Origin of the sequence: Rahnella inusitata (assembly GCF_018288855.1) — a bacterium.
Classification (GTDB): Bacteria; Pseudomonadota; Gammaproteobacteria; order Enterobacterales; family Enterobacteriaceae; genus Rahnella; species Rahnella inusitata.
Genome location: NZ_CP065024.1, coordinates 4201813 through 4259483, shown reverse-complemented (window position 1 = coordinate 4259483; position 57671 = coordinate 4201813). Strand labels below are relative to the sequence as shown.

Sequence of the window (57671 nt, the reverse complement as noted above, 5' to 3'; positions counted from 1 at the left end):
GGGTGCGCGGCACATGGGCCAGCGCCTCCAGTGCGAGATTTACCTGCTCAAGCGGACGGGCAAGATTGCTGCCCAGAGCGAGGTAAACGCGGATCATTGACCGCTTTCCTTACGCGGAGCCCGTTTGCGCGGGCGACGGGTGCGGGCACGGCGCGCAGGCACCGCATCTTCACCTAAGGTGCCGAGCATGGTCTTTTGGGAAGCAGGCGTCGCTTCCTGGAACTCGCTCCACCATTCGGTCAGGCTTTGCAGTTCGCGATGCTGTTCGACTTCGGCACGCAGTGCCAGTAAATCAAACGCCGCGCGGAACTTAGGATGTTCCATCAGCTTGTGCGCGCGTTTACCCTGACGGCGTGACAGACGCAGCTGCAAGGCCCAGATATCACGCACCAGCGTGGTGATACGTTTAGGAATGGCCAGCGTACGGCACTGTTCGTCGAGCACGTCGTTCATCGCCAGAGAGAAAGCGTCGTAATATGTCAGACCACCTTCCTGCGCCAGCTTCTGCGCATGCTCAATCACCGGATACCACAGCATTGCCGCGAACAGGAACGCCGGATTGACGCGCTGATCGTTTTGCAAACGGTGATCGGTGTTTTTCAGAACCTGCAACAGGATGTGTTCCATCGGGCTGTCACCGGCCTCAGTAAACTGGCGGGCAATCAGCGGGAACAACGGCTGGAACAGTTGGTATTCGCACAGCTTCTGATACGTCGCGTAACCGTAACCGGCCTGCAACAGTTTCAGGGATTCTTCGAACAGACGCGCTGGCGGGATTTCCTGCAACAGCGTCGCCAGACGAGGGATCGGCTCGGCGGTTTCCGGGCTGATTTTCATGTCCAGCTTGGCTGCGAAACGCACGGCGCGCAGCATACGCACCGGATCTTCGCGGTAGCGGGTTTCCGGGTCACAAATCAGGCGGATAATGCCGTTTTGCAGATCACGCAGACCGCCGGTGTAATCGCGTACGGTAAAGTCGGCTACCCCGTAATAGAGGCTGTTGATGGTGAAGTCACGGCGCTGGGCGTCGTCTTCAATGCTGCCGAAAATGTTATCGCGCAGCAGCATGCCGTTCTGGGCCTGCTGAGACACGTTTTTATCGTCGGTTTCTTCGTACTGCTCGTGATGTCCGCGGAAGGTGGCGACTTCGATGATTTCCGGGCCAAACATGACGTGCGCCAGACGGAAGCGGCGACCGACCAGACGGCAATTGCGGAACAGTTTACGTACCTGATCCGGCGTAGCGTTGGTGGTGATATCGAAATCTTTCGGCTTTTTGTCCAGCAGTAAATCGCGGACACCGCCGCCGACCAGGAAGGCTTCGAAGCCAGATTTGTTCAGGCGATATAAAACTTTCAGCGCATTTTCGCTGATATCACGACGGGAAATGTTGTGCTCGTCACGCGGAACAATGGTGATCGCACGGGTTTCACCGGCATAGTCAAATGACGGGCGGGGTTTCTGTACGTGTTCGACAGGAGCGCGTTGTTCACTGCGCTCACCGCGTTGATCGTTGCGTTCGCCGCGAGGCTGATAAGGCGTGGAGCGGCGATTGTTATTGTTACGGCGCTCACCCCGGTTCGCATTGTCTTCCCGACGGCCGCGGTTTTCACGGCGTTGATCGTTGTCACGACGTTCAGGATTTTTTGCCTTCACATTGCCTTCAGCCACGGGTGAAGGATCACGACGTGGGGTCTCTTCGCGATTCACTTCTCCATGAAGGGCGGCGTCGTCATGAACAGCCTTTTCTTCACGAATGACTTTATCTTCACGAACTAGCACCTTACGGCAAAAATTGGCTACTCGGGTAAAAATGGTACACCTCGATAGTGACTGAAAAATGGCGTGACGCAAAAACAGCGGCTAATCATAGCTCACGACAAGCTCTTTGAGAATGCCGATGTGCTTTTAAGCGTTCTCACGCGGGATATCTGCTGGCGTCCAATGCGTTACCGCCCAGCGTAATAATAAAGGCAAAGTGTAATCCTGCCAGTTTTCTGGCGGCGTTTGCCCTAAAAAATTCAGTGCGTTAATGATTACCGGACGCGGATCGCCTTCCGGCAACGCGGGGGCGTGATTCTGTTTAGAAAGCTTATCGCCGTTTTCATTTACCGCCAGCGGCAAATGCAGATAGCCTGGCTGCGGATAGCCCAAATGCTGATACAACGAGATCTGGCGCACCGTCGGCTCGATCAAATCCGCACCGCGGACGATGTGATTCACGCCCTGAAAATGGTCATCGACCACCACCGCCAGATTATAGGCAAACAGCCCGTCGCGGCGGCGGATAATGAAATCTTCTTCGGCGAGTGCGGTATTGGCCTGCAAATGCCCCTGAAAATCATCGTCGAAACCGTATACCGGTAAGGTCTGGTGCAGACGAATGGCGGCATTTTCAGCGCCGAGACCGAGCGTGCGGCAGTGGCCGTCATAGACGCCGCCGGTTTGCGCGATCCGCTGACGGGTGCAGGTACAGTAATAACTTTTGTGCTGCTGATACAGACAGTCCAGTGCGGCGCGGTAAGCGTCGTGGCGCTGAGATTGCCAGAGCACGTCGCCATCCCACTCCAGCCCGTAGCGTTCCAGCGTCGCCAATATCCGGTCAGCAGATCCCGGAATTTCGCGCGGCGGATCGATATCGTCGATACGCACCAGCCATTGGCCATGCTGCGAACGGGCATGCAGAAAACTGCCGAGTGCGGCAATCAGCGAACCAAAGTGGAGGTCACCGGAAGGTGAAGGGGCGAAGCGGCCAATGTAGGGTGTCTGCGGCATAAGAATGGGGAACGGCGTTATAAAGGGAACGCGGTGCATGGCGCACCGCGTGGAACCCGGGACTTAACCAGCCATCTGCTTTTCGCGGATTTCTGCCAGAGTTTTACAGTCAATACACAAATCAGCAGTCGGACGTGCTTCAAGACGGCGGATGCCAATCTCAACGCCACAGGAATCGCAGTAACCGAAATCCTCGTCTTCCACTTTTTTCAGTGTTTTTTCAATCTTTTTGATGAGCTTGCGTTCGCGATCGCGGTTGCGCAGTTCAAGGCTGAATTCTTCTTCCTGAGCGGCACGGTCGACCGGATCAGGGAAGTTTGCAGCTTCATCTTGCATGTGCGATACGGTACGGTCTACTTCATCCCTGAGCTGATTGCGCCATGCTTCAAGTATCTTTTTGAAGTGAGCCAGCTGAGCGTCGTTCATGTACTCTTCGCCCGGCTTCTCTTGATACGGCTGCACCCCAGCGATAGCGAGAATGCTCAAGGACGACGTCTTACGGGTTTGGCCTTCTTGCATGATGCTTCTCCTACATAACACGCACTATGTTCATCCACCTGTTGGATTGCAGATGTGCTGCAAAGAAAAGGGCTTCGAACATTTCGATCCCCAAAGGGGGAAAAATTCAGGCCGCTATAAATAACAGAAGGCAACGAGGTTAGCAATTATTCCTGACAGGTGCTTGACAAGGCTGTGAGGAAAAGCGTATTCGCGACCTGTTTTTTATGCTGCCGACGGCTGATAACAGGGTTTATCCGTTTATTATTTCGTGACCAGCGGTAATCGTTCTGTGAGGCGGATACCCTCAGCAGAAAGTGCAGCACCGTAGCACATCACTTCTACACCATTACTCTCAACGTGTTTCAGTAATTCTGAGTAACGCGGATCAATATGGTGTGCAGCGGACACGCTTTCAATGCCTGAATGTAAAACAGCGAAGAAAAGAACCGCTCGCTGCCCCTGTTCTGCCATCGACTGTAACTCGCGCAGATGCTTCTGACCGCGCAGTGTGACTGCATCTGGGAAAAATCCCTGCCCTTCGTGCAGCAACGTGACAGATTTTACTTCAATATAGCAGTCAGGTTGATTTTCTGCCTGTAACATCAAGTCTATACGGCTGTTTTCCGCGCCATATTTTACTTCTGAAGTCAGTTTACTGTAACCGGATAATTCTGGGATGCGCCCCTGCGTGATGGCTTCGCGCACCAATTGGTTGGCGCGTAGCGTGTTCACGCAGATCCAATGATGCTGCTGCGTTTCGGTCAGTTCCCAGCTGTGGGCGTATTTGCGTTTCAGATTATCGGAGGTGGAATACCAGACGGTGTCCCCCGGCGTGGCGCAGCCGGTCATCGCACCGGTATTGGCGCAGTGCAGTGTGAGTTCGCGGCCATCGGGCGTGATGACGTCAGCGAGAAAACGTTTGTAACGTTTTATCAGCGTGGCAGGTTGAAGCGCAGGCTCGAAGTGCATGACAGTTTCCGGTGAAAGTGAATTAAAGGGCAGAGGCATCAGCCAATGGCCAGGTGCGCAGGCAGCGATAGCGCGTACGCCCTCGTTCATACGTGGATTCATAAAGGCTGAATGCGTCGGCCTCCAGCAGCCATTGTGGCGTCGCAGGGGGAATGGCGACCGGGCGCGTGGCGTTGCGGTACAGTGAAACGTGCGGATGAAACGGCAGCGCGCTTTGATGACATCCGTTGCGCGCGGCGTGGGAGCGCAGCACCGACGCCAGCTGCAAGAGCGCGTTAGGTGCACGCTTTGCGCCTATCCACACCACGCCGGAGCCCGGCCAGTGCCCGATATCGTCGAGGTGCATGCTGAACTTTTGCGCCTGGATACGCCCGGCGACGCGGATCAGCGCCTCGGCCTTTAGCTCGCTGATTTCGCCTAAAAATGCCAGTGTAATGTGCAGGTTTGCCGCCGCGACAGGGCGGCCAGTATCCTGCGGGAAACACTCTGCGCGCCACTTTATCACCTGCTTTTGCAGCTTTGCGGGCAGTGATAAAGCGAAAAACAAGCGGCGTTCGGCAGACATAGGCATTCCTGTGGCGTTAATTCCTGACTATCCATGGCAGCATGCCGGATGTGAGGCTAAATGCTACAATGCCCGCCGTTTAAAGTTAACTCTCATGGAGCATTCATTGTCTTCTTTGCCGGTCAGCGCCGTACTCGAACCGCTTTTAGCCGCCCTGCAACAGGCTCCGCAGGTGCTATTACTCGCGCCCACCGGTGCAGGAAAATCCACCTGGCTGCCGTTGCAGTTGCTGAAACAGGCTAATCTGCCGGGGAAGATTCTGTTGCTGGAACCGCGTCGTCTGGCGGCGAAAAACGTCGCTTACCGTCTGGCGCAACAGCTGGGCGAAGCGCCGGGACAAACCGTCGGCTATCGTATGCGCGCCGAAAGCAAAACCAGTGCGGCGACGCGTCTTGAGGTAGTGACCGAAGGCATTCTCACCCGTATGGTGCAGGCTGACCCTGAACTGACCGGCGTGTCGCTTGTGATCCTCGATGAATTTCATGAGCGCAGCTTGCAGGCCGATCTGGCGCTGGCGCTGTTGCTCGATGTGCAGAACGCGCTGCGTGATGATTTAAAACTGCTGATTATGTCTGCGACGCTCGATAATCTGCGGCTCTCACCGCTGCTGCCGGATGCGCCGGTGATCACCTCCGAAGGTCGCAGCTTTCCGGTGGATCGTCAGTATCTTTCGCTCGCCACCCACGAACGTCTCGACGAGGGAGTGGCGCGCGCGGTCAGTCGCCTGATGAGTGAAAATCACGGCTCGATGCTGCTGTTCCTGCCGGGCGTGGCCGAAATCACCCGCGTACAAAATTTACTCACCGGCAGGCTGGCAGATGATGTCGATCTCTGCCCGCTTTACGGCGCGTTATCGCTCGATCAGCAACAGAAAGCCATTCAGCCATCACTGGCCGGACGCCGTAAAATCGTGCTGGCGACCAACATTGCCGAAACCAGTCTGACCATCGAAGGCATCCGTCTGGTGGTGGACAGCGGGCTGGAACGCAGCGCGCAGTTTGATCCGCGCAGCGGCCTGACCCGGCTGGTGACGCAGCGCATCAGTCAGGCGTCGATGACCCAGCGTGCCGGACGCGCAGGGCGTCTCGAACCGGGTCTCTGCTGGCATCTGTTCAGCAAAGAGCAGGCGGAGCGCGCCAGCGCACAGGCCGAAGCCGAAATCCTGCAAAGCGATCTCAGCGGCTTCTGGCTGGAGCTTTTGCAGTGGGGTTGTCAGGATGTCACACAGCTCCAATGGCTGGACACGCCGCCTGTGGTCGCGCTGTCCGCCGCGAAACATCTCCTGCATCAGCTGGGCGCCACCGATGCGCAGGGTAGGCTGACGTCCTCAGGCCAGCGCATGGCGCAGCTCGGCTGCGATCCCCGTCTGTCGGCCATGCTAATTTCTGCCGCAGCGCAAAGCCCGGACGCACTCGCCACCGCCGCCTTGCTGGCCGCGATGCTGGAAGAGCCGCCGCGTGGCGGTATGCCGGATATCGATTACTGGTTCAGCCGCCCGCAGGGGAACTGGCTGCGGCGTGCAAAACAGCTGGCACAGCGCACCGGTGGTAAAAGCGGGAATGCGGACGCCTCGCTGGCACCCTGGCTGCTGGCGCGGGCGTTCAGTGACCGCATCGCCCAGCGGCGTGGTGAAGATGGACGTTATCTGCTGGCGAACGGATTGGGCGCGTCGTTGCCGCAGGACGACGGGCTGACCCGCGCACCGTGGCTGGTTGCGCCGCAATTATTACAGGGTAACAACAGCCCGGATGCCCGGATTCTGCTGGCGATTTCTCTGGATATCACCCAATTGCCCGTACGCCTGCCTGACGTGGTCAAAGAACAGACTGCCGTCGAATGGGACGAAGAAAAGGGCACGCTGCGCGCATGGCGGCGCTGGCAGATCGGACGGCTGGTGCTGAAGGCCAGTCCGCTGGCGAAGCCCGATGATGAAGAACTGCAACAGGCGCTGATCGACTGGATCCGCTCGCAGGGATTGCAGGCGCTCAACTGGTCGGTGGCGGCGGAGCAGCTGCGGTTGCGGCTGACCTGCGCCGCGAAATGGATGCCGGAAGTCCGGTGGCCTGCAATGGACGATCAGTCGTTACTTGACGGGCTGGAAAACTGGTTGCTGCCCTCGCTTAAAGGTGTGCGCTCGTTAAAATCCCTGCAACAAACCGATCTGCACGAAGCCTTGTTACGTCTGCCGGACTGGCAGCAGCGGCAGCGTCTGGACAGCGCATTACCGACCCATTACACCGTCCCGACTGGCAGTCGTCTGCCGATCCGCTATCATGCTGACCAGCCACCGGCGCTTTCAGTGCGTATGCAGGAGATGTTTGGCGAACAGCGCAGCCCGATGATTGCTGAAGGACGGGTGAATGTGGTGCTGGAACTTCTGTCACCGGCGCAGCGCCCGTTGCAGATCACCGCCGATCTGGCGGCGTTCTGGCAGGGTTCCTACCGCGAAGTGCAGAAAGAGATGAAAGGCCGCTACCCGAAACATCCGTGGCCGGACAATCCGGCAGAGGCGCTGCCGACGCGGCGCACCAAAAAGTATTCAGCACCCTGATGAAATGTGTAGAAAAGAAACAAATTTTCAGACATTTCTTCTGGGCGAAACTCAGGGCGGGGCACAGAGTAAGCGCCTTGCGGCCACGATTTCAGGCCATTTTCCGTATCCTTTTGAAATCCTTTTAAAATATTTTATATAAACATGAAAATGACTCAGCAAAGCAGAATCATTATGACGAACACAGCAGCACGTTGGGAGATTCACTGATGTCTGGCGATGATCGCGAGCCGATTGGCCGTAAAGGTAAACCTGCCGGGCGCAAGCCTTCGCAGGAGCGCCCTGTCCGCCGTAACCGTCGGGATGACGATTACGATGATTATGAAGAAGAAATGGATGATGACGTTGAGGATGACGATGATTATGAACAAGAGCGGGAGTCGCGCATGAGCCGCAAGGCCGCGCCACGCAAGGCGAAAAAAGGCGGTAAGGGCGGTAAGAAAAGCTTCAAGCGTCGTCTGTTCTGGTTGCTGGTCAAACTGTTTGTCGTCTTCCTGATCCTGCTGGGGATTTACGCGGTGTATCTCAACCGTGAAATTCACAGCCGCATTGACGGCGGGAAAGTCTGGCAACTGCCAGCGGCGGTGTATGGTCGTCAGGTAAATCTTGAGCCCGATATGGCGATCAGCAAGGCCGAAATGGTCGGCCTGCTGGAAGGCACGCAGTATCGCGAAGTGACGCGCATCACCCGTCCCGGCGAATTTACGGTTCATGCCAACTACATCGATATGTTGCGCCGTCCGTTTGATTTCCCGGAAGGCAAAGAAGGGCAGGTGAACGCTCGTCTGATGTTTGACGGTAACAGCCTGTCAGAAATTAAAAACCTGGATAACCAGCGTGATTTCGGGCTGTTCCGCCTCGATCCGCGTCTGATCACCATGTTGCAGGCATCCAACGCCAACGGCGAACAGCGTCTGTTCGTGCCGCGCGCCGGGTTCCCGGACTTGCTGGTGGATACGCTGCTGGCGACCGAAGACCGCCATTTCTATGAACACGATGGGATCAACTTTTACTCCATTGGCCGTGCGGTGCTGGCGAACCTGACTGCCGGTCATGCGGTACAGGGGGGGTCGACGCTGACGCAGCAGCTGGTGAAAAACCTGTTCCTGACCAACGAACGTTCCCTGAGCCGTAAAGCGCGCGAAGCGGTCATGGCCGTGCTGCTGGATGCTGATTACAGTAAGGATCGCATTCTCGAGCTGTACCTGAACGAAGTGTATCTCGGCCAGAGTGGCTCCGATCAGATCCGTGGTTTCCCGCTGGCGAGCCTGTATTACTTTGGCCGTCCGGTAAACGAGCTGAGTCTGGATCAGCAGGCATTGCTGGTCGGCATGGTGAAAGGCGCGTCGCTGTACAACCCGTGGCGCAACCCGAACATGGCATTGCAGCGCCGTAATCTGGTGCTGCGTTTGCTGGTCGATCAGAAAGTTATCGATCAGGAACTGTATGACATGCTCAGCGCGCGTCCGCTCGGCGTCCAGCCGAAAGGCGGCGTGATTTCACCTCAACCGGCGTTTATGCAGATGGTGCGTCAGGAGCTGCAGGCCAAGCTCGGTGACAAAGTGCAGGACATGTCCGGGGTGAAAATCTTCACCACGCTGGATCCGATTTCACAGGATGCGGCGGAAAAAGCGGTCGAAGAGGGCATTCCGTTACTGCGTAAGAAAAGCGGCCTGAATGATATCGAAACCGCGATGGTGATCGTTGACCGTTATACCGGCGAAGTGCGCGGTATGGTTGGCGGCGCGGAAACGCAGTTTGCCGGTTTCAACCGTGCGATGCAGGCACGTCGCCAGGTCGGTTCTCTGGCTAAGCCAGCGACCTATCTGACTGCACTGTCGCAGCCGGACAAGTACCGCCTGAATACGATCCTTGCCGATCAGCCGCTGAACCTTAAACTGGCGAACGGTCAGATCTGGTCACCGAAAAATGATGACCATCAGTTCCGTGGTCAGGTTCTGCTGGTGGATGCGCTGGCGCGTTCCATGAACGTACCGACGGTAAACCTCGGGATGGCGGTGGGCCTCGATAACATCACTAAAACGCTGATTGATTTGGGCATTCCAAAAGAATCCCTCAACCAGACGCCGTCGATGCTGCTTGGTGCGATTGCGCTGACGCCGATGGAAGTGGCGCAGGAATACCAGACCATTGCCAGCGGCGGTAACAAAGCGCCACTGTCGGCGGTGCGTTCGGTGATTGCCGAAGACGGCACCGTGCTGTATCAGAGCTTCCCGCAGGCGATCCGCGTGATCCCGGCCCAGGCGGCCTATCTGACGCTGTATGCGATGCAACAGGTTGTGCAGGAAGGGACTTCGCGCGCGCTGGCGAACAAGTTCCCGAAACTGCATCTGGCGGCGAAAACCGGAACCTCGAACGAACTGCGTGACAGCTGGTTCGCCGGTATCGATGGCAATCAGGTGGCGATCACCTGGGTTGGGCGTGATAACAATGGCCCGTCTAAACTCTGGGGCTCGACCGGTGCGCTGGTGCTGTACGGACGTTATCTGGAAAACGGCACGCCACAGCCGCTGAATCTGCAAATGCCGGAAGGCATCAGCACCATGAATATCGACGGCAGCGGCAACTTTGTCTGCGGCGGCGGTGGCTCAGGTATGCTGAGCGGTGGCGGGGCAACGCGCTCCATCCCGGTCTGGACCGATTCACCGGATGCGATGTGTCAGGCTTCCGTCAGTGCGGTTCAGCAGCAACAACAGCAGCAGATGCAGCAGCAACAGCAACAACAGCAGCAGCCGTCTCAGGGGCAGACGCCGCAGTCTCAGGATGAGAAAAAAGACAGCAACGGCGTGGCGGGTTGGATCAAGGATATGTTTGGTTCGAATTAACAACCGTCTGATTCAATAAGCTAAAAAGGGCGCGATGAAAATCGTGCCCTTTTTTATTTGTTATCCTTAACCAAAATTGACTCACGCTGTTTTACATTCTCTTCAAACCGGCTACATCCATTCCCGTTTAATTTATAGGCACTTTTACCCATATTTAACATGGGGATACTTTTTATTCACTCAGCCAATGTATGAGGTAAATACGCTTGCAGATGCGCAAGCATTGCGCATATTATGCGATGTTCATAATAATAATTATCGTTTACATTCCCATTAATAAACACTCCAGAGATAACGCAATGGCTTTCCAGCGCTCCCTTTCTTCACCCAAAGACGTCTTTACGCGTCGCACACTGGCTTTAACGATTACGGCGGCATTGAGCTCAACGTCTCTTTACGCAGGCGCGGCAACCGCTCCGGCAAAAGAAGACACCATCAATGTCACCAGTTCAGCCGCTGCTGAAGCAGCACCGGAATCTGCGTGGGGCCCTGCGGCAACGATCGCCGCAAAACACAGTGCAACCGGGACGAAAACCGATACGCCACTGGTGAAAACCCCGCAGTCAATTTCCGTCGTGACCCGTGAAGAAATGGACATGAAACAGCCTGCTTCCGTAAAAGAAGCGCTGGGCTACACGCCGGGCGTTTTCGCCAGCCGTGGCAGTTCCTCCACTTATGATGCGATCGCTATTCGTGGTTTCACTTCCGTGAACACCAACCAGTATCTCGATGGCATCAAACTTCAGGGTGACAACTACTCTGAAGTGTCGATGGATCCGTATTTCCTTGAGCGTGTTGAAGTGCTGCGCGGGCCGTCTTCCGTGTTATACGGCAAGAGCAACCCTGGCGGCGTGGTCAGCATGGTCAGCAAGCGTCCGACCACTGAACCGCTGAAAGAAGTGCAGTTCAAAATGGGGACAGACAATCTGTTCCAGACCGGTTTTGATTTCAGCGATGCAATTGATGACGACGGCGTGTATTCCTACCGTCTGACCGGCGTGGCGCGCAGTCAGGATACTCAGCAGGAGATGGCGAAAGAAAAACGCTACGGTATCGCGCCGTCTTTCACCTGGCGTCCTGATGACAAAACCAACTTCACCTTCCTGAGCAACTTCCAGAATGAGCCGGATGCCGGTTTCTACGGCTGGTTACCGCGTCAGGGCACCGTGGTGCCGTATTACGACGCTAACGGGAAAGCGCATAAGTTGCCGACCGACTTCAACGAAGGCGAAGAAAGCAACAAGATGTCCCGCAATCAGAAAATGGTCGGTTACAGCTTCGAACACGGCTTTAACGACACCTGGACCGTGCGTCAGAACCTGCGTTACACCAAACTTGATACCCAGTACAAAGGCGTTTACGGTACTGGTTATGTCGGGAATGGCGTGATGAGCCGCGCGTACGTGCAGTCAAAAGAGAAACTGGCTAACTTCGACGTGGATACCCAGGCGCAGGCTAAATTTGCTACCGCTGATGTCGATCACACCCTGCTGATGGGCGTGGATTACATGCGTATGCGTAACGACATTGATGCCGATTATGGTTCCGCCAGCAATCTGAGCATGAGCAATCCGCAGTACGGCAACAGCAATGTCTCCCTGTACTTCCCGTATGAAATCCTGAACCGTCAGGAGCAAACCGGTCTGTACGCGCAGGATCAGGCGGAATGGAACAAGTGGATCCTGACCGTTGGCGGTCGTTATGATTTTGCCAAAAGCTCGACGTTTACCCGTTCAAGCAACAGCGCTACGCAAATTAATGACCAGCAGTTCACCTGGCGCGGCGGTTTGAACTACCTGTTTGATAACGGCATCTCCCCGTACTTCAGCTACAGCGAATCCTTTGAACCGACAGCCGGTTCTAACAAGGATGGAAAGCCGTTTGATCCATCAATCGGTAAACAGTACGAAGCGGGTGTGAAATACATTCCGAACGATCGTCCGATCAGTCTGACGGCAGCCGTATATCAGCTGACGAAAACCAAAAACCTGACCAATGATCCTACCGATCAGACGAATACCTTCAGCGTTCAGTCAGGTGAAATTCGTTCCCGTGGTCTGGAACTGGAAGCGAAAGCCGCACTCAACGCCAACATCAACATGACGGCGTCTTACACCTATACCGATGCGAAGTACACGCACGATCTTGCTTATGAAGGCAAACGTCCTGCTGAAGTACCGGCGAATATGGCCACACTGTGGGCGGATTACACCTTCCACGAAACCGCACTGAGCGGCCTGACCGTCGGTTCCGGTGTGCGTTACTTCGGTTCAACCTCCAGCTTCTACACCACGGGCGACAAGACTAACGAAGCCTTTAACGTTGCCGGTTACACGCTGGTGGATGCGACGATCAAATACGATCTCGCGCGCTTTGGTCTGCCGGGCTCTTCCGTTGGCGTGAACGTCAATAACCTGCTGGATCGCGAATACGTGGCAAGCTGCTACCGCGATTATGCCTGCTACTGGGGCGCGGAGCGTCAGGTGGTCGCCACAGCAACATTCAGATTTTAATAGTTAGTTTGCATTAACGCTGTGAAATCCGGGCACGCTGGTCGTGCCCGTTTCCTATTCAACTCATCGTCAAATCCGGATGTAAACGAAGAAAATCTTATGGCTGATAACAACGTACACCCGTCCACATCGCTGCCAGAAAGCGTATTCCGCCTGCAAGACGTCAGTTTTTCAGTGCCCGGACGCACGCTGCTGGCGCCGCTGTCGCTGACGTTCCCGCAGGGAAAAGTCTGTGGCCTGATTGGTCACAACGGCTCCGGTAAGTCGACGTTGTTAAAAATGCTCGGACGGCATCAGTCCGCCACGGCTGGCACGATTTTCCTCAACGACACTCCGCTTTCGCAGTGGGACAGCAAAGCCTTTGCGCGTCAGGTGGCGTATCTGCCCCAGCAGCTTCCGGCGGCAGAAGGCATGACGGTGCAGGAACTGGTGGCGATTGGCCGCTATCCGTGGCACGGCGCGCTCGGTCGTTTTAAGCATCAGGATAAAGAAAAAGTCGAAGAAGCTATCACGCTGGTTGGTCTGAAACCCTTTGCCCATCGTCTGGTGGACAGTCTCTCAGGCGGCGAGCGTCAGCGCGCGTGGCTGGCGATGATGGTGGCGCAGGACAGCCGCTGCCTGCTGCTTGATGAGCCGACGTCTGCGCTGGATATCGCGCATCAGAAAGACGTGCTGGCGCTGATCCAGCGCCTGAGCCGCGAGAAAGGCTTAACGGTGATCGCCGTCCTGCATGACCTGAACATGGCGGCGCGTTATTGCGACCAGCTGATGGCGTTACGTGGCGGCGAAATGATAGCCCAGGGCGCACCGGAAGAGATGATGCGCGGCGACGTTCTCGAACAAATTTATGGTATTCCGATGGGCATCCTTCCGCATCCGGCGGGCGGTGCTCCGGTGAGCTTCGTATACTGATATGTCTGATTTTCCTCCTTTTTCAGGGCTCACGCGTCGCCGTCTGTTACAAGCGATGGCGTTATCCCCGCTGCTGGCTTCCATGCCGACATTCGCCGGATCCAGACCGGATCTCAGCCGTATTATTGCCCTCGAATGGCTGCCCGCCGAGCTGCTGATTGCGCTGGGCGTGATGCCGATGGCCATCGCCGACATTCCCAATTACGAACTCTGGGTGGAAGAGCCAAAACTCGGCCCGTCGGTGATTGACGTCGGTCAGCGCACCGAACCGAATATGGAACTTATTCAGCAGCTTAAACCTTCATTGCTGCTGGTGACGCAGGGCTATGGCCCGAAAACGGCACAGCTGGAATCGATTGCACCGGTCATTGACGTGAAAGCCAACGACGGCAGCGCGAAGCCGTTGCAACTGGCGATCAAATCCTTGCACAAACTGGCGGATTATCTTGGTTTGCAGGGGAGCGCTGAACAGCATTTGCAGCTTTATCACCAGCAACTGGCAAAAACCCGCGAGCTGATGAAACCCGTCGCGCAACAACCCGTTCTGTTGATCACCTTTATCGACACCCGGCATGTGCTGGTATTCGGCGAGGGCAGCCTGTTTCAGGAAGTCATGGGTGACGTCGGGCTGACCAATGCCTGGCAGGGTGAAGGCAGTTTCTGGGGCAGTGTGTCGGTCGGAATAGAACGCCTGGCGAGCATCAAAAATGCCCGTGTGCTGTGCTTCGATCACGGCAGCGCTGACATCATGGATGCCGTGGCGCCCACCCCGTTATGGAAATCTATGCCGTTCGTTCGCAACAATCAGTTCACCGTGGTGCCTGCGGTCTGGTTCTACGGCGCGACCTACAGCGCGATGCATTTCTGCCGCATTCTTAACAGCACTCTGGGGAAACCGGTATGAACCGCCGCGCACTCAGCGTTTCGCTGATTTTATTGATTCTGATGACGCTGGTGGCCGGGGCGCTTAGCGTTTATAACCTGCATCAGCAACTGCCTTACTCCCTGTGGCACCACGCGCTTTGGCAGCCCAATATCGATGATGTTCAACAGATGCTGTTCCACTACAGCTCGCTGCCACGTATCGCCGTGGCGCTGCTGGCGGGTGCCGGCCTCGGGCTGGTGGGCTTACTTTTTCAGCAGGTCTTACGCAATCCGCTGGCGGAACCGGCGACGCTCGGCGTGTCAGCCGGGGCGCAGCTCGGCCTGACTATCGCCACGTTGTGGGCGCTGCCGGGGGGACTGGTCACCCAGCAGTTTGCGGCCATGCTGGGTGCGGTGGTGATCGGTGTTTTAGTTTTCGGTATCGCCTGGGGTAAACGACTTTCACCGGTGACGCTGATCCTCGCGGGTCTGGTGCTCGGCCTGTACTGCGGCGCGGTCAACGGCCTGCTCGGGCTGTTCAACTATCAGCGCCTGCAAAGTTTATACATGTGGAGCAGCGGGGCGCTAAATCAGCAGGACTGGAATATCGCCTCGTTCCTGCTGCCGCGCGTGATTATCGTCTGGCTGCTGGCGTTCCTGTTGCAACGTCCGATGACCTTGCTGGGGTTGGACGACGGTGTGGCGAAAAATCTCGGTCTGGGATTATCGGCTGCGCGCCTTGCGGTGCTGGCGCTGGCCATTCTGATGAGTGCCCAGCTGGTTAACGCCGTTGGCATGATTGGCTTTATCGGCCTGTTCGCCCCGTTACTGGCGAAAATGCTCGGCGCACGCCGCCTGTTTGCGCGGCTGGTGATGGCACCGCTTATCGGCGCATTGTTGCTGTGGTTCACCGATCAGGTGATGCAATTCCTGACCAGATACTGGATGGAAATCCCGACCGGTGCCGCTACCGCGCTGGTGGGTGCGCCGCTTCTGCTGTGGCTGCTGCCGCGTCTGCGTAACAGCATGACGCCGCCGCCGATGGATCAGGGTGACAAGGTGCCGGATGAGCGTCAGCACCTGGTGCGTTGGGTGTCACTGGCATTACTGGTGCTGCTGGTGGGGCTGGCCGTCGCGCTGATGGCCGGTCGCAACGCCACCGGCTGGAACTGGTCGACGGGTGCCGACTTGCAGGCGCTGCTGCCGTGGCGAATGCCGCGCGTGATGGCGGCGCTGGCGGCGGGCATTATGCTGGCGTCATCGGGCGTGCTGATCCAGAAACTGACCGGCAACGCCATGGCGAGCCCGGAAGTGCTGGGTATCAGCTCCGGCGCGGCGTTTGGCGTGGTGCTGATGATGTTTATCGTGCCGGGCGATGCCTTTGTCTGGCTGTTGCCCGCGGGCAGTGCCGGTGCGGCTGTCACCTTGCTGGTGATCATGGTGGCCTCCGGAATACGCAGCTTCTCCGCCGAACGGATGTTGCTGACCGGTATCGCGCTGAGTACCGCATTCAGCACCTTGCTGACGCTTCTGCTGGCCAGTGGCGATCCGCGCATGGGCGGCCTGCTGACCTGGATTTCGGGTTCTACCTATTCCGTCACCGCTGATGCTGCATGGCGCACGCTGGGGCTGGCGGCAATTCTGATGCTGCTGGTGCCGTTCCTGCGCCGCTGGATCAACATCCTGCCGCTTGGCAGCGTGACCGCAAAATCCGTCGGCATGGCGCTGACGCCAAGCCGTATGGCGATTTTGATGCTGGCCGCGATCATGACCGCCGCCGCGACGCTGACGGTCGGACCGCTGAGCTTTATTGGCCTGATGGCACCGCACATGGCGCGAATGATGGGCTTTCGCCGCGCGATGCCGCAGTGGATGGTCGCCAGTATTCTCGGCGGACTGCTGATGGTGTTTGCCGACTGGTGTGGCCGAATGTTCCTGTTCCCGAATCAGATCCCCGCCGGTCTGCTCGCCACCTTCATCGGCGCGCCGTACTTTATCTATCTGCTGAGAAAGCAGGCGAAATAAGGCCGGAATTGATGCAATAAAAAAGGGGCCAGATGGCCCCTTTTTGCTGTCTGCTGATTACCGAATGCCGGTTTACAGCTTCGCGAAACAACGCCGCGCGGCGTCGATGGTGCGCTGGATATCTTCTTTGCTGTGCGCCAGAGACATAAATCCGGCTTCGAACGCGGAAGGAGCCAGATAGACGCCTTCTTCCAGCATCAGGTGGAAGAACTTTCTGAAGCGCTCAACGTTGCACTTCATCACGTCCTGATAGCAGGTCACGGTGTCTGAATCGGTGAAGAACAGGCCAAACATGCCGCCGACGTGGTTAACGACGAACGGGATATTCTCCGCTTTCGCCGCGTGCAGCAAACCTTCTGCCAGCTGGGTGGTACGGTCGGTCAGGGTCTGATGGACGCCCGGTTGAGCGACCTGGGTCAGGCAGGCGATACCGGCGGCCATGGCAATCGGGTTACCGGAAAGCGTGCCCGCCTGATAGACCGGACCGGTCGGTGCCAGCGCATCCATGACTTCACGACGGCCACCGAATGCACCTACCGGCATACCGCCGCCGATGATTTTGCCAAGACAAGTCAGATCCGGCACGACGTCGTAATACTCCTGAGCACCGCCCAGCGCGACGCGGAAACCGGTCATCACTTCGTCGATGATCAGCAGCGCGCCGAACTCGTCACAAATCGCGCGCAGACCCGGCAGGAATTCCGGCAGAGGCGGTACGCAGTTCATGTTGCCGGCCACCGGCTCAACGATAATACAGGCGATATCGTCAGGGAACTGTTCGAACGCGGCGCGAACGGAATCCAGATCGTTATAGGTGCAGGTCAGGGTATGTTTGGCGAAATCCGCCGGGACACCCGGAGAGTTGGGCTGGCCGAGGGTCAGCGCGCCGGAACCGGCTTTCACCAGAAGGCAGTCTGCGTGGCCGTGATAACAGCCTTCGAACTTGACGATTTTATCGCGATGGGTAAAGCCGCGCGCCAGACGGATGGCGCTCATCGTGGCTTCGGTGCCGGAGTTCACCATGCGCACCATGTCCATGCTTGGCACCAGTCCGGTGACCAGTTCGGCCATTTTCACTTCCATTTCGGTCGGCGCGCCAAAGCTTAAACCGCGCTGCGCCGCTTCGATCACCGCGTTGCGGATTTCCGCATTATTGTGGCCGAGCACCATCGGGCCCCAGGAACCGACGTAGTCGATATAGGCTTTGCCATCGGCATCAAACAAAAAGGCACCGTCAGCACGCTCGATGAATAACGGGACGCCGCCGACGCCGGAGAAGGCACGTACCGGCGAATTCACCCCGCCCGGGATTAGCGCTTGCGCCTGCGTGAACAGACTTTCTGACTTACTCATTATTCGGCTCCTGGTTTTTTGATGCTTTAAGACATAAGGGATAACAATGCGCCCATTCTAGTGAACTGAGCGACGTTATCAAATCGTAAACCGTGCGGCATTTTGTCCTGAGTCCTGTCGGGACTCGATTTTGTGTGATTAAATTCATTCATCTTCCATTACATTTTCTGTATTTTTCCATCGCCGATGAATGAATCAACTCCCCAAATGCCTGAGGCGGCACTCGCCCAGGGCCCGCGTAAACGCAGTGAAGTGCTGCGCATGTTCCTGCGTCGTGACAAAACGCCGGTCGCTATTTTGATTGTCGCCGCCGTGGTGGGAACCGTCGCCGGTTTACTCGGTGTCGCGTTCGAAAAAGCGGTGAACTGGGTGATGGCCGTGAGACTTTCCGGGCTGGGAATTTTCAGCGATTACTGGATTTTACTGTGGCCGCTGACCTTTGTTTTTTCGGCCATGCTGGCGATGTGCGGTTATTACCTCGTGCGGCGTTTCGCGCCGGAGGCGGGCGGCTCGGGCATTCCGGAAATCGAGGGTGCCCTGGAAGAGTTGCGGCCGGTGCGCTGGTGGCGGGTGATCCCGGTGAAATTCTTTGGCGGCATGGGCACGCTCGGCGCTGGCATGGTGCTGGGCAGGGAAGGGCCTACGGTGCAGATGGGCGCCAACGTCGGCAAAATGATGGTGGATATCTTCCGGCTACGCAGCGCCGAAGCGCGCCACTCTCTGCTGGCAACCGGCGCGGCGGCGGGGCTTTCAGCCGCTTTCAACGCGCCACTGGCCGGTATCCTGTTTATCCTCGAAGAGATGCGGCTGCAATTTCGCTACAGCCTGATTTCGATAAAAGCGGTGTTTATCGGCGTGATTATGTCGAGCATCGTTTTCCGTATTTTCAATGGCGACGTGGCGGTCATTGAAGTCGGCAAACTGGCCAATGCCCCACTTAACACGCTGTGGTTGTATCTGGTGTTAGGGATGGTGTTTGGCGTGGTCGGCGTCTGTTTCAACGCGCTTATCTTCCGCACGCAGGATATGTTCGCCCGGCTGCACGGCGGCAATATGCGTAAGATTTTGATTATCGGTGGCGTGCTGGGTGGGTTTTGCGGTTTACTCGGGCTGGTTCAGCCGGAAGCGGCGGGCGGCGGCTTTGCACTGATCCCACTGGCAGCAGCGGGAAAATACAGTCTGTTGATGCTGCTGTTCATCTTTATTGTGCGCGTTGCGACCACGCTGCTGTGCTTTGCCTCCGGCGCGCCGGGCGGAATTTTCGCACCGATGTTAGCGCTTGGTACCTTGCTGGGCACGGCCTTCGGCACTGCCGCACTGTCGTGGTTCCCGCAATACGGCATTGAACCGGCGACCTTCGCGATTGCCGGAATGGGCGCGTTATTTGCCGCCAGCGTCCGCGCTCCGCTGACCGGGATCGTGCTGGTGCTGGAGATGACTGACAACTATCAGCTCATTTTGCCGATGATCGTCACCTGCCTGGGTGCGACCCTGCTGGCGCAGTTTTTAGGCGGTAAGCCCTTGTATTCAGCGATCCTGACCCGCACGTTACAGAAGCAGGAACGTGAGAATGCTGAAAAAACGCAGGCAGAAACTGCCGACGAGAGCACCAATAAGCAGGACAGCGCCGTGAAAAATGCCCATACTTGAAGCATTAACTCAGGTATAAGATAATGAGTTCATTATTCAGACAGTCAATCTGGCGGCCTGAACAGATGCGGATTGGGAGTGAGAAATTATGAGTGAAGCGTTGATGAATGAAACAACCGCGTTGCCGTTACAGTTTACTGAGGCCGCGGCGCGTAAGGTGCAGAACCTGATTTCTGATGAAGAAAATCCGAACCTGAAACTGCGTGTTTATATCACCGGTGGCGGTTGCAGCGGGTTCCAGTACGGTTTTACCTTCGATGATAAAATCAATGACGGTGACATGACCATCGAGAAAGCCGGAGTGGCGTTGGTGGTTGACCCGATGAGCCTGCAATATCTGGTCGGTGGCTCCGTTGATTACACCGAAGGTCTGGAAGGTTCACGTTTTATCGTGACCAATCCGAATGCCAAAACAACCTGTGGTTGCGGTTCGTCCTTCAGTATTTGAGTGTTCTGAACGTATAAAACAAAAAGCCCGTTTGCTGATGCAGACGGGCTTTTTTAATGGGATTTTTCAGTTGATAAGGGCTTAGCGGTAAGTAAGTACTTACCCATTGATCACCATTCAACGGTGACCAGTTTTGAGCCAACGCTGATGCCGGGCACGGAAGTCAGCAGTTTTTCGCTGATGTGCGGCAGGCTCATTGTGCGACTGGCGCAGGTCACTGACGTCCCGGTGTGCGCGGCGTTCACCTGACACGTCGGTAAAATAGTCAGGCTGATGTTGATATCACCACTGGTCATGCCCGCATCCGCAACCAACGGGCTCAGGGTGAGCAACACGCTGAGTAATAAAGCTTTCATTTAAATTTTCCTGCTGGTGTAGATCAATGTAAATAGAGCAATAAGTCAGCGTGGCTGAAAAGGGTTATCGGTCTAATTTTGGCGGTCTTTAATTCGTTATGAATTTTTAGCCGCGCTTTTGTCGTATCAGATGCCGGTTGTTTTATTATTTCTTTGGTTAAACAAAGAGATAATTTTAAAGCGGTGACAATCAAAGTACGAAGAATTTTACGCCGGACATGTTAACAGATGCCAGCGTCGATTCATTGATTTTGATTAATAAATCACCAATTCAGAAAAGTGCTACAGGGCGGCAGGAAAGGTCCTGCACCAAAAATATGAGTGAGTATTTACCTCTGAGGTAAGTCAGCGAGCTGCGGACACAGCTGTTGGGCGGCCAGCAAAATACGCGGTCCCGCACGGCTAAACCAGTCAGACTCGAGCGTAATAACCGGCACGCTGAGCAGCGAACGCCAGTAATCCTCAATCACCTGTTTCTGCGATTTTCCGCCTGCAATAACGATAATCTGCGGATGACGGCTTAAAACCTGCTCCCGGCTGACCTGAGGCCACGGAACACGGCTGTCGGCGAAAATATTTTTTGCACCACACAGTTCCAGCACTTCACTTTGCATTGTCGCCGCAGAGGCGGTAAACAGCGGCTGTGTACCGAACTGAATAAAGGCAGGAACCGGATTATCGCGGTGATATTTCAGCTTCAGCGCCTGCCATTGCTGGCGGAAATCTGCCGCTGCGCGCTTTGCGATGGCGGGATCAGGGCTGTACTCAGAAAGCGTTTCCAGCGCCTGTGCGATTTGCCCGGCATTTTTTGGGTCGAGATACACCACATGGATGCCAAGCGACGTCAGCTGATCGAGCGGACGCTGCGGATTGCCGCCGCGCCAGGCGAGCACCAGATCGGGTTTCAGCGTCACGATACGTTCGGTGTTAATTCCCTGCCAGTTCGCTACCTGCTCGATTTTGGCCGCCTGCGGAGGATAATCAGAGTAAGCACTCACTCCGACGAGTTTATCCCCCAGCCCGGCGGCAAACGCCAGTTCTGTCAGATTGGGTGCCAGACTGATCACCCGCTGCGCGGGTGCTGCTGTTGCCACCCAGGGCAGCAACAGCACGCTCAGCATGAGACAAAACCGGCGCACCATCACTCTTCTGAATCAGCCAGCGCTTTGAGCATCGCATCCACCATCAGGGTGGATTGCTGTGCTGCAACAGCCAAGAACTCTTCGAAGCTCAGGTGGGATTCGCCGTCGGCCACGTCTGAAATCGCGCGAACAACGACAAACGGCGTTCCGAACAGGTGGCAAACATGGCCAATAGCCGCCGCTTCCATTTCGACTGCCGCGACGTTCGGGAAAGTGGCACGGATGCGTGCCAGTGGCGCTGCACCGTTGATGAAAGCGTCGCCGCTGCATACCAGACCGCGTACCGCGTTGAGATCTAACTGACGGATACAGGTTTCAGCCAGCTCGATGAGCATCGGATCAGCGGTAAACGCCGCCGGACAACCCGCCATCTGGCCTGGCTCATAACCGAACGCGGTGACGTCGGCGTCGTGATAACGCACTTCATCAGAAACCACGATATCGCCGACTTTCAGCGTTTTCGCCAGCCCTCCGGCTGAGCCGGTGTTGATCACTACGTCAGGCTGGCAGTGTTCCAGCAACAGCGTGGTGCCCATCGCCGCCGAGACTTTACCGATGCCGGATTTCAGCAATGCCACGTCAACGCCGTGCAGCTGGCCGGTGTAGATTTCGCAGCCCGCGCGTTCAATGGTCTGACGGTTGATGATTTTGTCGCGCAGCAGAGTCACTTCCTGCTCCATAGCGCCGATGATGCCTACTTTCATATGAATACTCGCAGATGTGGGTGAAATTGGCCGCAGCAGAGGCGGAATTGACGCTTTAATATCGGCATTAATACCGAAAACAATGCGCGATAGTCTATCATGGCTAAAGGTAAGAGATAATGCGTTTGGGATGCAGAGTTCGCCTCTGCCGGGCGTGTGAGTGGCTGAAAAGGTGGGAATTCATGTCCGGGATCGATTTTAAAACGAAATTCAATTTTCAGCGTCCTTTCAGTTCGCCCATTGAGGCGCGTGATGAGTACGATGTGGTGCGGCAGTTTGAAAGCGATCGTGGCCGTATCATCAACTCCGCCGCCATCCGCCGCCTGCAACAAAAAACGCAAGTTTTTCCGCTGGAAAAAAACGCCGCCGTCCGCAGCCGCCTGACGCACTCAATGGAAGTGCAGCAGGTAGGCCGTCACATCGCCAAAGAGGTGCTGCATCGCCTGCGCCGTCAGGGCAAGCTCGACACCTACGGCCTGACCGATGTCACCGATCCCTTTGAAAGCGTGGTGGAAATGGCCTGCCTGATGCATGACATCGGCAACCCTCCCTTCGGGCATTTTGGTGAGTCGGCGATCAACAACTGGTTTGGAAAACGCATGGATACCGCCAGCTGCGGTCGGGAATATCAGGTGACGGATGCCTGTACCATCGCCTGTTTGCGGCTGGAGAAAAGCGCCGAACCGCTCAACGAGTTGCGCAGTAAAATCCGCTACGATCTGTCAAATTTTGAAGGCAATGCGCAGGCGATCCGTCTGGTGTTTACGCTGCTTAAACTCAATCTGACCTACAGCCAGACCGCTTGTATTCTGAAATACACGCGTCCGGCGTATTCCACCGAAAAATTGCCTTCGCATGATTACCTGATGAAAAAGCCCGGTTTTTATCTGGCCGAGGAGCCGTTTATTCGGCGCTTGCGCAGTGAACTCGGGCTGGGCCAGTTCAACCGTTTTCCACTCACCTACATTATGGAAGCGGCAGACGACATTTCTTACTGCATCGCCGATTTAGAAGATGCGGTCGAGAAAAACATTTTCAGCGTCGGGCAACTGTACAGCTATCTCTGGCGCGAATGGGGCGAGATCGAAAAGGGCGATTTCTTTGATAAAGTCGTTCGCACCGCGTATGAAAAGATGGATAAAGCCAAAACCTTCCGCAATCCGGTGGATTATTTCTTTATGGAATTACGGGTGCAAACGGTCAAGCAACTGGTACCGCACGCGGCGCGCAGATTCATTGATAATGTGCAGGAAATTTATGACGGCACCTTTAATCATGCTCTGCTGGAAGATGACAGTCAGGCTAATCGCCTGCTGGAAATTTATAAACGCGTGGCGTTCAAACAGGTTTTCAATCATCCGGAAGTCGAAGAGCTGGAATTACAGGGTTATCGCGTAATCAGCGGTTTACTGGATATTTACAGCCCGCTGCTGGATATGTCTTTGAAAGATTTTACCCAACTTGATCAGGAAGATACGCACCGCGCCTATCCGATTGAAACCCGGCTTTTACATAAGATTTCGGCGAAACATCGTTTAGCCTATACCAATGCGGTCGTGGGTCTGGAAGGGATACCTGAGAAAGCTTTTGCGGTGCAGGAGTTTTATTATCGGGCGAGAATGTTGCAAGATTATATCAGTGGTATGACTGATTTATATGCTTATGACGAATATCGACGCTTAATGGCGGCTGAATAGTTATCGTTTTCAGAACAAATGTAGACGTCTTTTATTTTCTTTACGAATCTGTCCGAAAAAGCGGCTTTTGTAAATATCGACAATATTTTTTTACTATTAACCGATCGACCCTGATGAACTTCACGCTATTAATTATATCTCAGTATCACAACTACCAAGCAATGCGACTATTTTGGTTGCCACAATAATTTTAAGAGATCCTGAAAATGAAAAAATCGAGTTTATTCCTGAGCGCCTTAGCGCTAAGTATCGGTATGGCAATGGCCCCGGTTTCTTCTGCACTGGCTGCTGAAACAGCCTCTTCAAGTACGACACAGCTTCCAAGTCTGGCGCCAATGCTGGAAAAAGTCATGCCATCCGTGGTGAGCGTGAACGTTGAAGGCAGCGCCCCGGCTAAAACGCCGCGTATGGGCCAGCAGTTCCAGCAGTTCTTTGGTCAGAATTCGCCGCTGTGCCAGGACGGTTCACCGTTCCAGGGCTCGCCGGTTTGTCAGGGGGGCGGTCAGGATGGCCAGCCGCAAGCTCCTGAGCAGAAAGAAGATTTCCGTGCGCTGGGTTCCGGCGTCATCATTGATGCTGCGAAAGGCTATGTGGTCACTAACAACCACGTGGTGGATAACGCCACCAAAATCAGCGTACAGCTGAACGATGGCCGTAAATTTGACGCCAAAGTGATCGGCAAAGATCCGCGTTCTGATATCGCGGTTATTCAGTTGCAGGACGCGAAAAACCTGACGGCGATTAAGATGGCCGATTCCGGTCAGCTGCGCGTCGGTGATTACACGGTAGCTATCGGTAACCCGTATGGTCTGGGTGAAACTGTGACCTCCGGTATCGTGTCTGCGCTGGGTCGTTCCGGCCTGAATATCGAGAACTACGAGAACTTCATCCAGACGGATGCGGCGATCAACCGTGGTAACTCAGGCGGTGCGCTGGTGAACCTTAACGGTGAACTGATCGGCCTGAACACTGCGATTCTGGCACCGGACGGCGGCAACATCGGTATCGGTTTTGCGATCCCAAGCAACATGGTGCAGAACCTGTCCAAACAGATGATCGAATATGGTCAGGTGAAACGTGGCGAACTCGGCATCATGGGTACCGAGCTGAACTCTGAGCTGGCGAAAGCCATGAAAGTTGACGCACAGCGCGGCGCATTCATCAGCCAGGTCATGCCGAAATCTGCCGCAGAGAAAGCGGGCATCAAGGCCGGTGACGTGATACTCAGCATGAACGGTAAACCGATCACCAGCTTTGCGTCGTTCCGTGCGGACATCGGCACTATGCCAATCGGCACTAAAGTGACCCTCGGCCTGCTGCGCGACGGCAAACCGGTGAACGTGGACGTGACTATTGAGCAGAGTACTCAGACCGCGAAAGTCGATTCTGGCAATATTTACACCGGTATCGAAGGCGCTGAACTGAGCAACAATGCCGCTGCCGATAAGAAAGGCGTGAAAGTCGATGAAGTGAAACCGGGTTCTACCGCAGCACGTATCGGCCTGAAAAAAGGCGACGTGATCCTCGGCGTGAACCAGCAGAAAGTCGCCAACCTGGGCGAACTGCGTAAAATCCTCGACACCAAACCATCGGTGCTGGCGCTGGATATTCTGCGTGGTGACAGTTCAATCTACCTGTTAGCGCAATAATTCTGACAGCACTTCCACAAGGCACGCTCCGGCGTGCCTTTCTTTTGCCTGCTATTTACGCATCCTCCTGAACGTTTCTGTGCATTTGCTTAAAACTGTGACTTTACCCGCAACTTCAACGGGTTCTCCTGCTCTTTGGGCATTTGCATAATGTCTGGCTGACGGCGACTGAGTATGCTGGTCTGAATAAGAAAAACAGCAAGGCAGGGAACCCATGTCGGCGTACCATCTCGATGCAAAGCTGGCGCAGCAAATTGTTGCCCGCACCATGCAAATTATTGATAGTAATGTGAATGTCATGGATGGCCGTGGGAAAATCATTGGCAGCGGCGACGACCAGCGCCTTGGCGAATTGCATGAAGGCGCGCTGCTGGCGATTTCACAAGAGCGTATCGTTGATATTGATGAAGGCGTCGCACGGCATTTGCACGGGGTGCGTCCGGGCATCAACTTGCCGCTGCGCATTGACGGCCAGATCGTCGGCGTCATCGGCCTGACCGGTAATCCATTACAGCTGCGCCAGTACGGTGAACTGGTATGCATGACTGCTGAAATGATGCTTGAACAAGCGCGGCTGCTGCACATGCTGGCGCAGGACAGCCGTCTGCGTGAAGAGCTGGTGCTTAATCTTATCCGTGTGGACGAGCTCTCTCCGGCACTGAAGGAGTGGGCGCAGCGGCTGGGCATTGATCTGAACCGCCCGCGCGTGGCGGCGGTGGTGGAGGTGGACAGCGGCCAGCTCGGCGTGGATTCCGCCATGGCCGAGCTGCAACAGTTGCAAACGCTGCTCACTACGCCTGAGCGCGATAACCTCATCGCCATTGTTTCCCTGACCGAAATGGTGGTGCTGAAACCGGCGCTTAACAGCTACGATCGCTGGGATCCCGACGGCCACCGTCAGCGCATCGATCACCTGCTTTCGCGCATGACCGAAACTGGCCGTCTGCGCGTGCGTATTTCCCTCGGCAACTTCTTCACCGGCCCCGGCAGCATCGCCCGTTCTTACCGCACGGCGCGTACCACCATGACCGTCGGCAAACAGCGAATGCCCGAACAGCGCTGCTATTTCTATCAGGATCTGATCCTGCCCGTGCTGCTCGACAGTCTGCGCGGCGGCTGGCAGGCCGACGAACTGGTGCGGCCGCTGGCGCGTTTAAAAGCCACCGACAGCAACGGATTATTGCGCCGCACCTTAGCCTCCTGGTTCCATAATAACGTCCAGCCGACGGCCACCTCGAAAGCGTTATATATTCACCGAAATACGCTGGAATATCGTCTGAACAGAATTTCCGAATTAACCGGATTAGATCTGGGTAATTTCGACGATCGCCTGCTGCTGTATGTGGCCCTGCAATTAGATAATGATCAGATCTGATTATTATTTCCGTCCTGAAAATAAGCCTGCCGGTGATATTTTCAGGCGGCAGGTTATTTCGCTTATTTATACGCGTGACGTACATCACAGCTGTTTCATTTTTCGTGAACTGACTCGCATGACGCTGGGCATTCGCCTTAAGATAAATGCGAAGCCGTGCTGATGCTTGGTGCTTTGCCTAATGAGTTGCTCAAGTGTTGTTCTTATACTGGCTTCATTCCCTCCTCTCTGAACCCTACAGTTCTGTTGCGCGGACGGAATGACTTGCACCTTTAGGTGCAGGCATTGTCATTAATTCCGGAGAACACCATGGAAACTCTCGTTTCATCAGCCAGTGCCGTGAAAAAAAGAACGAATGCACGCTACTGGATAGTGGTGATGTTATTTATCGTCACCTCCTTTAATTACGGCGACCGTGCGACATTATCGATTGCCGGTTCGGCAATGGCGAAAGACATCGGCCTGGATTCCGTCGGGATGGGCTATATTTTCTCGGCATTCTCGTGGGCCTATGTAATAGGACAAATACCCGGTGGCTGGTTGCTGGATAAATTCGGGTCTAAAAAAGTTTATTTCTACAGTATTTTCATCTGGTCTTTATTTACCTTGCTGCAAGGCTTTGTCGATGTGTTCAGCGGCTTTGGCATTGTGGTCTCGCTGTTCGCGTTACGCTTTCTGGTCGGGCTGGCTGAAGCACCGTCTTTTCCGGGCAACAGCCGAATCGTCGCTGCGTGGTTTCCGGCGCAGGAACGCGGCACCGCCGTGTCGATTTTTAACTCCGCGCAGTACTTCGCCACGGTAATTTTCGCACCGATCATGGGCTGGCTGACGCACGAAGTGGGCTGGTCACACGTCTTCTTCTTCATGGGCGGTTTGGGGATCATCCTGAGTTTCATCTGGCTGAAAGTGATCCACGATCCCAAAGATCATCCCGGCGTGAATCAGGCAGAGCTGGATTATATGGAAGCGGGGGGTGCGCTGATCAATATGGATCAGAAGACCACCCAAAAAGCGGCCGTCAAAGGTGAAAAACTCTTCCAGATTAAACAATTAATGAAATCCCGCATGATGATTGGCATCTATATTGGCCAGTACTGCATCAATGCGTTGACGTACTTTTTCATCACCTGGTTTCCGGTTTATCTGGTGCAAGCGCGCGGCATGTCGATCCTCAAAGCGGGGATGGTGGCGTCGGTGCCAGCGATCTGCGGGTTCCTCGGCGGCGTGCTGGGCGGGATCATTTCTGACTGGCTGATGCGCAGAACCAATAACCTCACATTTTCACGCAAAGCACCGATCGTCATCGGGATGTTGCTGTCGATGTCGATGATTGCCTGTAACTACGTCGATACCGAGTGGATGGTGGTTGGCATCATGGCCTTCGCCTTCTTTGGTAAAGGCCTCGGCGCGCTGGGCTGGGCGGTGATGGCAGATACCGCGCCAAAAGAAATCAGCGGGCTGAGCGGCGGTCTTTTCAACATGTTTGGCAATGTCTCCGGCATCGTCACGCCGATCGCCATCGGCTACATCATCGGCACCACCGGTTCCTTTAACGGCGCGCTGATTTACGTCGGGATCCACGCGCTGCTGGCGGTAGTCAGCTATGTGTTTATCGTCGGCAAAATCGAACGCATCCAGTTACGTCCGTTCTGAAATACAGAAAAGGAGAAACATGATGAATACGCAATCTTCCCCGATCATCACTGATATGCAGGTCATTCCTGTGGCAGGGCACGACAGTATGCTGATGAACATCGGCGGCGCGCATGGGGCGTATTTCACCCGCAATATTGTGATTTTGACCGACAGCGCGGGTAATACTGGCGTAGGTGAAGCGCCGGGGGGGGAAGTGATTTACACCACGCTTGTGGACGCCATTTCTCAGGTTAAAGGCCAGGAAGTCGCGCGGATGAACCGGCTGGTGCATCAGATCCACACCGGTAATCAGTCGTCGGATTTTGATTCATTCGGCAAAGGCGCGTGGACATTTGAGCTGCGCGTCAACGCCGTCGCCGCGCTGGAAGCCGCACTGCTCGATCTGATGGGAAAATTCCTTGGCGTGCCGGTTTGCGAACTGCTCGGGCCGGGCAAACAGCGCGAAGAAGTGACGGTGCTGGGATATCTGTTCTACGTCGGCAACCGGCAGAAAACCGATCTTCCCTATTTATCGGGTGAAGAAGCGGCGGGTGAACCGGGCAGGCATGCGTGGTATCACCTGCGTCACCAGGAGGCGATGGACAGCGACGCCGTGGTGCAACTGGCAGAAGCGGCACAGGATCGCTACGGTTTTAAAGATTTCAAACTTAAAGGCGGCGTACTGCCCGGCGAACAGGAGATCGAGACAGTCAAAGCGCTGGCAAAACGTTTCCCGGATGCGCGCATCACAGTTGACCCCAACGGTGCGTGGTTGCTGGATGAAGCGGTTGGCCTGTGCAAAAACATGCAGGGGATCCTCAGCTATGCAGAAGATCCGTGTGGTGCAGAGCAGGGATTCTCAGGCCGTGAAGTGATGGCGGAATTTCGCCGTGCTACCGGTCTGCCGGTGGCAACGAACATGATTGCGACCAACTGGCGCGAGATGCAGCACGCAGTGATGTTGCAGTCGGTGGATATTCCGCTGGCGGATCCGCATTTCTGGACGATGCAGGGCGCGGTGCGCGTTGCCCAGCTGTGCGACGACTGGGGTCTGACGTGGGGCTGTCATTCCAATAACCATTTTGATATCTCACTGGCGATGTTTACTCACGTGGGCGCCGCTGCACCGGGCAAACCGACCGCCATCGACACGCACTGGATCTGGCAGGAAGGTCATCAGCGCCTGACCAAAGAGCCGCTGCAAATCGTCAACGGCAAGATCAAAGTCCCTGAAAAACCGGGGCTTGGTGTGGAGATCGATATGGATCAGATCCATCGCGCCCACGAACTGCACAAGAAGCTGCCGACCGGTGCGCGTAACGACGCCGCCGCCATGCAGTACCTGATCCCCGGCTGGCGCTTTGATCGCAAGCGTCCGGCGATGGGCCGAAACTAACGGATTTTGCTCATTAAGGAGCTTCTATGACCTCTTACTCTGCACCAAAAATTGTTTCCATGCAGGTGATCCCGGTAGCCGGACACGACAGCATGTTGCTTAACCTCAGCGGCGCACATGCCCCGTTTTTCACCCGTAATATTCTGATCCTCAAGGACAGCAGCGGCAACACCGGTGTCGGCGAAGTGCCCGGCGGCGAGAAAATCCGTCAGACGCTGGAGGATTCTTCGCTGCTGGTTGTCGGCAAAACGCTCGGTGAATACAAAAACGTCATGACCGCCGTGCGTGAGAAATTCGCCGATCGCGATGCGTCAGGCCGCGGGCTGCAAACCTTTGATCTGCGCACCACTATTCACGTCGTCACCGCGATTGAAGCGGCGATGCTCGATCTGCTCGGCAAACATCTCGGCGTCACGGTGGCGTCATTGCTTGGCGACGGTCAGCAACGCGATGAAGTTGAGATGCTCGGCTACCTGTTCTATATCGGTGACCGCAACAAAACGTCGCTCGGCTATCAAAGCCAGCCGGACGACGCCTGCGACTGGTATCGCCTGCGCCATGAAGAAGCGCTGACTCCGGCATCGGTGGTGCGTCTGGCAGAGGCTGCGTATGAAAAATACGGCTTTAACGATTTCAAACTTAAAGGCGGCGTACTGGCGGGCAGCGAAGAAGCGGAAGCCGTCACCGCGCTGGCACAGCGATTCCCGCAGGCGCGGATCACGCTTGATCCGAACGGTGCCTGGTCGCTGGCTGAAGCGATCGCACTTGGCAAACAGCTGCGCGGCGTGCTGGCGTATGCGGAAGATCCGTGCGGCGCAGAGCAGGGCTTCTCCGGGCGTGAAGTGATGGCAGAATTTCGTCGTGCCACCGGCCTGCCGACCGCGACCAATATGATTGCTACCGACTGGCGGCAGATGGGGCATACCATCCAGCTAAAATCTGTAGATATCCCGCTGGCGGATCCCCATTTCTGGACCATGCAGGGCTCGGTGCGCGTGGCGCAGATGTGCCATGAATGGGGTCTGACGTGGGGCTCGCATTCCAACAATCATTTTGATATTTCGCTGGCGATGTTCACTCATGTTGCCGCCGCTGCGCCGGGCAAAATAACTGCTATCGACACCCACTGGATCTGGCAGGAGGGCAATCAGCGTCTCACCAGGGAACCGTTGCAGATCAAAGGCGGCAAAGTGCGCGTGCCGGAGCAACCGGGTCTGGGCGTTGAGCTGGATATGGATCAGGTGATGAAAGCCCACGAACTCTACAAAGGCATGGGCCTCGGCGCACGCGATGACGCGCAAGGCATGCAGTTCCTGGTTCCTGACTGGACGTTTGATCCGAAGCGGCCTTGTCTGGTGCGGTGATGCACAGTGGCGGATAGAAATAAAAAAAGCCTCCTGATTTTGGAGGCTTTTTACTGTCAGATGTTGATGTTCAGAGGCTGGATCAGCTCCGGGCGTGTTTAGCCGCTTCCTCTACCAGTTCATCCGAAGGCCGTTTGCCGGTGTACAACACAAACTGTTCCACAGCCTGTAATGCAGCCACTTCTGCGCCGGTGATGACTTTCTTGCCGTGTTCGCGACCATAGCGGATAAGAGGCGTTTCGACCGGCAGGGCGACGACGTCAAAGACAATGCTGGCGCGATCAATTACATCTGCATCAAACGCCAGCGAATCAACTTCCGGGCCACCGGCCATGCCGATTGGCGTGACGTTGACGAGCATATCCACCGCCAAATCGCCGACTTCAGCTTTCCATTCGTAACCGTATTCCTCGGCCAGTGCGCGGCCGTTGGCTTCGTTGCGGGCGATGATATAACCGGTTTTGAAACCGGCGTCACGGATGGCAGCCACCACCGCTTTACCCATGCCGCCGCTGCCGCGCAGGGCGAAGACCGCATCACGCGGGACTTTATGGCTGTCGAGAAGTTTGGCGACGGCGATGTAGTCAGTGTTGTAGGCGCGCAGGAAACCGTCGTCGTTGACGATAGTATTCACCGACGCAATGGCCGTGGCGGACGGATCCAGTTCATCGAGAAACGGAATGCAGGCTTCTTTAAACGGCATGGACACCGCGCAGCCGCGGATCCCCAGCGCACGCACGCCTTTGACTGCGGATTCGATATCCTGGGTACTGAATGCTTTGTAGACGAAGTTCAGGTCTAACGCCTGATACAGGTAGTTATGAAAACGGGTACCGAAATTTCCGGGACGACCGGAAAGGGACATACATAACTGCGTGTCTTTGTTGATTTCCCGACTCATGATGTTCTCCTAATAGGGTATTTTTGATCTCTTTGAACCTTAGCTGAAACGTTACAACCCTACAATAATCTGGATTCTGAGTCTGTCTCAAACCTGCTGTTATAATTAATGGAGTAACGCTCTGGAGGCTGACATGAATTTAGATCTTTTTGATCATCCCGATTTTCATTCCAACTGGCGTGAGGATCTTTGCCCTGGTGCAGTGGTTTTGCGCGGTGCGGCGCTGGAAGATGACGTAAAGCTGCTGGCGGAAATTGACCGGATCGCCGGGCTGGTGCCGTTTCAGTATCGCGCGACGCCGGGCGGTTATGCGATGTCGGTGGCGATGACCAACTGCGGGGATTTTGGCTGGGTGACCGACAAAGCCGGTTACCGCTATCAGGCAACGTCACCGGAAAATCAGCAACAGTGGCCGCCGATGCCCGCGCTGTTTCGCGCCATTGCGGTGAAGGCGGCAAAAGAGGCGGGTTTCCCTGATTTTGATCCCGATGCGTGTCTCATCAACCGGTATCAGCCGGGGGCGAAAATGAGCCTGCATCAGGACAAAGATGAGCATGATTTTGGGCAGCCGATCGTCTCAGTCTCGCTCGGATTACCGGCGGTATTTCAGTTCGGCGGCATGGAGCGCAGCGACAAAACCCAGCGGGTTCAGCTTACGCACGGCGATATCGTGGTGTGGGGCGGGCCATCGCGGCTGCGCTATCACGGCGTTTTACCGCTGAAAGCGGGAGAGCATCCCCTGACCGGGTCCTACCGGTTTAATCTGACCTTCAGAAAGGCGCATTAACGCAGGGAAAAGGCAGTAAATCGCAGGACTTTGTCGTCATTCTGCATTACACTGCCGCCCTGCAAAATAGACATCTTGAACGAATAATTAGGCGGTAAGCGATGAACGGCGTAATCACAACCTGGTTTGAAGATAAAGGTTTCGGTTTTATCAAAGATGAAAACGGCGATAACCGTTATTTCCACGTGATTAAAGTCGCAAACCCGGATCTGATTAAGAAAGACGCGGTAGTTACCTTTGAGCCGACCACCAACAACAAAGGCCTGTCTGCCTTTGCGGTGAAAGTCGAGCCAGAGAGCAAATACATCTTTATTGCCGGTGAGCGCATTAAAATCACCAGCATCAAATCCTTCCTCGCGTTCAGCGAAGAAGTGCCGGCGGATTCTCAGATAGACAAAGAGAATGCCGTGCTCTCCGTGGGCTTGCTGATGAACCGCATCCGCCCGCAGGAAGAAGAGAAAAAGGCGGCCACGCGCACGCTGAAAAAACTGGCGATCACCACCTTCCAGAACACCACTCACGTGTTCTCTGAAGATGAAATTGACGTCGATGCCACCATGAAAATCCTCAAAGGCCTGTAAGCCTTTCAGCCGGTGCGTTCCCCGCGCACCGGTTCTGTTTTCCCTTCTTTAATATGTCACCGTCACCAATACCGTATCGCTGTAATTTCCGGCGGGCACGTTCGCCTGCGTGGCATTTACCGTCGCGGTATAGGGAATGCTTTGTGATAAACCGGTGCCCGTTGCCGCGGTATTGTTGGCGGTCGTCCACACTGTCGCATCGGATTTGAGTAACTGATATTGCAGATAGCTGGTCACCGAATTAACCGTTGATGACATCTGCCGGTATGAGCCGTTACTGTTATTGCTGCTGTTGAGGTTGACGCTGTACGTCGCGCCCAATGTGCAGCGCACACTCAACGAGTTGGAGGTTACGGAAGCGAAACCTGCCGGGAATGCCGCCGAGCCGAAATTGACGTTGGGCGCACTGTCGATATAGCAATAGTTAGTGACCGCCAGCGTCACGGCGATGGCGGTATTGGCCGTGCCGTCGGTGTAGACGCAAAGCCCGGCAACGCCGATAAAACAGATATGGTAGGCCCAGCTGATGTTGATGGTATCGGTGTAGGTTCCGGCCTGCAGGTTAGAACCGGTCGAGGTTTTCAGGTACAGCGGAAGACTGCCGTCACTGGCGTTAAACAATCCCAAAAGCCCGAGCAGCGTGGTGCTGCTCCAGGTGGTCGATGAACCGACGTTGACCGGCGTCGCGCAGGCGCTATCCTTACAAATAATGTAGGGCAGATACTGTTTGCTGGTGTCGTTATACAGCCGTGCTGAAGTGCCGGAGGCGTTGGCCGTCGAGGCAATGGTCGCCGTTACCGTGTTGGTGCTGAGCAAGGAAAGCGCACTGCCGGTGCACGTAAAACCGCTGGTGGCCGTCACCTGTTCGGCGGTCGTACCGATGGTAAATGAGTTATTGGAAGCAAAGGTCCCGCTACCGGAAGAGCTGGTACACGCCGCCTGCGCGGCCTGAATGCTGAAAAGCAGCACGCCGGACATCAGCATTCTGACCGTCCATCTACGGATTTTGTTCATTGTTCTCTCCTGATACCGGGCCGTTGCGACAGACCAGCGGGCCGACCTGCTCGATGCTGTGACTGTTAACGTTGAGGTCAAAGCCAATCCGGCAAACTGAGCCATCTTCCTGACGTATGCTCAACATGTTGTGAGGCGCAAGATTGCTGAAATAGGCCAGACCGCCATAGCCAATAACGGTGGTTTGCTGGCTATTTTGTTCAGTGACCAGCGTGCCGATTTTCAGCGGCTGGCCCTGGCCGTTGTGCAGCGTGATATTGGCGGACAGGACTTTTTTCACCCGGAACTCCACCACCACGCCGCTGCTCTGGCGCACGGAAACTTTGTCGGTAACGCGGGTCGCCACCACGTCAGCCGGTAACGGCAGAGTGTCGATATCCACTTTCGCGGGATAATAGGAACTGACCGTCGGGATCAGCAGGTGGCCGTTTTTGTCGGTATTGCCCTGTTTTTGATTCTCATACATCACCGGCACGCCCGCGTAATGACCGGTATCCACCACGATAAAGGCGTCGTTGATTTTATCCGACAGGAAGACGTCATTGGCCATGAACACCACCGATCCGCTGAGATCTGCCCAGTTAGTGTATTTACCGGTTTCACCATACATTCCTCCTTCCAGCGTGGCGTAGCGCGTTTTCCACGTCGCATCGGCCTGCTGATACGGATCCCGCCCGCCGGTATAAGCCAGATTCCAGCCCAGCCCGCCGTCAGTCGGCGCGGTTTTACTGGCGCTGAGCTGCTCCTGATAATTGCCCGCACTGTCGCGCTGCATCCCGGCGGTGACGCTCGCCCCCGAATCCAGCGGCACGATGAACTGCAACTGCGCGCTGTAACCGCTGTCGCTCAGAGTTTTGTTGACCGACAGGAACATACTGCTTTGCCCCCACAGTGAGCGGCTGTAGGAAAGATTGAGCAATCGCGTATGGCTGCGGTCGTAGGCTTCGACGTCGTAATACCCGATACCTACCGTGCCGTTGGACGGGCCGAACGGCGAGGTGCTGAACGTCACCTGATCGGCCTGGCGGCTGAGGCGAGTGTCGCTGGTGTAAGACGTCAGATCCTGAAAGCCGGGGCTGCGGGTTGAGCGCAGCGCCGAAAGGCTGAAGCGGGTGGAATAGTAGGAATACCCGACCGTGTACTGATTGCCGCTTTTCTGGTCAGTGTCACCGTCAGCATTGGCCGACGCGCTGATCATCCCGTTATTGTTCGGCACGCCGTTGATGTTGAGCTGGGTGCTGTTGTTATCAGTATTGAGTTCGCCGCTGTCCGTCGGCGCACGACTGGCGCGGCTCTGGCTGCCGGAGACGCTGATTGTTCCCCAATGCCCGACCGCCATATCGGCACCGATGCCGCCCAGCGTCAGCCCTTGCGTGGCTTCGCCGTGTGAGGAGAGCGTCAGATAATTGTTGATGCCATAGCGATAAATGCCGCTGAACGCGGCGTCGGAATAATCCCCGCTGGTGATACCGTAGTTTTGCCGCACGGCCCCCAGTGACGCATCGAAATCACTCAGTCCCTCGCGCAGCAGGGTGTTCGAAACATAAAACGGTACGCTGGTGGAAACCTGACGGCCAAGGGCGTCGGTGGTAACGACGGTCGCTTCCCCTGCACCGTTGATGTACGGCACGTTGGTCAGCGTAAAAGGCCCGGAATTTAGGTTGTTGCTGCTGGCTTTATACCCGTTGAGGAACAGATCCACCGTGGTCGGAACCGCCGCCGTGCCGCTGTATTGCAGCAGCGGATAGGTCACCAGATCAGGCCGCACGCTGAAATTACGGCTGATACGTAAACCGGCCATGCGCGCCGAATTACTCCAGGTCAGCGAGTTACTGACGAAATCCCCGACCTGATAACTGATCAGCCGCTGTTCGTCGTTATAGCGCCAGTAGGTGTCGTAGCGCAGATAACCGTCCTGCGCACTGCCGCCGTTATTCCCGCTGTTATCCATGTTGTAACGCCAGGTGCCGGTATTGGTCAGAATGCCGATGCTGCTGAATAAGCGTTGTTCCAGATAGGTGGCGACCGAGCGCGGCCCGTCGTGCGGATCGGTGTAATAGGCGTCGTAGTTGAACAGTAACCCGGTGCTGCTTTGCGCGGGCGTGTAGCCGATCAGGTTATCGCCGCTGACATCCTGCTTCGGCAACCAGTCATCCGGCACCTGAATGATCATCTGCTGAAGGGCGGCGTTGTAGCTGGCTTTCACGCCGGGCAGCGCGGAGACGTTCACCAGCCCCTGCTGCTGGCCGTTGGTGTGCACATGGTTTTTCGCCAGTACGCCCGATTCCACAAAGTAGGCGCCGCTGCGCCAGATGACAGGCACCACCTGATTATCGGTCTGGCCGTTGACCACCAGCGTCAGATAATAGGTGGCGTCCATCACGACAGGCGCGGCGCGGGGTGCATCCGGCAGCGCACCGTACTCATCGGCCAGGGCCAGCAGCGGAAATGCGGACATGCCGGTGCTGCCTGCGTAAATCAGGCACAGGCTGAAGGATCGTCTGCAAGACAGCCTCAGGCGTCGTGATGACATCGCTTACGCCCCGGCCTTATTCGCCGCGCGGGATCACGATGGGCTGGGTGTTATCCGCAATTTGCGCGTTGAGCTGTCCGCCGGGGATCACTCCCGCTGGCACCGGCCAGCGCATTTCCTGCCCCGGCAGCACGTATCCCATAAACCCGCTGACCATGGTTTTGACGCCCTGTTTGTTATTGCCATTCGCCGACCAGAATACGTTGCTCAGACGCGCGTGAACGGTGCCGGTATTTCTGACTTTGAGCAGCATTTTGCCGCCTTCGGTATCCACGCTCCATTTCAGTACCGGCCTGGTGGCCGAAGCCGGATCGCGTTTCACATCGGTACGGTCGTTGGTCCATATGCCTTCGCCATCTAGGAATAACGGCAGCAGATAGCGCATCTGTAATTGCAGGCCGACCACGGCTTTGGACTGGCCATCCGGGGAGGCATTCAGTGAAGAAGGGATTTCATCAATGATGATACGAAAGGATTTTTCGGTTTTGGCCGGGACGGGCGTATTGCGAATCAGGCGGATCAGCTGGCGCTGGCCGGGTGCCACGGTGGCAAACGGCGGGCTGGCGACGACCTGGGTTTGATCGGCATAGCGTTCGTTAAAATTCTCCTGCTTCCATGCCATCACCCTTACCTGCAATGACACCGGATCCGCTCCCCGGTTTTCCAGCCACAGGGCGGAACCGTTCTGGTCGGCCTCGATTATCTGATACACCGGCCAGACCAGCACCGAACTGGCGGCAAAAGCCTGTCCGCTCACGCACAGCGCACACACCATAATCAGACGGGTTATAACGCGTAAAAAAGTGACAGTCATGGTTCACATCCTGATGATTCAATAAGTTAATGTCACGGTCACCGTGTCGGTGTAAGTGCCCGCAGTGGGTGACGTCGTGAAGGAAAACAACCGGGCATAGACCGGGTAAGTTTGCGTTGTGGCCGGAAAGCTGCTGACGGTCATCGCCAGCGCAGCCGTTCCCCACACCCTGGTATGCGCTGAGTCCTGATAAAGCTGATAAGCCAGCGTGGCGGTCGCACCGCTGTTGGCCATGTAACGCTGTGTCGCCGAACCGCCGTGGGTGCCGTAATCCATGGCAATCGCCACCGTCGCGCCGGGGGTGCAGGTCACGACGACGGAACCCGCGCCGGAGGTGCTGACCACATCGATGTTGGCAGGAACGGAGGCAAAGGAGCCAAAATTAATGGTGCCGAGGCTGGTGACCGGGCTGCTAAGGGATGTGCCAAACGCGCAGCCATTGGTGATGGTGGCGTTGACGGTAAAGCTGCTCGTGGCGGCGGCTGCCAGCAAGGCAGGGGAAAAGAGGATTGACCACGAAGCCAGCAGGAAGAGGGCGCATTCAGACATTTTTCGGCCCCCGCTACCAGCTGACGGTAACATTGACCGTGTCCGTATACACACCGGCGGCGGGTGTCGTTTGCATCGGCACCCGGCCATACACCGGATACCATTGATCGGTGCCGGAACCCGTGCCGCTGAGGCCGGTAACGTTGTCCCAAATCGTGGTGCGTGGCGCGCTGGTATAGAGGTTATACGCCACCGTTAATGCGCTGTTGGTCGTGTTTGCCATCTTGCGGGCGGTCACGCTGCCCGCAGTACCACCGTCCATCAGGATTTTGTAGCTCAGCCCGCTGACGCAGTTAACACGAATCGACCCCGCCAGCTGGGCGCTGGTGACGTTGATAGCATTGGACAGGGTGGCGTAGTTACCAAAGTTGAGCGTACCGAACGTCGTGTTGCTGCCCACCGTTGTGCCCGCCGTACAGGCAGGCAACAGTGTTGCGGTTATCCCAAGCGTCGCAGAATACGCAGACGGGATAGCCGCCTGACATAGCAGCACAATCAGGGCTGGCAACAACGGTACTTTGATGTCCATGACCATTCCTTCCTTGACTGACCCTTTTTCCAACCGTTCAGGACGTCTCAGCCCTGACGTGTCAGCGAATTACCAGGCAAGGGTGGCGACGACCGTATCGTTGTAAGTTCCCGCAGCTGGCGTGGTGCTGGTCTGGTCAGCAGGCAGTACGCGACCATAAATCGGAATATTTTGCGCAGTGGTGCCCGTACCGAGAGTGATCGGCGTATTGATCGCGATTTCGGTAGTACGCGCTGTGTCGGAATAAAGACGGTAAGGGATGCTGTTGCCACTGGAGGTCATGGTACGTAAACCGCCGGCTGCGGCGAGGCCGCCGTTGAGTGAGAGGGTCGGGCTCAGACCGGTACTGCATGTGACGGTCACCGCGCTGGTGCCGTTAGCGCCGAGCACTGTCCCGTTGATTACGCTGGTTAAATCGGCATAATTACCAAAGTTCAACGTACCCCACTGGTTAGTCCCGCCGGTGGCGGTGCCGTTACCGACGGTACAACCGGTGCTGATAGTCAGCTGAACGCCCACTTGCCCTGTTAATGTCCCGGCTGCCTGTGCGCCTGCGGTCAGTGTTAACGTTGCCGCGGCCAGAATAGCCAGTAATAAAGAATTTTTTTCGCCCATGATGACTCCCAATACCTGCTTACACTGGTGTGCATGCATGCCATCGCTTTCGCAACGGCATGTGGAAATCCTCTGGTGGTCATGAAGTAATCAAAACAGCTAAAAAAAACAATTACCGGCGACAAAACAGGCGGGATTCGTGTTTCTCACAAACCTGGAAAAGATCCCTGACCCAAACAACATGATGAAATCGACCGTTAAGGTTAAATATAAGTTAATAAATTTACCTTAAGGAGATCTTTACGTGATTTTGTCGAATAAGGATAAAAACACCATAAAAACAAAATTAATAAGTTTTTATCCCGATGAAATGACATTTTTTATCATTAATGATTAGTGCTCCTCATCTGACCGGTGAGGTTTTTTAACCATTTTTTGAGTAGTGTTATAGGTTTATGATAGTCATCTTTATCAGACGGAGGTGGTGATGTTTTCTGACGCAGTGATCGACGATATGAACCGGCTGGCGCGATTTCTCTCTCTGGACCGGACCTCGGGAAATGGCCCGACGGGCGAACCAACGCTGCTGATCCTGCTGGGAAACGCCATTTTACCCACCGCTGAAGCAGCATTTCAGGCGCTGGAACAGGGCAGAGTTTCACGTTTGCTGATCGCCGGCGGTATCGGCCATTCGACTGAACTGTTGTATCACGCCGTGCAACAGCACCCGCGTTATCAGCACATTGCGACGGCTGGCCGCAGCGAAGCCGACGTGCTGGGAGATATCGGTGTGCAGTGTTTCGGCCTGCTGCCTGAGCAAATGCTGCTGGAAACCGGCTCCACCAACTGTGGCGACAATGCCGTGCAGGCGCGACGTGTGCTCGGGCAGGCGGGCGATGTCCATACGCACATCTTGCTGACGCAGGATCCGCTGATGCAACTGCGTACCGACGCCAGTTTCCGTCACGTCTGGCGCGACCGACCTGACATCACTTTCACCAGCTGGCCGGTGTTTACTCCGCAGCTTGAGCGCAGCGGCGACGGGCTGCGGTTTGCCGGTTGTGATAATCAACATCTGTGGTCGCTGCCGCGTTTTGCCTCTCTGCTGCTGGGTGAAATCCCGCGTCTGCGCAATGCACCTGGCGGATACGGCCCGCGCGGTGCGGGCTTTATTGCGAAAGTGGAAATACCGGCGGAGATTGAAGAAATTTATACCCGTCTGCGTCCGGTGCTGGAAGCCGATTACGGCGACAGATCGTTCTGACCGGCAGGCGCGGCCTCGCTTTCCTGCTGATTGCCTTTCAGCGCCAGCAATACCACCAGCGCTGAAAACAGCGTGATCGCCATCAGACAGAGCAGTAACGGATGCAGTGCCGCGGTATATAACTGCTGAAGCTGCGCCGTGCTGGCCTGCGGGATAAGTTGCTGAGCTACCGTCAGATTCCCGGTTGCCAGCCGCTGCGCCGCCAGACTGAGGTCGCCGGAGGTGAAATGCGCCGCCAGCGCGCTGTGGCTCATTGAAGCAAGGATGGCGCCGACAATCGCCAGCGAAATCCCTTCACCGGCCACGCGGGTGGTGCTGAAAATCCCGGTCGCCATCCCCGCACGTTCTTTCGGAACCACGCTGACCGATAAGCCATCCATCAGCCCCCACGGCAGACCGGTGCCGATACCAATGACCAGCATCGGCGCAACCATCGCCGTCACGTTTTGCGCCAGAATCGCCTGACTCAGCCAGCCCAGCCCGGCGGCGGCAATCACCAGCCCGGACGTACACAGTACGCCAGCGGAAATCCAGCGTGTCAGCCATGCCGCCAGCAGCGGAACCACCAGCATCGGTACGGAAAGCGCCATCATCATCAGCCCGGCGCGTTCCTCGCTCAGCCCTTTCACGCCGATAAACAGCATTGGCAGAATCACCAGCAGCACGACAAAGCAGAATCCGGTCGCCAGCGGCAGCGCCTGTACGCCGATAAAACGCACGTAGCGGAACAGCGATAAATCCAGCATCGGCTGCCTCACGCGAAGCTCGACCCACACAAAAATGGCCAGCAGCAGCAGAGCGCCGACCAGCAGCGCCAGCACCTGCGGGCTTCGAAGACCGTATTGCGGAATGGCCATCAGCGCCCAGGTCAGCAGCGCCAGCATGGCGGTAAACGACACCGTACCCGGCCAGTCGATACCGGACGCCTGCGAATTACGCGTCTCGCGCATTTTGGACGCACCGGTGATAAGCGCCAGCACGGCAATCACCGTCGCGGAAAAGAACACCGAGCGCCAGCCGAAATGGGCAATCAGCGCCCCGGCGAGAAACGGCCCGAACGCCAGCCCGACGCCAAAACTGCTGCCCATCAGGCTGAACGCGCGGGTGCGGGCAGCGCCGTCAAATTCCTGCGCCAGTGCGGCGGCACCTCCGGCCAGCGCGGCGGCAGCGGCGACGCCCTGTGCGGCGCGCAGCAAATCAATCCACAGCAGACTGCTACTGAACGCCTGCAACAGGGAAAGCAGTGCAAACAGTGAAACCCCGCTGATAAAGACTTTTTTGCGGCCAATCTCATCGGCCAGCGCACCGGCGGCCATCAGGAAACAGCCAAACGTCAGCATGAAGGAATTCGTGACCCAGCTTAGCGCCTGCGCGCTTCCGCCGAGTTCGCGGGCAATGACCGGCGTCGCCACCGCGCCGCTGACAAAATTTAGCGGCAGGATCACCGCCGCGATGCAAACCGTCACCAGAACCCTGAGACTGCCTGCCGGTTGCGTTGAGGATCTATTCATAAGTTTGTCCCGTAGTGGTATATATCGTTGATGATAAATTGTCGGCAATCTGGCGGAAACAGGCTGAAAGTCCGATGATTCAGGACTAAAACGCTCGAATAAGGAAGAAGGGTAAATGGATAATCTCAACGGATTACTGGCATTTGTGCGTGCGGTGCAAAATGAAAGTTTCGCCGGAGCGGCGGAGCGGATGGGGATTTCGGCATCAGCGGTGGGAAAAAGCGTGGCGCGGCTGGAGGAAAAGCTCAGCGTGCGGCTGTTCAACCGCAGCACGCGGCGCATCAGCCTGACCGATGAAGGCCAACTGTTTTTCGAGCGTTGCCAGAATATTGTGGCGCAACTGGAAGAGGCAGAGCAGGAGCTGGTGCGGATCTCCGCCGTCCCGCGTGGCAAATTACGCATCACGGCACCGGCCATCGGTTACCGGATCCTGCTGCCGCATCTGCCGGAATTCCGCCAGCGTTATCCTCAGGTTGAGCTGGATCTGGATTTCAGCGACCGGATGGTGGACGTGATCGATGAAGGATTTGATATCGCTATCCGCAGTGGTGAGCTGAGCAGTTCGCAGATGATGTCACGCCGGCTGGGGCCGTTTCGCTTTGCGATTGTCGGCAGTCCGCTGTACTTCGCGCAACATGCCGCACCGCAGATACCGCAACACCTGCAACATCACGACTGCCTGCGGTACCGTTTTCCGGGCACCGGCCAGTGGCAGGAATGGGCGACCAACAGCCCGATCCCGCCGGAACTGCCGCTGGCGCTCAGCAGCAATAATCTGGAATCTATTTTACAGGCAGCGTTGCAGGGGCTGGGGCTGGCGTATGTGCCGGAGTTTATCGTGCGTAACTATGTGGCCTCCGGCGAACTGATCTCTGTGCTGGAGACGCACCTGAAAGAGGGCGGCAAGTTCTCAGTCGTCTGGCCGAGCAGCCGCCACATGCTGCCAAAAGTGCGGGTGTTTATCGATTTTCTAACGGAAAAACAGGTTCTGTGCTGATCACTGTTTATCCAGCCATTTGCCCATTTCCGCCAGCGCCTGATCCAGATTGGCACGGCCAAAACCGATGCGCAGAAAATCTTCTGACACCGGGTTCAGCTCTGAGGCGTAGGTGACGGAAGGAATGACCATAACGCCCGCTTCCTCCACCAGCCTCGTGGCGAAGACTTCTGCGCCTTCCGGACCGGTATAACGCGGGAACGCCAGTACACCGGCCTTCGGCACGGCGAGACTGAACCTGTCCGGATAGCGCGCCAGAAACGCGGTGAGCGCCGCGAGCTGGCTGCGCGAGCGCTCCATCACCCGTTCGAGGATCGGCGCGCGGGCGTTGAGCGCAAGGGTGGTCAGAAATTCGCCGGGCATGGAATTGCAGATCGACAGATACTGCTTCATGCGTTCGAGCTTTTGCATCCACACGTCGTCCTGACAGGCCACCCAGCCGATGCGCAGGCCCGGCAGTCCGTAGGCTTTTGAGGTGACGTTGAGCGAAATGCCGCGCTCGTAAACGTCCGCCAGCTGCGGCAGGCGATCCGCCGGATCGAATTCGGTCAGGCGATACACTTCGTCGGAGAAAATCCAGATCCCGCGTTCGCGACATATCTCAATCAGTTCGTTCAGCTGCTCCCGCGAAATCAGCGCGCCAGTCGGGTTGTGCGGGAAGTTAATCACCAGCACCTTGGTATTCGCCCGCAGCGCAGCGCGGACTTTTGCCGTATCCAGCGCCCAGTCATTATTCTCATCCAGCGCCACGCCGGTCACGTCACAGCGCGACATCGGCACGCTTTCCAGCGACTGATAATTTGGCGTGATGACGACCGCGTGATCGCCAGGTTCGAGCAGCATCTGGAAACTGGCGTAAATGGCTTCGTCGGCTCCGGCAAAGCTGATGACCTGCCGGGGCGTGACCTGCCGGTAAGTGGCGGCGATGGCTTCGAGCAATTCCGGCGTACCGCGCAGCGGCGGGTAATCCAGCATCGTTTGCATAAACGGCGCGCGATGTTCTTTTCCCGCCAGTTCAAACAGCGTATCGATGCTCATCGATTCAGGGTAGGAAGAGGAAAGCGGAAAACGGACGGCGTGTTCCAGCCGTGAGAGATAGCTGATTAAACGAAAATCTTCAGGAAAAGACATGGCGTATCCGTAATAAAAGTGGCGAAATTAGCGGCGATGACCCTGTGCAAAACGGCGCTCAAGGCGACTTTGCAACAGCTCTAAGATAATCGACATAATCCAGTAAATCGCGGCGGCGGTGGCCAGCATTTCCATGTAGCGGTAGGTGCTGCGGCCATACGATTGCGCCAGAAAGTTGAGCTCCCACAGCCCCATCAGCGAGACCAGCGAGGAGTCTTTCAGCATTGAAATAAACATCGAACCGGCGGGCGGAATAATGATGCGCAGCGCCTGCGGGGCGGTGACGTGGACGGCCACCGTCCAGCGCGAGACGCCGAGTGCCAGCGCCGCTTCCTGCTGGCCGCGCGGCACCGAGAGCACGCCGCTGCGGATGGTTTCTGCCAGATATGCGCCATAGTTCATCGACAGCGCAATAATGCCGGAGCTGAGCGCACCGAGCACAATCCCGAACTGCGGCAGCGCCAGATAGATGATTAACACCTGCACCAGCAGCGGTGTGCCGCGAAACAGCGAGGCGTAAAACGTCGCGCAGCCGAACGCCAGGGCGTTATTCGACATCCGCCCGAGTGCGGTGATCAGGCCGATCAACAGGCAAAAAAACATCGAGCAGGCGGTGATCATGATGGTCAGCGCCGCGCCCTGAATAAATCCGTCCGGCGACAGGCGCAGGCCGAGCAGGAACGGCAATTTCTGGCTGATGAGGCTCCAGTCCAGCCCCATCTTGCTGAAGGTGCCGATCAGCAGGCTGAGCAAAATCAGCCACGTCAGCCCGGTTTTAAAGGTAAACGCGTGCGCGCGATGCCAGCGTTCAGGCGTTTCAACCTTCGGCTGGCTGTCCGGCATTTGTGGCATTACGGCACCTCGTGGGTAATGTCTTCGCCCAGCCAGTGCTGGGAAATTTTGGCCAGCGTCCCGTCGTCGCGCAACGATTTAATGGTGTCAGCGACTTTCTTATCCCACTCGGCGTCGCCTTTGTCGGTTGCGACCCAGTTCGGTTCGGCGTAAAGCTCAGTGACGATTTTGAAGACCGGCGCACGTTTGATACGCGCATTGGCGGTGGCTAAATCCGAGACCACGCCGTCAAGACGTACGCCCGGCCCGAGCGCCAGATTTTGGAACGCCACTTCTTCATCGCTTGGAATGACCTGCACGTTATCAAACGGGAAGACGATCGGTTTGCTACCGGGGATCACCAGCGTTTTTTGCAGATAAGTTTCGTAAGTCGAACCGATACCGACGCCAATCTTTTTGTTGCTCAGATCAGCGGCGGATTTGATGCGGTCATCTTTCTTATTCACCACCAGCACCGCCGGGGAATTGTAATACGGCGTCGGGAAATCCAGCACTTTGGCGCGTTCGGTGTTTGGCGTCATCGAACAGATACAGCTATCCCAGCGCCCCTGCCATTTACCGCCGACGATGGTTTCCCAGCCCGGCGCGATCAGTTCGAGTTTCACGCCCATGCGCTGTGCAACGGCTTTCGCCACGTCGACGTCAAAACCGGCCAGCTGGTTGTTGTCATCGATAAAACCAAATGGCGGATAATCGTTAACGATGGCATTGCGCAGGACGCCTGTTTTGGTCACGCGATCCAGCGTGGTGCCTGCAAGCGTGGTGGCAGAAAACAGCGTGGTGGCAAGGAGTGTCAGGGCAACAAACGAAGTGCGCATAAGCAAATCTTTCCTTAAACGTAACCAAAATGGGGGAATATTGTAAAAACCTACACTAAGTTTTAGACGTATAGAAGTCTAAAATCGCTGTTTTATGGCTTATAGGATTCTGTGCGGGAAATTCCACGGATAACAGTGAATTACTTTGCGCGCCTAGTTTAACAATCCCGCGCCAACGTTAATCGACAGCCCCAAAATCGCCAGATTAAAAACGAACGAAATCACCGACTGCAACAGCGCAATCTGGCGCATATCGGTGGTGCCGGTTTCCACATCGGCGGTCTGTGAGGCGACGGCGATGGTGAAGGAGAAATACAGAAAATCCCAGTAGCCAGGCTGCTCAGGCTTTTCTGGGAAAATCATCGGCGTCACGTCTTTGCTGCGGCGCAGATAATGGTGATGGGCGTAGTGCATGGCAAACGACGTCGGCAGAAGCGCCCAGGAGGCGATCAGCGTCGTGGCGGTCAGCAAAATATGCAGGGCGCGCGGCGTACCGCTCAGGTCCTTGAGCGAACCGAGTTCCATCAGGATCGCCAGAATGCTCACCAGACAGGTGATCGTCACCATGCTCAGCACCAGGGTGGCGCTTTCATCCTGCGTTTTGGCGATGTGCGGAATATTTTTCGCCTCGGTGCGCAGCATGCGAAACCACAGGAAAAACAGATACAGCCACGCCAGCGCGTTCCAGCCGATCAGCAGGCGCTGTAACAGCCCGAGATGGGCGGGCAGAAGAAAAAAGCAGGCCACCCCGGCCAGAATAGATATCAGCAACCGGGAGCGCACCTGCAAATAATGTTTGAGAGAAAAGCTCATGGTGTTAAGCGCTTAGCAAAGAGGGAACGGATGACTCAACTGTAGTCGTTGATCGCAGGCTTGGCACTTCTTAGCGGGTGCGCAATTTCTTCCAATACCCGATGTGGCGGGAGTGATGTAGTGAGTTCACCTCTCTACCCGCACTCAGGATTTGAAATTATGTTTACTACGTCATTCTGGCCGTCTGCGACGGCATACCAGGTTTCTATGATGGATCTGGATGTCCCGGAAAATATCAATCCTAAAGCGGTGCAAACCATTCACTATTGCCTGCGTCTGACCGAGGCCATCAATCAGCTGGAAGCCGCCTGCGAAAGTCGTTTGCTCGATACGCTGCGCGAAGAAATGGCGATCCAGTGTTTCCGCTTAGCGCCGCTGTTTGACGATCCGGATACCCGCCGCGGCCTGTTCCTGCGCGCCGAAATTCTGGCGGATGATTCCTGTGGCAAAACCGTGCTGCCGCAAATTGCCGGTCTTGATGAGCAGCAGTTGGTGCTGGGCATCGGCAAGACCTCGACGTGGGTGGGAAAATCGAAACAAAGCTATTACTCGTCATGGTTCGGTGAACCCGCGCCGATGTTGCAGGAAATCTCCGACGTGATGGACAGCCTGTTTCCGGAAAGCCTGCTGTTTCTGCAAAAAGAAATCGCCGCCGACCTGCTGGCGCTGCCGGGCTGTGCGTACAAGATAATCAACCTGTTCGGCATTGCAGGAGAAGCCAACAGCTACCCGAAACACTTTGCCTATTTCTTCCCGGAAGATGAGGGGCTGAAGTATTCCCCGGTCAGGCGCACCGTGGTTTTCGCCAATACCTACCTGCAACTCTTCGAGATGTTTTCGCGTACCGAAGCCTCACGCCTTGGCTGGGCGGAAGACGAATTGCCGGAAAGTCGCGTTTGTCAGCGTTATTTGATCGCCTGGTTCCGCGGGCACGATCTCGGGCATTCGCTGGTGCGTAATGAAAACGTATTTCCAAAGATCAGCAAGATTGATCGCTGGGGATCGATGATGGTGCAGGAAGCGCTGGCCGATCAGTTCGGCTTACTGATGTGCCTGACGCCGCAGGTCGCCGACGGATTGCAGCTCGACCGAAACGTGCTGGCGCGGATCTATTTCCTCGAGATCCTGCGCTATCTGCGTCGGGGGCCGTCGAGTTATCCCGACGCCGGAGCGGCCTGGATCCAGTTTAATTATTTGCGTGAACACGGCTGCATTGAGCTGTCGGCAGAGACCATCGTTTTCCACCCAGAGCTATTCTTTACGCAGATGGCCAGCCTGACGCGGCTGATGTGCGAAGAGCTGCTGGGCGGCGATGCAGAACGCGCCAAAGCCTTTATGCAACAGCATTGCCCGCACACCAATCCTGAAGATGTCGGGATCCTGATGGCGCGCCTGGGCACCACTAATGACGTGATCGAGTACAACCAGCTGATCAAGAGATTTCCGCTATGATGCCGTTTTCAAATGGATTTTTGCTCAGTCTGTCGCTGTGTCTGGACATCGGGATTGCCAATATTGCGATGATCACGCTGGCGATGCAGCGTGGTTATTTCCACGGTTTCTGGCTGGGGATCGGCACCTGTATTGGTGATCTTATCTACGCGGTGCTGGCGCTGGCGGGCATGACGATTTTGCTGCAATACCAGAGCGTGCGCTGGGTGTTGTGGGTAGGCGGTTCCCTGATGCTGATGTGGTTTACCTACAAGATGATCCGGGCGGCGCTGGCACCGGCAGAGAATATGTCTGCCAGCGATAACGGCCAGCCACGTTCGGTACTGCGTAATTTCGGGCGCGGCGTGGTGCTGGCGATGTCCTCACCGACGGCGATCCTGTGGTTTGCGGCGGTCGGTGGCGCGCTGATTTCCCGTATGGGGCAGGGCGGTACAGCGAATGCCTCGTGGTTCCTGACCGGCTTTTTTATTGCCGGCGTATTCTGGACGGTGGTGTTGTGCTGCGTCGGCAGTTGGGGCGGGAAAATGCTGGGCACTAAAATGCTGAGATATTCTTACGTCGCCTCGGCGGCGATCTTCTCCTATTTCGCCATTTACGTGGTTATCTCCGGCTATCGCGAATTTATTTTGGTATAGGTGTCAGTAGTTTGCCTGGCCGCGTATACCGCAGGCATTCAGCGACTGCGAATACAGATGGGGAGTGATCCCCATCATTTTGCGGAAGGTATTAATGAAGTGGCTTTGATCGTAAAAACCGAGGCTGATGGCCACGTCCAGCGCATTGTTGTTTTTACGCAGCTGATTGCGGGCTTCCAGCAGCCGTAACTGCATGTGGTACTGCAACGGCGGCATACCGATGTGCTGACGGAACAGCCGCACAAAATGGAATTTACTCAGCCCGCTGACCTGCGCCAGCGTGTCGAGGTGGATCTTGCGGGTCAGGTGATCGCGCATAAAATCCAGCGCCAGCGTGACAGGCCGCAGCGATTGCTCCTGCTCTTTCGCCGGTTCTTCCAGCAACGCGCCCAGCAACCACAATAAGTTTTGCTCCTGATCGTCATCGTTCAGGGTGCGTTTGTAATGGCGCAGCGCGGAAAACAGCGCCGGATTACTGAGCACGCCCTCGGTCAGCACCGGCGCGCAGTGATCGGATCGCAGATTGTGATCTACCGAGACCTGTCGCAGCAACGACTGGGGAATATGCACGCTGAGGAATTCGACTTTCTCATCGCCAAACAGTGAGGATTGCACCGTGGCAGGGTTATAAATCGTGATTTGCCCGGCGTGAACCAGCTCGGTTTTACCGTGAAGCCAGATCTCTTCCGTACCGGTCAGATTGGCGCTGATCACGTATTCATCGTGGGTGTGACGCGGGAATGAGGAGTTACTCGCGGTCAGATGCGAGCATTCAATATCGTTAGCCATCGTCCATTCAGAAATTGAAAGAGACACGTAACACCCCTGAATTGATTGCGGCGGGAAAGCAGATATTTCTCATTTTCGATCTCATCCTTTTCATTCTTGCTACATGACCGGTTTTTGTAAACTCTGAACGTGCAAAAGAGCACACGAACCAGAATTTTAAGATTTTGCCCATGCCTGTCCGGTCACGTGCTGGCGGAATTTTTTGTGAGGCGGACATGTTAATTAACAGGCTTAATCGTTATTTTTTGATCGCCATTGTCGCCGCTTTATAAAACTAATAACCCGCCAGTCCCTTTTGTTTTACATCCCAAATACATTTAATAAACCCTCAGAGAACCGGGTTTGGCAATACGTGCCAGATTTGGCTGCGTATTTTATTTATTGCCTGCGTTTGGCCTTCTACGGCTTGTCATTTCGGTCATTAATAGGGCAAAATATGCGCCCCGCAAAACGGGGATAACCCGTTTAGACGTCATTCAAGAACACATTCTTCTTACAAGAATACATTCAAAAACCAGAGGCCGGGCTTCGTACCGGATAGATACTTACTTTCAAATACCGACAGTCATGTCGCAAGGAAACATAAATGGTGCATCACTCTCTTTATGTGGCGTTCTCCGTCATGGGAATTAAAAATCATGTCAGATAACGTCATCTCAGGTAGCACTTCCCGCGTGGAGCTGCGTAAAACACTTACGCTGGTTCCGGTTGTGATGATAGGCCTGGCCTATATGCAACCTATGACCCTGTTCGATACGTTCGGTATTGTCTCTGGTTTGACCGACGGCCATGTGCCGACGGCTTATGCTTTCGCCCTGATTGCCGTGCTGTTTACTGCGCTGAGCTACGGCAAGCTGGTGCGTCGCTATCCTTCGGCGGGATCGGCCTATACCTACGCACAAAAATCTATTCATCCGGTGGTCGGATTTATGGTCGGCTGGTCGTCTTTGCTCGACTATTTATTTGCGCCGATGATCAACATCCTGCTGGCAAAAATCTATTTTGAAGCACTGGTGCCTTCGGTGCCGTCGTGGATATTTGTCGTGGTGCTGGTCGGCTTTATGACCCTGTCGAATCTGCGCAGTATCAAAACCGTTGCCAACATTAATACGTTGGTCGTGGTGTTGCAGATTATCCTGATAACGGTCATCACCGGCATGGTGATTTACGGCGTTAATCACGGCACCGGTTATGGCACGCTGACCAGCACCCAACCGTTCTGGGGTGAGAATACGCATACCGTGCCGTTGATTACCGGCGCGACGATTTTGTGTTTTTCATTCACCGGTTTTGACGGTATCAGCAATCTTTCGGAAGAAACCAAAGACGCCGGGCGGGTTATTCCACGGGCGATTTTCCTGACGGCGTTAATTGGCGGCGCGATTTTCATCACCGCGACCTATTTCCTGCAACTTTATTTCCCGGACATCTCCAGCTTTAAAGATCCGGACGCGTCACAGCCGGAGATCATGTTGCAGGTCGCGGGCAGGGCGTTCCAATTCGGCGCGCTGGTTTTCTCCAGCATCACCGTTCTGGCCTCCGGCATGGCGGCACACGCGGGCGTTTCCCGTCTGATGTACGTCATGGGCCGCGACGGCGTCTTCCCGAAACGCTTCTTCGGCTATATTCATCCGAAATGGCGTACGCCGTCCTTTAACGTGATTCTGGTCGGCGCGGTTGCGCTGATGGCGATTAACTTTGATCTGGTCACGGCAACGGCGCTGATTAACTTCGGTGCACTGGTGGCGTTTACCTTCGTTAACCTGTCGGTGATTTCGCAGTTCTGGATCCGTGAGAAGCGCAACAAGACCTTTATGGATCACTTCCAGTATCTGTTCCTGCCGATGTGCGGCGCGCTGACGGTGGGCGCATTGTGGGTAAATCTGGAAGAAAGCTCGATGATCCTGGGGCTTATCTGGGGCGCGGTGGGTTTTATCTATCTGGCCTGCGTCACCAAAAGTTTCCGCAATCCTGTACCGCAGTATGAAGATGTGGCGTAAGGCTGATTCTCAATAACGTAAAAATGGCTCCGCAGGGAGCCATTTTTTTTCACACGTTACGCAATTCCCGCCAATCGCATGACCGCCGTCACCACCGCTGCAGCGATAATTATCACGATAAGCGGCGCCTTGCGCCATGCTAAAAACAGCGCTACGCCGACGCCGGTCACGCGGGCGAGTCCGGCAAACTGCGCACCTTCAAACAGTGCGGTTGTGGCGGCCACCGCCAGTAATAACGTCGTGGCTGAATCTGATAGCATCGTCTGCGTCGCAGGGGATAAATTCAGGCGCGAGCCCAGACGGTAACCGGCCACGCGCATCAGGAAAGTGCCAGCGGCCAGCACGGCAATACCGGCAACCCAGAGCGTTTGCTGCGTCATTTTCTATTTCTCCAGGTCAGTAATCCCAGCAGTGAAAACAGCACCGGCATACCGGCGGGAACGAACGGCACCGCCGCTACCGAGATAAGCGCACCGGTCGTAGCCGGGATCAGCGTTCTGCGATTTTTAAGCGCCGGGAAAATCAGCGCCAGCAGAATGGCGGGGAAAACCGCGTCCAGCCCGATGGCTTTAATATCAGGAATAAATTGCCCGATAAACGCGCCTGCGATGACACTGACCGGCCAGAACAGCGCGATACCCACACCACACAGCCAGTACGCCGTTTTGCACTTTTCATGCGTAGGCTGGGAAATCCCGAACACCACACTTTCATCATTCATGATATGGCAGCCGAGCCAGCTCAGGGGCTTTTGGCCGACCAGATCTTTCACCGCAATGCCAAAAGGCAAATGTCGCGCATTCACCAGCAATCCGGCAGCCGCCGCTGCGAACGGGCTGCCGCCTCCACCGACAATGGCGATAAACAAAAACTCCGAGGCACCGGCGAGGACCAGCAAAGAGAGCGTGAGAGGCACCCACAGCGGGAAGCCCCCGGCAACCGCCAGAGAACCATAAGAGATACCGACCAGACCGTCGGCCAGACAGACCAGAAAGATGGCTTTCACCACATCATTTCCGAGCGGAGAAAAGAGTTTCTGACGCATAATTTAATCCCATAACGAACGAATAATCATTATAATGAACGCATCTGAATTGTTCTTCAAGTCGAACGATCGTTCGTTATAGATAAAAAGGGACTGCAATGTCACAACCTATCAGCGTTATTTCAAAAGGTCTGGTGCGCGAACGTCAGCGGACCGGACTGTCACTGGCGGAAGTAGCCCGTCGGGCAGGGATAGCGAAATCCACGCTGTCGCAGCTGGAGGCGGGCAATGGCAACCCGAGTTTAGAAACGTTATGGGCGCTTTGCGTCGCGCTGGATATTCCTTTCGCCCGGCTGATGGAGCCTGAGCAAAATAAAATGCAGGTGATCCGCCGCGGCGAGGGCCCGGCGGTGGTCGCGGAACTGGCAGATTACAAAGCAGTGCTGCTTGCCACCTGTCCGCCGGGCGCACGTCGGGACATTTATCTGCTGACTACCCAGCCGGGCGCTGATCGCGTCTCCAGCCCGCATTCGCAGGGGTCGGTCGAGCACATCATTATCACCCAGGGCCGCGCGCTGGTCGGGCTGGTCGAATCGCCGGTTGAGCTGAACGCGGGTGACTATATTTCCTATCCGGCAGACGTGGAACATATCTTCCGCGCGCTGGAACCGGACACTATGGCGGTGCTGGTGTCGGAGCAGAGTTAAGAGATCTGTTTTAAAGAGTTCGTGATATTCCTCCCAAAAAGTCATTTATGCGGTTGCTGACCGGATAGCGGTATGGCGATACTCCACCACGCAACGGGTTAAGGCCGGTTGCCAACGCATTTTTATTGAGGCGTGTCACTGCTCAGGCAGGCAAGACCAAAATAAGAATGCACTTCTCCTTAGGGGAGGTGCATTTTCATTTTGGTCTTTTTTTTTGTCTTTTTTCACCGGGGAAAACATATGGATTACACACAGCTGGGCAGTGAAATTTTAACGCACGTCGGCGGCAGGCAGAACGTCAGTAAACTGACGCATTGCCGGGCGTGATAAGCGTGGTTGAACGCGCAGGCCAATTCCAGATTGTAGTGGGCAACTAAAAAACCTGCCGGAAATGGAGATGTCTAACGATGAGTTGCTGTATCTGGTGATTCACCTGACGCGCATTACTCAGAGCGATGCCTGAAGGTTAACCCAATGCTTTTAAACGCAGGGGAATGGAATTAAAAGTACGGGCATTTGTTGTATTAGCACGTGCGGGAAAACAGCAGCAGCCAGCCATTCACTACCCGATTCTTACCGGGCAACTATTCCTGAGCATGTTTCACGTCCAGAAACTATTTTTCTGTAAGACTTTTTAATCACTAAAATGTTGAGAGGATTCTTAATTAAATCGCTTTATAGGGTAAGAATGCTCTTAATATATTACTCTCTAATCCCGCCTTTAATTGCCATTGGCCGTTTGAAATCATTACCTAAATCACACGAATTTCATTAATTAAGAATGCTCTTATAAAGCATCTTATTTTTTAATAGGGGTTTGAATGTGCATAACCCTCCTGGAAATGCTAATTAATTTTTAGCTTCCATGAGGTTTTCAGAATGTTACCCAAAATCGAAAAATTAGTGTTATTTTTGATAAAAAACTAAAGCTAAAATTCCCTCTAAAAAAGCGCAATATCCTGCCTTAATCAAAAAATACAGATCAATACACGTGTTAATAAAATTATGTCAACGATCAGAATTACGATTAAGAAAGGTCTTAGATTTCAATGAATATTATGGGTAAAAGCGTTACATAGCTCACATATTGACTGAGAATACGAATTATTAGTAAGACAACGCCTAGTGTTTGGTGGGCTAATAGCGATAAGAAAGTGTAAATCGATCGGTGAAACCTATTGTTTGGCGTAATAGTGAGCGAGATAAACGATTTGAAGAGTTTTGGCTGCGGATTACTCTACGTACAGTAACTGGTAAGGAATAAATATGAAGTAAGCGGTGTTAATAGTTATGTTTTTTATCTCGTTCTGAAAGTGCTCTATTCTTCCCGCTTTTTTAGAGAAGGGTCTGAGCGTTTTTAAAAACCACACTATTAGGCGGCCCAATGCCTCGGGTAATAATCTGGAGTGAGTGCCAGTTCACTAAACTGGCGTTAAAAGAAATAATCTCCAAGAAGCTACCTTACGTTAACGGTGTCATTTTCTATGACCGTGACGATAGGGTGAGTTTGTTTACCAAAGATTATCTGATTATTGATCCCTCTGGAGGCGGTTTTCATAAGTGTTACGAGTTTCTGAACGAAAATATCAACATACTTGATCCCGAGCGAATACTGATAGTTTCTTCCGAAGTCGATATGTTGATGCTGGGACTTCTGCTAAAGAAACAGTTCAAGTTTCTCAAAAAGAAGAAAGGGTTGTCTGAAATAGTCAGTGCAGTACAGCAATTCATACAGCTTCAGAACATGACCGATAACAAGGAATCTGTTGATTATAAAATTACCAAGATGGAGGAAAAGGTTTTAGTGATGATGATGTCCGGTCTTTCTGTCACCAGCATCTCTAATATTTTAAAGCTGAGTGTGAAGACCATCAGTGTGCATAAGTGTAATTCTTTAAGAAAGATTGGTGTTGACGCCAGTAGCAGCTCTGCTTTGTTCTTTTTACACAAGCATGCTGTGGGAAACAGAATTGTCTAATTGAAATTCAATACACCAGGCAAGCATTGCTGGTTTTTGACCCACTTTTTTCGATGAACTCTTTTTGATTATTTTAGCCATGGGGTAAGGGATGCGTACGGTTAAAAGAAGTGATTCCAGATATCTCTTTGAACCCATAGTGACAGTCTCGGGCGGGATACTGGGTTTTGAGCTGGTGAAAAAATCAAAAAATAATGAATACTCTTTAGAGTCGCCTTTGCACAGAAGTGACGAACCGGCCAAAGAGAAAATAAAAGACTTTTTCGATCAGGTCACCCTGGCCAGCATTAATGCAGACGTTTTTATTAATAACGGCTTCCTGCTTTCAATACGTATCGACTACGAGATAGCCTGTCATATTGTGAATAACGCCGCTATGCGTAAAGTCTTGCAGCAGCACAGTTATATCAGACTTGCCGTCAGCGAGTACTTTCCAGAGTTCAGCACAGGAGAAGCACGTCCGGTTCTTCACGCTCTGTCCAGGGACTGCCCTCTATGGCTAGACAGTTTTGGCGAAGGCAGTACCAGTCTTGCTCTTGTTATGAATGAAAAGTTTGAACATATAAAAATAAGTAAGCAGTTTTTTTGGCAACACCAGGGAACCATCTCGTTTCGCAAAATAATTGAGCATCTTTTACCGTACAGCCATGGCGTCATTATTGGCGGTATCGAAAGTGCCCGTCATATTGAGTATTTAAAAGGCAGTAATATTCAGGCGATGCAAGGCCAGTTGTGGACGCCTTATAATCAGGAAGAACTTATTCGGTCTTTTTTCTGATTGAGTTGACTGTCATTAATTTTACAAGTTTTTAGTTATAAAGAATTATCACCAGAAATATTCGGTGAGGGGATTCTGTTGTCCGGATTATTGTATTCATTTTTTGGCAAATTGGTGGCCGTAAACCAGGGGCGGTAGCGTAGCCAAAATTAGCTGAATTTGAAAAAACCAAATAATTACAAAAATCAGAAAAAGCCATGCTGATGCCCGGTTTATCAGCATCTTATTTATCACCATATCATCGTTTTTTCTATTTTCTGAAGAGGCGATAATGATTACTCATTGTGGGGGGTATATGAAATTTCTCACCAGGAATATTTACGCCAGCTTATTTCTCGCCCTGTCCGATTTCCTCAGTTTTACCCTTTCGCTTTATCTGGCAAAAGGAATACTCAGCAGCGTGATGACGCACTTTGAACAACGCATTCCGGATGCACAAACGTCGGGTTGGATCGTACTGCACGGCCTCCTCGCCTTTTGCTGCGTGGCGTGGTTCCACCTGCGGTTGCGTCATTATTACTACCGCAAAACCTTCTGGTTCGAGCTCAAAGAGATACTGCGCACATTGCTGATTTTTGCACTGGTCGAAATTGCCGTCATTGCATTTGCAAAATGGTATTTCTCCCGCTACCTCTGGGTACTGACCTGGATGCTGGTCCTGATCCTGGTGCCTCTGGCGAGAATGCTGACCAAGCAGGCGCTGCATGCTTTCGGATTCTGGCAGCGTGACGCCATCATCATCGGCAGCGGTAACAATGCCCGCGAAGCCTACGGCGCTATTAAAAGTGACAGAAACCTGGGGTTACGCGTCACTCAGTTTATTTCCAGCGAAGCGGGAGACAAACCGGGCGATACGATTGAAGGCGTCAGCATCATGCCGTCTGATGAACACTGGGTACGGGCTAACGTCGGTAAAAAGACGCAATTCATTGTGGCGGTTGAATCCCATCAGAGCGGGATCCGCAATGCGTGGCTGCGGGTATTTATGATCCACGGGTACAGCTCGGTTTCGGTCATTCCAACCCTGCGCGGTATGCCGCTGGATAACACCGATATGTCATTTATTTTCAGTAAGGAAGTGATGATATTTCGCGTGCATCAAAATCTGGCGAAATTATCATCGCGTGTGACGAAACGCCTGTTCGATATCGTCACCTCGCTTTCTATTATCATCTTGTTATCCCCGCTGCTGATTTATATTACCCGTAAAGTACGCAAAGACGGTGGCCCGGCTATCTATGGACACGAACGTATTGGTCAGTCGGGAAAGCCGTTTAAGTGTCTGAAGTTCCGCTCGATGGTGATTAATTCTAAGGAAGTGCTCGAAGAATTGTTAGCCAATGACCCTGAAGCCCGAAGGGAATGGGATATTACTTTCAAATTGAAAAATGATCCGCGTATTACGTCG

The 57671-nt window shown here is 54.9% G+C and carries 50 protein-coding genes and 1 pseudogene (2 of these 51 only partly in view); 26 read left to right on the top strand and 25 right to left on the bottom strand.

The features are described 5' to 3' along the window. From folK to thpR, 6 genes are all read right to left on the bottom strand, one after another. Window positions 1-97: the beginning of a 2-amino-4-hydroxy-6-hydroxymethyldihydropteridine diphosphokinase gene (folK, locus tag I2123_RS19960; RefSeq protein WP_112167430.1), read on the bottom strand. The gene continues 383 nt to the left of window position 1, outside the view; 97 of the gene's 480 nt are visible here — the first part of the coding sequence; it begins with the start codon at window positions 95-97; its stop codon lies beyond the left edge, outside the window. Continuing rightward, window positions 94-1419, bottom strand: coding sequence for a polynucleotide adenylyltransferase PcnB (gene pcnB / locus I2123_RS19955; RefSeq protein ID WP_213052577.1), 1326 nt, complete (start codon window positions 1417-1419; stop codon window positions 94-96). The genes folK and pcnB overlap by 4 nt, the downstream gene beginning before the upstream one ends. Window positions 1420-1908: 489 nt before the next feature. Beyond that, window positions 1909-2775, bottom strand: coding sequence for a tRNA glutamyl-Q(34) synthetase GluQRS (gene gluQRS, locus I2123_RS19950; protein WP_213052576.1), 867 nt, complete (start codon window positions 2773-2775; stop codon window positions 1909-1911). A gap of 63 nt (window positions 2776-2838) precedes the next feature. Continuing rightward, a complete protein-coding gene (gene dksA, locus I2123_RS19945; RefSeq protein WP_013576943.1) occupies window positions 2839-3294 on the bottom strand; it encodes an RNA polymerase-binding protein DksA in 456 nt (151 codons plus the stop codon). Window positions 3295-3537: 243 nt separating this feature from the next. Beyond that, a complete protein-coding gene (gene sfsA / locus I2123_RS19940) occupies window positions 3538-4245 on the bottom strand; it encodes a DNA/RNA nuclease SfsA (RefSeq protein WP_112164089.1) in 708 nt (235 codons plus the stop codon). Window positions 4246-4267: 22 nt separating this feature from the next. Further along, window positions 4268-4810 (bottom strand): RNA 2',3'-cyclic phosphodiesterase, encoded by a 543-nt coding sequence (gene thpR / locus I2123_RS19935; protein WP_213051352.1) that lies wholly within the window; start codon window positions 4808-4810, stop codon window positions 4268-4270. Window positions 4811-4916: 106 nt separating this feature from the next. Here thpR and hrpB point away from each other — a divergent pair, with 106 nt between their 5' ends. The 6 genes from hrpB (at window position 4917) to fhuB (ending at window position 16521) form a co-directional block, all read left to right on the top strand. Beyond that, window positions 4917-7361 (top strand): ATP-dependent helicase HrpB, encoded by a 2445-nt coding sequence (hrpB, locus tag I2123_RS19930; RefSeq protein ID WP_213052575.1) that lies wholly within the window; start codon window positions 4917-4919, stop codon window positions 7359-7361. 209 nt (window positions 7362-7570) lie between these two features. Further along, the gene (gene mrcB, locus I2123_RS19925) at window positions 7571-10207 is read left to right on the top strand and encodes a bifunctional glycosyl transferase/transpeptidase (RefSeq protein WP_112164092.1); all 2637 of its coding nucleotides are present in this window, start codon (window positions 7571-7573) and stop codon (window positions 10205-10207) included. A gap of 299 nt (window positions 10208-10506) precedes the next feature. After that, on the top strand, window positions 10507-12720 hold the full coding sequence (fhuA, locus tag I2123_RS19920; protein WP_213051351.1) for a ferrichrome porin FhuA: 2214 nt from the start codon (window positions 10507-10509) through the stop codon (window positions 12718-12720). A gap of 99 nt (window positions 12721-12819) precedes the next feature. Then, on the top strand, window positions 12820-13632 hold the full coding sequence (gene fhuC / locus I2123_RS19915) for a Fe3+-hydroxamate ABC transporter ATP-binding protein FhuC (protein ID WP_213051350.1): 813 nt from the start codon (window positions 12820-12822) through the stop codon (window positions 13630-13632). A gap of 1 nt (window position 13633) precedes the next feature. Then, window positions 13634-14536, top strand: coding sequence for a Fe(3+)-hydroxamate ABC transporter substrate-binding protein FhuD (fhuD, locus tag I2123_RS19910; RefSeq protein ID WP_213051349.1), 903 nt, complete (start codon window positions 13634-13636; stop codon window positions 14534-14536). Further along, window positions 14533-16521, top strand: coding sequence for a Fe(3+)-hydroxamate ABC transporter permease FhuB (gene fhuB / locus I2123_RS19905; protein ID WP_213051348.1), 1989 nt, complete (start codon window positions 14533-14535; stop codon window positions 16519-16521). The genes fhuD and fhuB overlap by 4 nt, the downstream gene beginning before the upstream one ends. Before the next feature lie 72 nt (window positions 16522-16593). Here the strand turns inward: fhuB and hemL are convergent, their stop codons facing one another. After that, window positions 16594-17874, bottom strand: coding sequence for a glutamate-1-semialdehyde 2,1-aminomutase (hemL, locus tag I2123_RS19900; RefSeq protein ID WP_213051347.1), 1281 nt, complete (start codon window positions 17872-17874; stop codon window positions 16594-16596). Window positions 17875-18081: 207 nt separating this feature from the next. On the opposite strand from hemL, the gene clcA reads away from it, so the two are divergent. Together clcA and erpA are read left to right on the top strand one after the other, a co-directional pair. Next, window positions 18082-19524, top strand: coding sequence for a H(+)/Cl(-) exchange transporter ClcA (clcA, locus tag I2123_RS19895; RefSeq protein WP_244207759.1), 1443 nt, complete (start codon window positions 18082-18084; stop codon window positions 19522-19524). Window positions 19525-19627: 103 nt separating this feature from the next. Beyond that, window positions 19628-19972, top strand: coding sequence for an iron-sulfur cluster insertion protein ErpA (erpA, locus tag I2123_RS19890; RefSeq protein ID WP_056774928.1), 345 nt, complete (start codon window positions 19628-19630; stop codon window positions 19970-19972). A 110-nt stretch (window positions 19973-20082) separates the two neighbouring features. On the opposite strand, the gene I2123_RS19885 is transcribed toward erpA, so the two are convergent. The 3 genes from I2123_RS19885 to mtnN form a co-directional block, all read right to left on the bottom strand. Then, window positions 20083-20328 (bottom strand): hypothetical protein, encoded by a 246-nt coding sequence (locus tag I2123_RS19885; RefSeq protein ID WP_112164099.1) that lies wholly within the window; start codon window positions 20326-20328, stop codon window positions 20083-20085. Window positions 20329-20657: 329 nt separating this feature from the next. Next, window positions 20658-21470, bottom strand: coding sequence for a vitamin B12 ABC transporter substrate-binding protein BtuF (gene btuF, locus I2123_RS19880; protein WP_213051346.1), 813 nt, complete (start codon window positions 21468-21470; stop codon window positions 20658-20660). Continuing rightward, window positions 21470-22174 (bottom strand): 5'-methylthioadenosine/S-adenosylhomocysteine nucleosidase, encoded by a 705-nt coding sequence (gene mtnN / locus I2123_RS19875; protein WP_213051345.1) that lies wholly within the window; start codon window positions 22172-22174, stop codon window positions 21470-21472. The genes btuF and mtnN overlap by 1 nt, the downstream gene beginning before the upstream one ends. 182 nt (window positions 22175-22356) lie before the next feature. On the opposite strand from mtnN, the gene dgt reads away from it, so the two are divergent. The 6 genes from dgt to gudD all read left to right on the top strand — a co-directional run bounded on the left by dgt (window position 22357) and on the right by gudD (window position 31290). After that, window positions 22357-23871 carry a dGTPase gene (dgt, locus tag I2123_RS19870; protein WP_112164102.1) on the top strand — a complete coding sequence of 505 codons (1515 nt, stop codon included), beginning with the start codon at window positions 22357-22359 and terminating at the stop codon, window positions 23869-23871. Between the two features lie 206 nt (window positions 23872-24077). Next, complete coding sequence (degP, locus tag I2123_RS19865; protein WP_112164103.1) at window positions 24078-25520, top strand: serine endoprotease DegP; 1443 nt, start codon at window positions 24078-24080, stop codon at window positions 25518-25520. A 214-nt stretch (window positions 25521-25734) separates the two neighbouring features. Further along, window positions 25735-26895, top strand: coding sequence for a CdaR family transcriptional regulator (locus I2123_RS19860; RefSeq protein WP_056774812.1), 1161 nt, complete (start codon window positions 25735-25737; stop codon window positions 26893-26895). 309 nt (window positions 26896-27204) lie between these two features. Further along, window positions 27205-28548 (top strand): MFS transporter, encoded by a 1344-nt coding sequence (locus tag I2123_RS19855; RefSeq protein WP_112164104.1) that lies wholly within the window; start codon window positions 27205-27207, stop codon window positions 28546-28548. Between the two features lie 19 nt (window positions 28549-28567). After that, on the top strand, window positions 28568-29926 hold the full coding sequence (locus tag I2123_RS19850) for an enolase C-terminal domain-like protein (RefSeq protein WP_213051344.1): 1359 nt from the start codon (window positions 28568-28570) through the stop codon (window positions 29924-29926). Between the two features lie 26 nt (window positions 29927-29952). Then, complete coding sequence (gene gudD / locus I2123_RS19845; protein ID WP_213051343.1) at window positions 29953-31290, top strand: glucarate dehydratase; 1338 nt, start codon at window positions 29953-29955, stop codon at window positions 31288-31290. An 82-nt stretch (window positions 31291-31372) separates the two neighbouring features. Here the strand turns inward: gudD and I2123_RS19840 are convergent, their stop codons facing one another. After that, window positions 31373-32191 carry a shikimate 5-dehydrogenase gene (locus I2123_RS19840; protein ID WP_112164107.1) on the bottom strand — a complete coding sequence of 273 codons (819 nt, stop codon included), beginning with the start codon at window positions 32189-32191 and terminating at the stop codon, window positions 31373-31375. Between the two features lie 133 nt (window positions 32192-32324). Between I2123_RS19840 and alkB the strand changes: the two genes are divergently transcribed. Both alkB and I2123_RS19830 read left to right on the top strand, forming a co-directional pair. Next, window positions 32325-32978: a DNA oxidative demethylase AlkB gene (alkB, locus tag I2123_RS19835; RefSeq protein WP_112164108.1), complete on the top strand. Its 654-nt coding sequence runs from the start codon at window positions 32325-32327 to the stop codon at window positions 32976-32978. A 101-nt stretch (window positions 32979-33079) separates the two neighbouring features. Further along, the gene (locus I2123_RS19830) at window positions 33080-33559 is read left to right on the top strand and encodes a cold shock domain-containing protein (protein ID WP_112164109.1); all 480 of its coding nucleotides are present in this window, start codon (window positions 33080-33082) and stop codon (window positions 33557-33559) included. Between the two features lie 48 nt (window positions 33560-33607). Here the strand turns inward: I2123_RS19830 and I2123_RS19825 are convergent, their stop codons facing one another. The 6 genes from I2123_RS19825 to I2123_RS19800 form a co-directional block, all read right to left on the bottom strand. After that, the gene (locus tag I2123_RS19825) at window positions 33608-34573 is read right to left on the bottom strand and encodes a Csu type fimbrial protein (protein ID WP_112164110.1); all 966 of its coding nucleotides are present in this window, start codon (window positions 34571-34573) and stop codon (window positions 33608-33610) included. Next, window positions 34557-37106: a fimbria/pilus outer membrane usher protein gene (locus I2123_RS19820; protein ID WP_244879857.1), complete on the bottom strand. Its 2550-nt coding sequence runs from the start codon at window positions 37104-37106 to the stop codon at window positions 34557-34559. Before I2123_RS19820 ends, I2123_RS19825 begins: the two co-directional genes overlap by 17 nt. 16 nt (window positions 37107-37122) lie before the next feature. Beyond that, window positions 37123-37920 (bottom strand): fimbrial biogenesis chaperone, encoded by a 798-nt coding sequence (locus tag I2123_RS19815; RefSeq protein WP_112164112.1) that lies wholly within the window; start codon window positions 37918-37920, stop codon window positions 37123-37125. Between the two features lie 18 nt (window positions 37921-37938). Continuing rightward, window positions 37939-38469: a Csu type fimbrial protein gene (locus tag I2123_RS19810; protein WP_213051342.1), complete on the bottom strand. Its 531-nt coding sequence runs from the start codon at window positions 38467-38469 to the stop codon at window positions 37939-37941. Between the two features lie 13 nt (window positions 38470-38482). Further along, a complete protein-coding gene (locus I2123_RS19805) occupies window positions 38483-38998 on the bottom strand; it encodes a Csu type fimbrial protein (RefSeq protein WP_213051341.1) in 516 nt (171 codons plus the stop codon). Between the two features lie 69 nt (window positions 38999-39067). Continuing rightward, a complete protein-coding gene (locus I2123_RS19800) occupies window positions 39068-39613 on the bottom strand; it encodes a Csu type fimbrial protein (protein ID WP_112164115.1) in 546 nt (181 codons plus the stop codon). Between the two features lie 427 nt (window positions 39614-40040). Between I2123_RS19800 and I2123_RS19795 the strand changes: the two genes are divergently transcribed. Beyond that, window positions 40041-40817 carry a YdcF family protein gene (locus I2123_RS19795; RefSeq protein WP_213051340.1) on the top strand — a complete coding sequence of 259 codons (777 nt, stop codon included), beginning with the start codon at window positions 40041-40043 and terminating at the stop codon, window positions 40815-40817. Here the strand turns inward: I2123_RS19795 and I2123_RS19790 are convergent. Further along, complete coding sequence (locus I2123_RS19790) at window positions 40796-42328, bottom strand: MFS transporter (protein WP_213051339.1); 1533 nt, start codon at window positions 42326-42328, stop codon at window positions 40796-40798. The two genes, I2123_RS19795 and I2123_RS19790, sit on opposite strands and share 22 nt — an antisense overlap. Window positions 42329-42443: 115 nt before the next feature. Between I2123_RS19790 and I2123_RS19785 the strand changes: the two genes are divergently transcribed. Further along, complete coding sequence (locus tag I2123_RS19785) at window positions 42444-43325, top strand: LysR substrate-binding domain-containing protein (protein ID WP_213051338.1); 882 nt, start codon at window positions 42444-42446, stop codon at window positions 43323-43325. Here the strand turns inward: I2123_RS19785 and I2123_RS19780 are convergent, their stop codons facing one another. The 4 genes from I2123_RS19780 to I2123_RS19765 all read right to left on the bottom strand — a co-directional run bounded on the left by I2123_RS19780 (window position 43326) and on the right by I2123_RS19765 (window position 46939). After that, entirely contained in the window at window positions 43326-44456 is a 1131-nt protein-coding gene (locus I2123_RS19780; RefSeq protein WP_112164119.1) for an aminotransferase class I/II-fold pyridoxal phosphate-dependent enzyme, read from the bottom strand. Window positions 44457-44483: 27 nt separating this feature from the next. After that, a complete protein-coding gene (locus I2123_RS19775) occupies window positions 44484-45308 on the bottom strand; it encodes an amino acid ABC transporter permease (RefSeq protein WP_112164120.1) in 825 nt (274 codons plus the stop codon). Next, window positions 45308-46126 (bottom strand): transporter substrate-binding domain-containing protein, encoded by an 819-nt coding sequence (locus I2123_RS19770; RefSeq protein ID WP_213051337.1) that lies wholly within the window; start codon window positions 46124-46126, stop codon window positions 45308-45310. The genes I2123_RS19775 and I2123_RS19770 overlap by 1 nt, the downstream gene beginning before the upstream one ends. Window positions 46127-46279: 153 nt before the next feature. Further along, a complete protein-coding gene (locus I2123_RS19765; protein WP_213051336.1) occupies window positions 46280-46939 on the bottom strand; it encodes a DUF1345 domain-containing protein in 660 nt (219 codons plus the stop codon). A gap of 159 nt (window positions 46940-47098) precedes the next feature. Between I2123_RS19765 and I2123_RS19760 the strand changes: the two genes are divergently transcribed. Both I2123_RS19760 and I2123_RS19755 read left to right on the top strand, forming a co-directional pair. Then, on the top strand, window positions 47099-48391 hold the full coding sequence (locus I2123_RS19760; protein WP_213051335.1) for a hypothetical protein: 1293 nt from the start codon (window positions 47099-47101) through the stop codon (window positions 48389-48391). Next, the gene (locus I2123_RS19755; protein WP_112164124.1) at window positions 48388-49026 is read left to right on the top strand and encodes a LysE family transporter; all 639 of its coding nucleotides are present in this window, start codon (window positions 48388-48390) and stop codon (window positions 49024-49026) included. Before I2123_RS19760 ends, I2123_RS19755 begins: the two co-directional genes overlap by 4 nt. A 3-nt stretch (window positions 49027-49029) precedes the next feature. On the opposite strand, the gene I2123_RS19750 is transcribed toward I2123_RS19755, so the two are convergent. Further along, a complete protein-coding gene (locus I2123_RS19750) occupies window positions 49030-49842 on the bottom strand; it encodes a helix-turn-helix transcriptional regulator (protein WP_213051334.1) in 813 nt (270 codons plus the stop codon). Between the two features lie 611 nt (window positions 49843-50453). On the opposite strand from I2123_RS19750, the gene I2123_RS19745 reads away from it, so the two are divergent. Further along, the gene (locus tag I2123_RS19745; RefSeq protein ID WP_112164325.1) at window positions 50454-51815 is read left to right on the top strand and encodes an APC family permease; all 1362 of its coding nucleotides are present in this window, start codon (window positions 50454-50456) and stop codon (window positions 51813-51815) included. A gap of 56 nt (window positions 51816-51871) precedes the next feature. Here the strand turns inward: I2123_RS19745 and I2123_RS19740 are convergent, their stop codons facing one another. Both I2123_RS19740 and I2123_RS19735 read right to left on the bottom strand, forming a co-directional pair. Next, entirely contained in the window at window positions 51872-52195 is a 324-nt protein-coding gene (locus I2123_RS19740) for an AzlD domain-containing protein (RefSeq protein WP_213051333.1), read from the bottom strand. Beyond that, window positions 52192-52860 (bottom strand): AzlC family ABC transporter permease, encoded by a 669-nt coding sequence (locus tag I2123_RS19735; RefSeq protein ID WP_213051332.1) that lies wholly within the window; start codon window positions 52858-52860, stop codon window positions 52192-52194. Before I2123_RS19735 ends, I2123_RS19740 begins: the two co-directional genes overlap by 4 nt. Window positions 52861-52958: 98 nt before the next feature. Between I2123_RS19735 and I2123_RS19730 the strand changes: the two genes are divergently transcribed. From I2123_RS19730 to wbaP, 5 genes and pseudogenes are all read left to right on the top strand, one after another. Beyond that, window positions 52959-53507, top strand: coding sequence for a helix-turn-helix domain-containing protein (locus I2123_RS19730; RefSeq protein WP_213051331.1), 549 nt, complete (start codon window positions 52959-52961; stop codon window positions 53505-53507). A 373-nt stretch (window positions 53508-53880) separates the two neighbouring features. Continuing rightward, window positions 53881-53970, top strand: a pseudogene (locus I2123_RS25745) (antitermination protein BlgG); the annotation flags it as partial. Between the two features lie 921 nt (window positions 53971-54891). Beyond that, window positions 54892-55485, top strand: a complete 594-nt coding sequence (locus I2123_RS19720) for a helix-turn-helix domain-containing protein (RefSeq protein WP_213051330.1) — start codon at window positions 54892-54894, stop codon at window positions 55483-55485. Window positions 55486-55576: 91 nt separating this feature from the next. Then, entirely contained in the window at window positions 55577-56263 is a 687-nt protein-coding gene (locus I2123_RS19715) for an EAL domain-containing protein (RefSeq protein ID WP_213051329.1), read from the top strand. A gap of 295 nt (window positions 56264-56558) precedes the next feature. Beyond that, window positions 56559-57671 carry the 5' portion of an undecaprenyl-phosphate galactose phosphotransferase WbaP gene (gene wbaP, locus I2123_RS19710; protein ID WP_213051328.1) on the top strand. 318 nt of this gene lie beyond the right edge of the window, so only the first 1113 of its 1431 coding nucleotides appear in the window; it begins with the start codon at window positions 56559-56561; its stop codon lies off the right edge, out of view.

Coding starts and splice junctions, on each gene's coding strand:
- gluQRS (WP_213052576.1), bottom strand. CDS start 2,775: ATGCCGCAGACACCCTACATTGGCCGCTTCGCCCCTTCACCTTCCGGT.
- dksA (WP_013576943.1), bottom strand. CDS start 3,294: ATGCAAGAAGGCCAAACCCGTAAGACGTCGTCCTTGAGCATTCTCGCT.
- sfsA (WP_112164089.1), bottom strand. CDS start 4,245: ATGCACTTCGAGCCTGCGCTTCAACCTGCCACGCTGATAAAACGTTAC.
- thpR (WP_213051352.1), bottom strand. CDS start 4,810: ATGTCTGCCGAACGCCGCTTGTTTTTCGCTTTATCACTGCCCGCAAAG.
- mrcB (WP_112164092.1), top strand. CDS start 7,571: ATGTCTGGCGATGATCGCGAGCCGATTGGCCGTAAAGGTAAACCTGCC.
- fhuA (WP_213051351.1), top strand. CDS start 10,507: ATGGCTTTCCAGCGCTCCCTTTCTTCACCCAAAGACGTCTTTACGCGT.
- fhuC (WP_213051350.1), top strand. CDS start 12,820: ATGGCTGATAACAACGTACACCCGTCCACATCGCTGCCAGAAAGCGTA.
- fhuD (WP_213051349.1), top strand. CDS start 13,634: ATGTCTGATTTTCCTCCTTTTTCAGGGCTCACGCGTCGCCGTCTGTTA.
- fhuB (WP_213051348.1), top strand. CDS start 14,533: ATGAACCGCCGCGCACTCAGCGTTTCGCTGATTTTATTGATTCTGATG.
- hemL (WP_213051347.1), bottom strand. CDS start 17,874: ATGAGTAAGTCAGAAAGTCTGTTCACGCAGGCGCAAGCGCTAATCCCG.
- clcA (WP_244207759.1), top strand. CDS start 18,082: ATGCCTGAGGCGGCACTCGCCCAGGGCCCGCGTAAACGCAGTGAAGTG.
- erpA (WP_056774928.1), top strand. CDS start 19,628: ATGAATGAAACAACCGCGTTGCCGTTACAGTTTACTGAGGCCGCGGCG.
- I2123_RS19885 (WP_112164099.1), bottom strand. CDS start 20,328: ATGAAAGCTTTATTACTCAGCGTGTTGCTCACCCTGAGCCCGTTGGTT.
- btuF (WP_213051346.1), bottom strand. CDS start 21,470: ATGGTGCGCCGGTTTTGTCTCATGCTGAGCGTGCTGTTGCTGCCCTGG.
- mtnN (WP_213051345.1), bottom strand. CDS start 22,174: ATGAAAGTAGGCATCATCGGCGCTATGGAGCAGGAAGTGACTCTGCTG.
- dgt (WP_112164102.1), top strand. CDS start 22,357: ATGTCCGGGATCGATTTTAAAACGAAATTCAATTTTCAGCGTCCTTTC.
- degP (WP_112164103.1), top strand. CDS start 24,078: ATGAAAAAATCGAGTTTATTCCTGAGCGCCTTAGCGCTAAGTATCGGT.
- I2123_RS19860 (WP_056774812.1), top strand. CDS start 25,735: ATGTCGGCGTACCATCTCGATGCAAAGCTGGCGCAGCAAATTGTTGCC.
- I2123_RS19855 (WP_112164104.1), top strand. CDS start 27,205: ATGGAAACTCTCGTTTCATCAGCCAGTGCCGTGAAAAAAAGAACGAAT.
- I2123_RS19850 (WP_213051344.1), top strand. CDS start 28,568: ATGATGAATACGCAATCTTCCCCGATCATCACTGATATGCAGGTCATT.
- gudD (WP_213051343.1), top strand. CDS start 29,953: ATGACCTCTTACTCTGCACCAAAAATTGTTTCCATGCAGGTGATCCCG.
- I2123_RS19840 (WP_112164107.1), bottom strand. CDS start 32,191: ATGAGTCGGGAAATCAACAAAGACACGCAGTTATGTATGTCCCTTTCC.
- alkB (WP_112164108.1), top strand. CDS start 32,325: ATGAATTTAGATCTTTTTGATCATCCCGATTTTCATTCCAACTGGCGT.
- I2123_RS19830 (WP_112164109.1), top strand. CDS start 33,080: ATGAACGGCGTAATCACAACCTGGTTTGAAGATAAAGGTTTCGGTTTT.
- I2123_RS19825 (WP_112164110.1), bottom strand. CDS start 34,573: ATGAACAAAATCCGTAGATGGACGGTCAGAATGCTGATGTCCGGCGTG.
- I2123_RS19820 (WP_244879857.1), bottom strand. CDS start 37,106: ATGTCATCACGACGCCTGAGGCTGTCTTGCAGACGATCCTTCAGCCTG.
- I2123_RS19815 (WP_112164112.1), bottom strand. CDS start 37,920: ATGACTGTCACTTTTTTACGCGTTATAACCCGTCTGATTATGGTGTGT.
- I2123_RS19810 (WP_213051342.1), bottom strand. CDS start 38,469: ATGTCTGAATGCGCCCTCTTCCTGCTGGCTTCGTGGTCAATCCTCTTT.
- I2123_RS19805 (WP_213051341.1), bottom strand. CDS start 38,998: ATGGACATCAAAGTACCGTTGTTGCCAGCCCTGATTGTGCTGCTATGT.
- I2123_RS19800 (WP_112164115.1), bottom strand. CDS start 39,613: ATGGGCGAAAAAAATTCTTTATTACTGGCTATTCTGGCCGCGGCAACG.
- I2123_RS19795 (WP_213051340.1), top strand. CDS start 40,041: ATGTTTTCTGACGCAGTGATCGACGATATGAACCGGCTGGCGCGATTT.
- I2123_RS19790 (WP_213051339.1), bottom strand. CDS start 42,328: ATGAATAGATCCTCAACGCAACCGGCAGGCAGTCTCAGGGTTCTGGTG.
- I2123_RS19785 (WP_213051338.1), top strand. CDS start 42,444: ATGGATAATCTCAACGGATTACTGGCATTTGTGCGTGCGGTGCAAAAT.
- I2123_RS19780 (WP_112164119.1), bottom strand. CDS start 44,456: ATGTCTTTTCCTGAAGATTTTCGTTTAATCAGCTATCTCTCACGGCTG.
- I2123_RS19775 (WP_112164120.1), bottom strand. CDS start 45,308: ATGCCACAAATGCCGGACAGCCAGCCGAAGGTTGAAACGCCTGAACGC.
- I2123_RS19770 (WP_213051337.1), bottom strand. CDS start 46,126: ATGCGCACTTCGTTTGTTGCCCTGACACTCCTTGCCACCACGCTGTTT.
- I2123_RS19765 (WP_213051336.1), bottom strand. CDS start 46,939: ATGAGCTTTTCTCTCAAACATTATTTGCAGGTGCGCTCCCGGTTGCTG.
- I2123_RS19760 (WP_213051335.1), top strand. CDS start 47,099: ATGTTTACTACGTCATTCTGGCCGTCTGCGACGGCATACCAGGTTTCT.
- I2123_RS19755 (WP_112164124.1), top strand. CDS start 48,388: ATGATGCCGTTTTCAAATGGATTTTTGCTCAGTCTGTCGCTGTGTCTG.
- I2123_RS19745 (WP_112164325.1), top strand. CDS start 50,454: ATGTCAGATAACGTCATCTCAGGTAGCACTTCCCGCGTGGAGCTGCGT.
- I2123_RS19740 (WP_213051333.1), bottom strand. CDS start 52,195: ATGACGCAGCAAACGCTCTGGGTTGCCGGTATTGCCGTGCTGGCCGCT.
- I2123_RS19735 (WP_213051332.1), bottom strand. CDS start 52,860: ATGCGTCAGAAACTCTTTTCTCCGCTCGGAAATGATGTGGTGAAAGCC.
- I2123_RS19730 (WP_213051331.1), top strand. CDS start 52,959: ATGTCACAACCTATCAGCGTTATTTCAAAAGGTCTGGTGCGCGAACGT.
- I2123_RS19720 (WP_213051330.1), top strand. CDS start 54,892: ATGCCTCGGGTAATAATCTGGAGTGAGTGCCAGTTCACTAAACTGGCG.
- I2123_RS19715 (WP_213051329.1), top strand. CDS start 55,577: ATGCGTACGGTTAAAAGAAGTGATTCCAGATATCTCTTTGAACCCATA.